Below are 57,671 nucleotides of genomic sequence, written 5' to 3' on the forward strand. Positions count from 1 at the left end.
CGATGTTCACCCAGTTCGCCGCGCGCAAGACCGACTTCGACATCGCGATCCTGGACTCCCAACACATCGGCGAGGCCGTGACGAACGGCAACATCCTCGACCTCACCGACTTCGTCAAAGAGAACATCGACGTCAACGCCTACAACCCGTACCTCCTGGCGGCCTACGGCCAGTTCCCCCAGGCGGAGACCGGCAAGCGCGACGAGAACGCCAGCCTGTACGGACTTCCGCTGCTCGGCGACACCTGGACGATGATCTACCGCAAGGACCTGATCGGCGACAAACCACCGCAGACCTGGGACCAGATGATCGCGGCCGCCGAGAAGTGCCAGGCGGACAACCCCGGCGTCAGCGGGCTGGCCTTCCACCAGGCGAACGGCTCCGACGCCGCGGCCGTCACCTACAACACGGTCAACGGCGTCTACGGCGGCAACCTCTGGGACTCCAAGTCGCGCAAGATCGACGGTGTCCTCAACGACGCTGCGGGCCAGGAGGCGATGGACGTCCTGGTCAACAAGATGAAGCCGCTGACCGCCAAGGGCTCCGGCAACTGGTTCATCGACGAGGTGAACGCGGCGGTCGCCCAGGGCAAGGCATGCATCGCGTTCAACTGGATCGCCGCGAGCGGCGGCCTGCTCGATCCGAAGCAGTCGACACTCGGCACCACGCGGAAGCAGATTCTCGACAAGCTGGGTTTTGCCACCCTTCCGAGCCAGAAGACGAACCTGGTCCCTCTCGGCGGTATGGGCATGCACGTGTCGGCCTACTCCTCCAAGGAGAAGCAGGCCGAGGCCCTGAACTTCATGAAGTGGTTCGAGCGGGCTGACGTCCAGAAGAAGTGGGCCGCGGCCGGTGGGGTGCCATCGCGTACGGACGCCCTGGAGTCGCCCGAGTTCCTCAACGCCGGGCCGTTCAACCAGGTGTACACCGACTCGGTTCCGCGGATGCGGGACATGTGGAACGTGCCCGAGTACGCGCGCCTCGTCGACATCGAGAACACCAACGTGAACGCGGCTCTCAACGGCGCGAAGAAGCCGAAGGATGCGCTCGACGACATCGCCAAGGAGCAGCAGAGCGTGCTCGACTCGAGCAGCCGCAAGGGCGGCGGCGGACTGTGAGTGACGCCGTCCCTCTGACGACCGACCACCCCGGGCAGGTGGCATCCGCGCCGCCACCTGCCCGGGGTCGGTCCCGCCGGCTGAGCGACCGCGGGCTCGCCGTTGCCTTCATCTCCCCCGCGATGCTGCTGTTGCTCGCCATGTCGGTGTTCCCGTTGCTGTGGGCGTTGTACCTGTCCTTCACCGACTACTCGGCCACCCGCGGGGGGCCCGCCAATTTCATCGGGTTCGGGAACTACACCGCCATCCTGACGTCGGCGCAGGTCCACACGAGGGCCCTGACGACGTTGATCTACGTGGTCGGCGCGGTCGGCCTGCAGACCGTGCTCGGTTTCGGCATCGCCTACCTGATCTCACGGCGCACGCACGGCCGAGGAGTGCTGACCACCCTGTTCCTGGTTCCGATGATGCTGTCGCCGGTCGTGGTCGGGCTGTTCTGGCGATTCATGCTCGACGCGCAGTTCGGCGTGATCAACAGCATGCTCGGCTCGGTCGGTCTGGGGCAGGTGGAGTGGCTCACCCGGCAGCGGACGGCACTGCTGTCCCTGGTCGTGGTCGACACCTGGCAGTGGACGCCGTTCATCATGCTCATCGCACTTGCGGGCCTCACCGCGGTGCCCAAGTACCTCTACGAGGCCGCCTCGATCGACCGGGCGTCCGAGTGGTTCCGGTTCCGCACCATCACCCTTCCGCTGGTGTGGCCACTGCTTCTCATTGCCGTGATGTTCAGGGCCATCGAGGCCTTCCGGCTGTTCGACCTCGTCTACATCCTCACCAACGGAGGCCCGGGTGTCTCCACCGAGACGTTGTCGTTCCACATCTACAAGGTCGCGTTCCTGGGCTTCAACACCGGAACCGCCTCGGCGTACGGGATTCTCATGGTCCTCGTCGTCATCGTCCTCACGCAGCTCTACCTGCGCTACCTGAACAAGCTCAAGGAGGGCTGATGGCCGTCTCCGTCGACGAGGCCGTGTCCGCGGGTCCTGCCCGGGATCACACGCCTCCCGCGCGCCGATTTCGCGGCCGGGGCCGCTCCGCGCTGGAGGTCGCGCTGCTGACCGTACTGGCCGTCGTGATGCTCTTTCCGGTGCTGTGGATGATCGAGACGTCCATCAAGGAGAACCGTGACGTCTACGCCATCCCGGCGAAGTTCTTCGACTTCGACGTCACTCTGGACCACTTCAAGGACGTGTTCGTCGCCCCGGACGGTGGTCGCTCGGCCTTGTCCGTCTCGTTCCTCAACTCGGTGGTGGTCGCCGGGGTCTCCACGGTGCTCGCCACCGTGCTGGGGGTCCCGGCGGCCTGGGCCTACTCACGCTTCGCCGTGAAGGCCAAGAAGGACCAACTGTTCTTCATCCTGTCCACCCGCTTCATGCCGCCCGTGGTGGTCGTGATCCCGATCTTCCTCATGTACCGCCAGGCCGGACTCATCGACAGCAAGCTCGGCCTGATCCTCATCTACGCCGCGTTCAACGTCCCGTTCACGATCTGGATGATGAAGGGGTTCGTCGACGAGGTGCCCGCGGAATACGAGGACGCCGCCATGCTCGACGGCTACACCCGGTTGCAGGCGTTCTGGCGATACACCCTGCCGCTGCTCGTACCCGGCATCGCCGCGACGGCGGTCTTCGCACTCATCTTCTCGTGGAACGAGTTCGTGTTCGCCACCTTCCTCACCTCCAGCGACAGCGTGCGGACGGCCCCACCCGCCATCGCCGGCCTCATCGGCGGCACCACTACGGACTGGGGTCTCGTGGCCGCCGCCTCCATGGTGTTCGCCCTACCGGTGCTCGTCTTCGCGTACCTGGTGCGCAAGCACCTCATCGCCGGTGTGACGCTCGGGGCGGTGCGACGCTGATGGCGGGCATCGAGGTGAGCGCCCTGCACAAGCGCTACCCGGACGGGACGGTCGCGGTTGACCACGTGGACCTGTCCATCGGCGACGGCGAGCTGTTCGTGATGCTCGGCCCTTCGGGTTGCGGCAAGACGACCACGCTGCGGGCCATAGCCGGCCTGGAGAGGCAGACGACGGGCGACATCCGCATCGGCGACACGCTGGTCAACGACCTGCCGCCCGCCGAGCGCGACATCGCCATGGTGTTCCAGTTCTACGCTCTCTACCCGCACCTGAAAACCCGCGACAACCTGGCGTTCCCACTGCGGGCCGAGGGGCTGCCCAAGCAGGAGGTGCACAAGCGGGTCGACGAGGCGGCCCGGCTGATGCGGCTCGGGCCGCTCCTGAACCGGCGACCCCGCCAGCTGTCCGGCGGGGAGCAGCAGCGCGTCGCGCTTGCTCGCGCCCTGGTACGACGACCGCGCGCATTCCTCATGGACGAACCGCTCACCAATCTGGACGCGGAGCTGAGGGCGGACATGCGCACGGAGATCAAGCACCTGCAGGGGGAACTGGGGGCGACGATGGTCTACGTCACCCACGACCAGGTCGAGGCGATGTCGCTCGGTCACCGAATCGCCATCCTCAACAAGGGCCGCGTCGAGCAGATCGGCACGCCGCTGGAGGTCTACGACCGCCCGGCGAGTCTGTTCTGCGCCGCGTTCATCGGCTCCCCGCCGATGAACCTCATTGAGGTGGAGGTGGCCGACGGGAAGCTGCGCGGTCAGGGCGGACTGGTCCTCACGCCACCGCCAGGCCTGCCGCGCGACCGTCACCTGGTCGCCGGCGTCCGGCCGGAGGCGCTGGAAGTCACCGCACCAGGGGCGGAACGCTCGGTCCCGGCCCGCGTGGTCTCGGCGGAGTGGCTGGGCGACGAAATCATCTACGTGGTCGACCACAGCGGCCAGCGCGACGTCCGGGTTCGGATGCCACCGACTGTCCGTTTCGCCGCTGACGCAACTGTCGGGCTGCGGCACACCGGCGGGACCCCGGCGGTCTACGACGTGAGCACGGAAGAACTGGTGGCCTGATGGGAACCGTGGCAGCGCAAGGGCTGTGCAAGTCCTTCGGGAAGGTCCAGGCCCTGGACGGGGTGACGCTGGACGTACCGGACGGCTCGTTCTTCGTCGTGCTCGGGCCCTCCGGGGCCGGCAAGACGACGACCCTGCGAGCGATCGCCGGCCTTGAGAAGCTCGACGCCGGATCGGTGCATCTGGACGGCAGGGACGCGACCGGTGACACGCCGGCCGCACGCGACCTGGCCATGGTCTTCCAGAGCTACGCCCTCTACCCGCGACACACGGTGTACGAGAACATCGCTTCGCCGCTGCGGGCACGCCGCTGCTCGTCGAGTGAGATCGCCGCCGCCGTCGAGCAGATGTCGAGCCTGCTACACATCGAACGTCTGCTGCAGCGTCGTCCCGCGCAGTTGTCGGGCGGTGAGATGCAGCGCGTCGCCCTGGCCCGGGCGCTGGTCCGGCGCCCGCGCGCGTTCCTCATGGACGAGCCGCTGACGAACCTCGACCTCAAACTCCGCGTCGAGATGCGCACCGAGCTCACCCGCATCCACCGGAGCCTCGGCGCAACCTTCGTCTACGTGACCAACGACCAGGTCGAGGCCCTGTCCATGGCCGACCAGGTCGCGGTCCTCAAGGAGGGGAAGGTGCAACAGGTCGGAACGCCGACCGAGGTGTATGAGCGTCCCGCCAACCAGTGGGTCGCCGGGTTCGTCGGGAGCCCGCCGATCAGCCTGCTCGCCTGCCACGCCGAGGGAGATCGTCTGATCGGTGCGGAAGGCTGGACGCTGCCGCGGCCCCGCTGGACCACGGCTGAGGACGGTCGTGCGCTGCTGCTGGGCCTGCGCGCGGAGGACCTGTCCGTCGAGCAGCGTGGGAACGCGTCGTTGTCGGGTGAGCTCTACGGGCTTGAGCCGCTCGGTGACCGGACGGTGGTCGACGTCCGGGTGGGGACGGAGATCCTCAAGGTCAAGGCACGACCCACCGTCACCGGTACGCCGGGCGAGCAGCTGCATGTCACGGTCGACCTCGATCGTGCGCACCTGTTCGATGCGGGCACCGGGCTGTCGCTGTCCGAGGCTGGGCGGTAAACGAACCGGGCGGCGACGGCACCATGCGTCCGCACGTGGCAATCGAGCCTCGGCGGACCGTCACCAGTGGACACGGCCTGACGACGCTGAGACGGCCGTGGCCCGAGAAGGCGATCGGTGGCGCCCTCCGTTCACGCGCACAGCGCGTTCGTTGAGGCACGCCGGACATCACCAGAAAGATCACAGGAGGCGACGCGATGAGTGACCCGATGAACGTCCTGGCCCCCGAGCACCGGCGGCTCCGGATTGGCGACGCCTGGCGCGACGCCGCAAGCGGAGCCACCTTCGCCGTCGAGGACCCGGCCACCGGCAAGACCATCGCCGAGGTGGCGGATGCCGACGTCGTTGACGGGCTCGCCGCTCTGGACGCGGCGAGCACGGCAATGGCGCAGTGGGCGGCCACCCCGCCGCGGAAACGGTCAGAGTTGTTGACCGCGACGTACCGGGCGTTGACCGAGCGATCCGAGGAGGTCGCCCGGCTGATAACGCTCGAGATGGGCAAGCCGCTCGCCGAGGCTCGGGGTGAGGTGGCCTACGGCGCCGAGTTCTTCCGGTGGTTCGCCGAGGAAGCGGTGCGCGTCGAGGGGCGCTACAGCATTGCTCCCGCGGGTGGATACCGCATCCTCACCGTGCCGAAGCCGGTCGGACCGTGCGTCTTCGTGACGCCCTGGAACTTTCCGTTGGCCATGGGTGCCCGCAAGATCGCTCCTGCGCTGGCCGCGGGCTGCACGACGATCACCAAGCCAGCAGGCCAGACGCCACTCACCATGCTGTTCCTGGCCCGCATCATGGAGGAGGTCGGCGTTCCCCCGGGCGTCGTGAACGTGGTGACCACCAAGCGTTCCGGCGACGTGGTCTCCGCACTGCTGGCCGACAGTCGGACCCGCAAGCTTTCGTTCACCGGGTCGACCGAGGTCGGGCGCGTACTGCTCCGACAGGCTGCCGACAACGTGCTGCGCACCTCCATGGAACTGGGCGGCAACGCGGCCCTGATCGTGTGTGCCGACGCCGACCTGGACGTCGCGGTCGACGGTGCCATGGTGGCCAAGATGCGCAACATCGGGGAGTCCTGCATCGCGGCCAACCGGATCTACGTCGAGGAGCCGGTGCGCGAGGAGTTCACGGCGCGCTTCGCCGAGCGGATGGGCGCGCTTTCGATGGGCCATGGTCTCGACGACGGCGTGAACGTCGGGGCGTTGATCGACGAGGCCTCGGTCACCAAGATCGACGAGCTCGTCGCCGACGCGGTGGATCGCGGCGCCCGGGTCGTGGTGGGCGGTGAGCGTCCGGACGGGCCGGGCCACTTCTACCCGCCTACGGTCCTCGTCGACGTGCCCGAAGACGCGCGGATGCTGGAGGCGGAGATCTTCGGTCCGGTGGCGCCGATCATCTCGTTCACGTCCGACGACGAGGTGATGGCGAAGGCCAACGACACCGAGCACGGCCTGGCCGGATACATCTTCACCCGTGACCTCCAGCGGGCGCTCCGGTTCACCGAAGGGCTGGATACGGGGATGCTCGGCATCAACCGTGGCCTGATCTCGGACCCGTCTGCTCCGTTCGGAGGCGTGAAGCAGTCCGGGATCGGCAAGGAGGGGTCGCACGAGGGCATCCAGGAGTACCTCGACCTCACCTACGTGGCGATCGACCTACCATGACCGGCCTGCTGCTCCGGGCGTCCGGCGTGCGCGCCTGCGTCACCCGGGCGGCCAACCTCGCCGACGCCGTCCCGGTCCCGCAGGTGACCTGGACGTCCGCCCAGCACATCGCCGCCGACGCTCCGGAGAGGCACTGACATGCTTGAGACCGTCCGCGGACCACGCCAGCTGATAGTGGGCGAAGGGGTCGCGCAGAACATCCCACGAGTGGTGGCCGAGAATGGCTCGCGAGTCCTCATCGTGACCGACCAGGTTCTGCTGGGGCAGCCGGGCGTGGCCGGGATCGTGGCCGCGGTGCGGGAGAAGGTCGAGGCCGTCGAGGTGTTTTCCGACGCGACTCCAGACGTGCCACTCGCCGATGTCGCCCTGGCCGTCGCGGTCGCCGCCAAGGTGGACGCCGACGTGATCCTCGCCATCGGGGGCGGCACGGTGATCGACCTCGCGAAAATCGTCGGCGTCATCCGCCGTCACGGCGGGACGCCGCGCGACTACTACGGCGAGTCGAAGGTGCCGGGGCCGACGTTCCCTCTCGTCGCGGTCCCGACGACGTCAGGCACCGGTTCCGAGCTCACACCTGTCTCGGTGTTGACCGACCCGGACCGCGCACTGAAGGTGGGGGTTTCCAGCGTCCACATCGTGCCCGACTTCGCCATCGTCGACCCCGAACTCACCTACACCTGCCCTGCGAGCGTCACCGCCCACTCCGGCATCGACGCGTTTTGTCACGCTGTGGAGAGCTACACCGCGCGACCCCGGGCCCACGGGCCGCGCGACCCGGTGGAGCAGGTGTTCCTCGGCCGCAACCCAATCACCGACCACTACGCGCTCCTGGCCGCCGAGCGGATCGCCCGTAGCCTGCGTCGTGCTGTCAGGGACGGAGGCGACACTGACGCCCGCGCGGACATGTCCTACGGGTCCATGCTCGCCGGGCTCGCCTTTTCCCACGCGGGCAACGCGGCCCCGCACGCTCTTCAATACCCGATCGGCGCGGCCACGCACACGCCGCACGGCCTGGGCGTCGGGCTGCTACTGCCCTACGCACTCGACGCGGCCAAAGATGCCATCGGCGACCGGTTGGCCATCCTCGCCAGAGTGTGCGGGCTCGACGTGACCGACGCCTCGGATACCGAGGCCGCAGACACGTTCCTCACCTGGCTCGACGGGCTCCTCGCCGACATCGGCATCCCTCCCACCTTGGCGGACATCGGCGTGGCGCGCGCCGACCTCCCGCGCTTCGCGGAGATGGCCAGTGGAGTCACCCGCTTGATCCAGAACCATCCGGGCCCGACCGACACCGCCAGTCTGACCGCGATCCTCGAAGCGGCCTGGACCGGGGACCGGACCTGACACGTCCTGACTCCGAGCAGAGATAGTGGCCGGCGGATGGGTCCCGCGAGACTGGGCGCTCGGTGTCACACGGACCGTTGCTTGAAGAGATCACCTGCAGCACCATGATCGCGATGATTAAGCACCTGGACTGGGTTGACCGCTACGTCGCCGGGCAACAAGATCGGGTTTGGCATGAGATGCGGCAGCTTGGCAGCCGCGTCCGTGAGCCAGCCTTCGCCTCTGAGGCGCAGGCGGTGTGCGACGAGATGGCGCGCCGGGCCCGGAGCAACATCGAAACCCTGGTCGCGCGTCTGCGCGAGCAGGGCTACCGATTCCACGAGAACGACGACGACCAGACCCCGACGGAGCCATACACGCCACCCGGCCCCACGGCGGAAGAGCACCTTCACTGGCTGGAACAGCGTCTCGGCCCACTCCCGATGGTGCTGTCGTCGTGGATCCGCATCGTGGGCGACGTGTGGCTGGTCGGAACACACCCGCAATGGCCCAGTTCCGCAGCGGCCGACCCGCTCGTGTTGGAGTTGGCGGGTTCCCGCTACCCCAGCAGCGACATCCGCGAGTACTTCGCGGAAGAGATCGAGGCGTGGCAGGAAGACCAGGACGAGCCATTCCTACTGCCCGTCGCGCCCGACCACTTCCACAAGGACAACGTCAGCGGCGGTGGCCCCTACGGCATCATCCTCCCCGACGCATCCGCCGACGCATACTTCGTGGGCGAGGCCCGCATGCCCCTGGTGGCCTACCTGAACTGGACCTTCAGGCACGGCGGCTTCCCCCGACCCACCGCCGACCAAGCACAGTGGCAAGTCATCCACCAGCTGAGAAAAGGCCTCCACCGCCTCTGACGAATGCAGGCGACGCCTTCCCGAGCGCAACCCGAACCACAGACGGCACAAGTGCTGGGTGGCTCACCGGCGCTTCGTGGCCGCTCGCAGCCATCGGCGCACCAGTTGCCCTGCCCCGCCGCCGTACACGCGCCACCATGCGATGATTTGCCCGCTCGGCGCCGAACAGCCACCGTGGCCGGCATAGGAGATTGATCGTGGGATTCTTCGGCACCTACCTCTTCGATGGAGGCCGGTGGACGGCGCATCAGCCTGACGAACAGCCGACCCTTCCGGAGCCGTGGCTGCTTGTCGATATCCACGACAGCGACATCGCAACGCTCACCTACCGTCCGGCCGGTCCAGGTAGCGGCGTCGCTTACCTCGGCTACACCCCGCGCACGTACTTCGAGAGTTCGGACGCCTCAGCTCCAACTGACGTCGTGCGTGAAGCTGCCGGCCTGAGCGTCTGGTGGGGGCGGCAGCGTGGCGGGGCGAGCGACACCGAGCGCAGTGCGAAGGAAGGCGAACTGACCGCCTATCTCGCCGCGGACCTCGACCCTGCAGACATCGACCCCGACGACGAGGATAACGACGATCTCGACGATGCCGAGATCTTCGTCGAGGTCAAGGCAGCACGGTTCCTCACGGCGCTGGGCCTGCCGATGCCCGACGCCCTTTCCCGGTGACCATCCCCGCCTCCCCGACTGCACCACTGAACCTCGGCATCGGTTGTCCGACTCGGTAGTGGCTCTCGGTTCAGAGCGCAGTTGGTCGACGTGCTGGCTGGTCTGCTTCAACGAGGGTGGCGAAGCGACGGCCGGACTCGAACCGACGACCCCTTGACCCCCATAGGCCGGCGATCGGTCTTGATTGGCTCATTCCGCTGGTCGACGCTCTTGTCTCCCGACAAGGGGCAGTTGACCCGCGCTCGGCCATCACGGTGTGCTGGACATGCCGCCATCACTTCCATGGAAGGCTGCGTCGTTCGGAAGGCCATCGACTCCGGTACCCCTGCCACGCGCGCTGCCCCGCCTCGACCTTGTGCTCTTCTTGGCGATCTGCCGAGCAGCGCGCTTCGCCAGCTGTAACTGCTCCTCCCGGGTCAGGGCTCGGGATGCTCGTCGGCGGCTGGCCAACAGCGCCAAACCCACGAAAATCAACAATATGAGCACAACCACAATGCTCCACAAGAGGAGGTGGCCATCCATGCCTGCACGGTAACGGAGACAGGCAACATTCCACCCGGCGTGACAGTTCGACCCGTCCGTCGTCCTCCTCCTGGTCACCGCTCAGCACACGCGCCACCCTGGGGGTCTGCGTCTCGTCGAGGGTCGGGTCGGGTCCGGTCAACGTCAGCCGGCGTTCGGCACCATGAAGGCGTCCCACAACGCTACCCGGCCGGCATCGTTGGTTGCGCACCATGTGTGGGCCCCGCCCGGTCCCCCAGGTGTCGGTACCTGGCGACGACAGCCGACGGTTCAGGAAGTGTGGACACGGCCGGAAGACACACACCACCGACTTCACTTGACCTGCCGCGCTATGTCGGCAGCAAGTCCATGAACTGACCGCCGTTGACCCGCGGCTGCCGCCCCATCGGGCGCGCAACGGGCACGGCGCACGCGGGAGCGCCCGCACCGCCAATCTGGAAGGACGACGACCACCGTCCGGAGATGCCCGAGACGCCTATGGTGGCAGGCGAGCGGGTCACGACTCCTGCCAGCTCGTGCCAGCCCGGGGCACCGGCTACTTCCACAAAGCTATGGCGGCCGTTGGCGTCATGCGGGGGTCAGGCTGGGCTCAGAGATCTGTGCCAGAATCGGCCGATGCCCCTGATTCCAGGCTATGAGGACGACCCCTTGGTCGATGGGGCGTACCTGATAGACGAGCCACTTTTCTGGGCGAGCCACTTGTTGCAATGCACCAACGGCGTCGAAGAGCCGCTGTGTGCGGGATTTGGGGTCAGCAAGGCCGACCTGTTGCAGTTTTTCGAACGGGTCAGCGCTGAGCGCCAGTGGCCAGCGCTGTCAGTCCCGCTCCCGGCAGGGCACGTGCTTCATGTCTTGTACCGCAACCTTCCCGGGGAAGGAGGGTACGACTATCTGCTGCACCATCCTGATTGGAAGGCGACGGTTCCCCTGGCAAGGGTCGAAGGTTGCTTCAGGGGGCCCGGACTGTGCTGGCCAGAGTTGCTCGCCGTCGCGCATAAGGCGGCCGAAGCCGGATCGGCGCCGCGCCTTGACCCTCACACTTTCCTTCTGTTGTTGCCGATCATGAGTGACGCGGACCTCCCCTTGGACGCGGACGACGTCCTCGCTGCGATGTTGACCGCCTGCGGCGCCGCTGGAGAGACCGGGGTGCTCGCTCGGATCCTCCTTGAGGAGCAGGGCTGCTGGGGTCCGCAGCACTGGACTCTGACCCCGGCCGGGCGGATCAGCGAGACTAGGTACGCGTTCCGCCGCCCTGGGGCCATGTCGTCAGACATGCTGGCTCAGGTCAGTTTGCTGCTGGAGCCCCATGGCAACGCCTGACAACCGCGCTGCTGCGGCGGATCTCTGAGGAGGGCCGGGATTCGGGGTGGAGCCCCAGGTCTTTGACCGTGTCGTCCACGGGTGTCCGTCGTGATCGTCACCCGGTCTGTCACTTACTGGCTCCGGGCCGCCCCGGTTCTGCTGTCCGCCGTTCCTCACGGTGTGGTTGCATGCTGGGGGCGGTCCTTATACTGACCCACCGCCCCGGTGGGTCACAGGCCGGTTCGCCCGTCGATGCACTCGCGCAGGAGGTCGGCGTGGCCAGCGTGCCGCGCATACTCCTCGATCACGTGGACAAGCACGTCGCGCGTGGCGTGGCGGCTACCGTCGACCGACACCTCGCGGCCCAGGTCGGCCTCCTCCAGGGCGTCGAGCCATTCGTCCGCCTTGGCGATCTCGGCCTTCCAGGTTGCGAAGGCGTCCTTCACCACCGCTGGGTCGGAAACCGCGGCCCCGAAGTCCCAATCCGGGTCGTCCTCACGCTGGTAAAGGCGCGGTGCGTCGGTCCGCCCTTGCAGCACACGCTGGAACCAGTCGTTCTCCATCTGAGCCAGGTGGCGGACCAGGCCGAGCAGACTCAGGGTGCTGGGCGGTACCGAGCGTCGGCCGAGTTGCTCGGCGTCCAGTCCGTCGCACTTCATCTCTACGGTCAGACGGTAGTTGCCGAGGTATTCCCTGTAGGTCGCCTTTTCGCCGACGGGCTGACCGAAGGTCCTGGGGTCGTCCCCGGGGGCGGTCCACAGTTTGCTCACGGCGCCACCCAATCGCGGGCGGACCGCACCAGTCAAGCGAGTTGCGGTGCCCCAACTTCGACGGCCGCTCTCACAACGCCGCACTGATTCCACCGTGCCATCCCGTCGCCGTCGACCCGCCCTCTGGGGAGCGGGCCGCCGCCCGGCCCGCCACGTCAAGCAGACCTTGACGGCTGGTACGGACGCTGCTGGGTCGGGCGGCGCGCGCCCCAGGCGGCGGCGCGTGCGGCCCGCCAAGGGCCGCCTTAAGCAGATCGCGGACCTCTGCGGCCACTCCGGCACGACGGTCACCGAGAGCGTCTATCGGCACCAACTACGGCCGGTGCTCCTGGGCGGCGCAGTCGCCATGGACCGGATCTTCGACGCTGAGGCGCAGTCACTCAATTAGTCACCCAGGTACGACAAAGGGGCCCCATGACTTGTCCATCGTTACGACTGGAGACCAGTGGCGCGCGTCCTCGCTCCGTTGGCCACTCACTAGGCTTCGACGCGCTGCGCGGTCGCCTCTGACACCTTCCTGTCTTCGACGATGCCAGCGGACGCCAGCCGATCTCCAGTGGTTCCCAGGCAGGCGGAGCCGGGCCAGCATCCGCAGCAGACCGACACCTGCGAGCACTGCGCGGCACCCATCGTCCACAGTCACGACGCGCCTCGCGTCCAGCTCCAGTCCCAGGGCTCGGTGCTCGTCGGCCAAATAACTGGTCCCACCCGTTCGACCGGGGCTGGTAGCGTGCGCCGAACATGAAGATCATGGGGGAAACATCGATGAACCGAACTCGACTCGTCCTGACTGGCATGGCCGTTGCGGCGGTGATCGCGATGTCCGGCTGCGATCCGCAGCCCGAATCGGAGAGCACCGCAACCTCGCCGTCCCCGGCAGCCTCGAGCGCCGCCCCGACCAGCGCTGCGGCCACCCCCGCAACCAGCGACGCGGCCACAGTGAAGGCCTGCACCGACATCAAGAAGGACATCAAGGACAACGCGGCCAAGGTCACCAAGGCCGAGAAAATCGGCCCGCCAGCCGGGCATTTCGCGGTCAGCGCCCAATGGGCCGCCGGCTCGGTCGCGATCCTGGCGCACTCGCTGGGCGCCAACGAGGCAGTCACCGCCGCCTCCGAGAAAATCCAGAACGAGATGATGGGCCTGAGCGACGCGTACAACAAGTCCGCCGACGCCAAGCCCAGCAAGAAGGCCCTTGAAGCTGCCATCAAGGAGCTGGACACCGCCTGCTCGGCCGCCTGACCGGTTCGACCACGCAATCGGCGGTGACCCTCACCTGGAGGGTCACCGCCGATTCGCATGTCCGTGCGGCCTGCGGCACCTGGGTGAGCCTCTGAGCAACCCACGGTCAGCCTGCGCGACGCCCAGCGAGCGACCGCGAAGAGCGGCGCGTCCTCCGGCGAGCAGATACGCCACCGGCTCTACCGCGCCGGCAACCGGCAACTCAACCGGGTGCTGCACATCATGGCCACCGTGCAACCACGCAACCCCAACCGAAGGACGCGCCTACGTCGACCCGAAGAAGACCACCGGCAAGACATCGATGGAGGCGATGCGCGCGCTGAAACGACGCTTGTCCGACATCGTCTACCGGTGCATGATCAGCGACGCGGTGGCCACGGCGGCGGGCTCCACGCGACTTGCACCACTTCGCGCATGGCGGATACAGCGGAATCCCGACGATCCGGCTGAGCCGGGACCGTAGCTGCTCAGCAAGTCAGGACCAGCACGAGGGCCATAAGATTCACTTCTATGGTCCGCACCACGCCTCCGCGTCCCCTGGACATCACCGCGTTATTCCCCGAACTGCGGGAACATTCCACCACGGCTACCCGCCTGCATCCCCGACCTGGCGCTCCGACCGTTGCGGATAGCTCGGTCGGCGGACCGCTGCTGTGGCCGGCCGACGAGGTATGGCCGGTCTGCGACGACGCCGGGGCACATGAGCCATGGGGCCTGACGACCCTGGCCGCCCTGCACCGCAGGCGGGAGATCCTCGCGACAGCAGAAGCCCGGGAGCCGTTGCCGGGCGGGGACTTCTTGACTGTGGAGGAGCGTGCCGAGCTCGATGCGGCCGTTGCTCTGGACTTGGACGACCTGATCGAGGACCCCATCCCGTTGGTCCCGGTCGCGCAACTGTACCGACGCGATATCCCGGACTACGCCGGTCCGGACGGCACCGACCTGCTCCAGGTGCTGTGGTGCCCGGTGGACCACTCGGACCGGCACTACAGCCCTCGCGTCTTCCTCTACTGGCGCGACAGTTCCGCCGTCGGCCCGCTACTCGAAGCTCCTCCCGAGCCGCCGGTGATCAGCGACATGTACCTGCCGGTTCCGTGCGTGGTGCATCCCGAGCAGGTCCGCGAGTACCAATACTCCGATCTGCTCCCCGATGACCTACGCGAACGGCTCGACGAGTGGGATGACGGCCAAGGCGATAGCCGTCCCCACTACCAGAGCGACTTGTCGCTGGCGCCGGGATGGAAGGTCGGCGGGTACGCGAACTGGTCACTGACCGATCCGTACCCGATGGACTGTGCTGCCTGCGGCACCACGATGACCTTGATTCTCACCGTGGATTCGGGCGACTGGAACGGCAAGCATTGCAGCTGGCGCCCGTCCGAGGAGAACCCGACCGCGTCGCCAGACATCGTCGGTGTGCAAATTGGGCGCGGCTACTCGCTGTACGCCTTTCGCTGCCCCGAATCATTCGATCATCCCCCGGCCACGGCTGTGCAGTGACGCGGCCTCCCTCCATCGCCTGCCGACCTCCGAAACGCACTCGAATCGACAGAGCCGCGAGCGTTCGCTGGGTGGCCGCCCGTTACGCGACATCGCTAATCCGTACTACGACCGGCCGTACCGGCGTCACGACCTGCCGATCAGCGGTAGGCCGGTTACCCCGATGCATCTCGCTACGACAAGTCGTACCGGAATCTGCACCGGAGCCAGTACGCCGAGCCCAGCCGTGACTAGAACCAGCCCGCCGGTCGACGACGCGGGCAATGCCGTCGGCCAGGCCGGCACTCGGATCGACCGGCCGCGTTGCCCGCGTCTACGCCCCTTCCCCAATGGCCAGTTGCACCTGGATCACCTGGGCGCGTTCGGCCGCCGCGCTGGCGCCGTAGTGCCGGGGCATGTCCTCGGAGGACCGGCCCAACAGCAGCATCAGGTCGCCGGTGTTCCCGCCGGCACGTCTCCACTCGTGGGCGAAGTGATTGGCCGCGCACGCCGATCCCGCCGTCCGGGCTGCACGTCGGCGACCCCCGCGGGGTTCTCGACATTGCGGCGGGGCGGCGGCACAACCTGCGGCTGCGGCAGTGGCAGATCGGCCGGTTGATTCAGGTCCTCACCGACAAGGCCACCCTTGCCGGGATCACCGTGCGACTCGTCGACGAACGCGGCACCTCCTCGACCTGTCCCGCCTGCCGGCGGCGGGTACCGAAACCCCGTGGACGCACCTTGTCCTGCCCACACTGCCGATTCTCCGGGCACCGCGATCTCGTCGCGGCGGCCAGCATCGCCACCCGCATCCCGGGCGGCGGACCCACCACCCCCACCACAGCCGATCCTGTGTTGCCTGGGGTGGTCACGCACCGTCGAGTCGGCCGGAACCTCCCCGGCACCGGTCGGTCCCGGCGTGACCCCCGCCGCCCACCCCGGCCGGCGAGAGGATCAGATGGCCAGCGGAGGCCCGCCCCACCACCCAGTGGGGAGTCGCTCGCCCTCAAGGGCGAGGATCCACAACACCCCACCGGCCCACCCGGGGAACGTTCGTGGACACCGCACTAGGGGTCGACGCAGTACTCCGCGACCGGGGGCGTCCGACGGTTCGCCGACACCACCCTGCCGATCCACTGGAAGGGACTGAGTTGCATCCCCCGGGGCCTGAGCTGGCAGATCCGGCCGCCTGCCAGCTCGCTCGGGGCCATGCTCTCCATCCTGGGTGGATAGCCGGTCGAGGCGACGATCGCGTAGCCGTCGTTGACGCTCACCACGAGCACGGAGCGTTCCGTCTTCGTGCCGGCGTCTTCGAGGTTCATCCGCGTCAGACCGTCCACCACACGCCCGACGGCGATCCGGGACAAGCTGTAGCGGGGCCAACCGGACGCGGCTAGCCCTTCCTCGACGACCAGAGCCGCGAGCACGATGGCCGCGACGATCGCGATGCCCCGGCGATGCGGCGCCAGCCGGCGCCGGGCCCAGATCCACCCGAGACTCACCAGGAAGGCGATGAGCTGCAACAGCAGGTAGTTCAACGGAACGAAGATCGCGAAGCCGGCGGCGAGGCCGGCCGCCGCCCAGTTGGTGGCACGGAGGGTCCAGCCCAGCCAGCCGCGTTGCCGGGCGAGGTAGACGAGCGACGCCGCGATGGTCGGCAGGAACAGCGGCAGCAGCAGCGCCATCAGGCCGAGCGGGTTCCCCTCCTGCACGATCGAACGGAGGAGGACGTGCTGACCGGTCAACGACAGCAGGAGCAGCACCAGCAGCAGCGGGAGCGCCGTCAGTACGGCCGGCATCAGGTCGTCGGCCACGCTCGTCCGATCCGGGCCGTAGCTGACGGTACTGCTGCTGACGCTGCTCCTGTTGCTGATGCTGCTGTCGACGTACACGTCGCCGGCGGCGTGGACGTGCATCGTCCTGGGGGCGTCGCCGCCCGCCTGAGCCGTGGATCCGGCTCGGCGTCGCCTGCGCCGTGGCCTGGGAGCTGGCATCACGCGAAGGTACCGAGCTTCGCCGGCGCCGTTCCTGTTGTGTCGTCCATGCGATCCATGCCGGGCGGACTCGCCGGCCGGCGGAATCGATGAATCGGCGAGAGATTCCTCCGCGGTCGTGTCGGTCCCTGAGCCCCCGTTCGACGTTGGGGTGCGAGGGCCCGTCTACCCCGGCGGTACGGCGACCGAGTTGCTACGCAAGGTCCGGGGACAGTTCGGCCGGCCGTTCGATGCAGCCGACTGCATCCGGCCAGAGACGCTGGCGTCGGTAGTGCTGACCGCCCTCGACCTGCGCGACGACGCATACCCACCCGAAGTGTCGGTGCTGCCAGCACCTCGCAAATGATCAGCCGCGCCTGCATCGGGCCGCCGACGACTGCTCGCGCACCCGACTCATCGGCAGTAGTAGCGCACCGTGCCCCCGCCCGCGATCAACTCGCAGTGGAGCAGGGCAGGGCTTGTTGGCACTCTCCGACGCACTGTCTTCGACAGATCCGGACGCCTGCACCTCGGGGCACCGAGCACCGAAGGGGACGGCTCGTCGTCTGCCTGTGCGCACGACCACCGGCCGATCCGTATACATCGGGCCGGAAACCCTTCGCCTTGCTCGACGTGGCACCAGCGCGATGCCGACCGCGAGGCTTTCCGGCATCGGGAGAGACGCCGAACCGGCCGGCTACGGCGTCCAGTCTCGCCGGAGCAGACCGTAGATCACCATGTCCACGAAGCCGTCGCCGTCGTACTCGCGCTCCCGCTGGGTGCCTTCGTGCGTGAAGCCGCACGTCTCCGCGGTCCGCCGCATGGCCGTATTGCTGGCCAGCGTCTCCAATTCCAGGCGGCGTAGGTTGCGGTTGCGGAAGCCGTACCGGCAGAGCAGCCGGATCACCTCGGTCCCATACCCCTGGCCGCGCGCCTCGGGCAGCAGGGAGATGCCGAGGTGGGCGTACTGATTGAACGCGTTGATCCCCCACAACGTGCCGCCACCGAGGAAAACGCCGTCGGCCACGGTTTCGGCCAGCAGCGAAACGATCGTCTGGCCGTCGGGCGGCTCGGTGACCTGCTTCTCCAGCCGGGCCCGAACTTGGCCGACGTGACGCGGCAGGAATGGCTCGCCGTCTGTGATCAGGTGCAGCTCGGGATCACCGTACAGAAGGAACATGTTCGGCGCGTCGTCGGGCGTGGGCGGACGCAGTCGGACCCGGTCGGTGGCGAACATGCCGCGACGCTAACAGCCGGTATGGAGTTCCACGATCGGATTACGCAGGGTCGCCCGGACCGCGCGGCGTTCCATAGTCCGCCGTGACGACGACGAACGTGCGCGTTGATGCCGGCGGTCGGTGAGCCGGCATCGGGATCCCGATCAGCGCGCGGAGGTGTCGTAGCTGCGGATTAGACGGCCGCGGCCGGGACGTACTCGGGGCTTGCGGCCCTCGCTCGCGGCCGTGGTGTTCTTGCCGTCCGCTGTGGAGCGCCGGACCACCAGCGCCAGCCCGGCGAGGATGATGGCGGCCGCGGCAAGCTCGGTCGCGCCGACGGGCTCGTCGAGCAGTAGCCACGCCGCGCTGAGCCCGAAGACCGGCACCAGGAGGCTGAACGGCGCCACCCGCGCGACCGAATACTGGGCGATCAGCCGGTTCCAGATCCCGAAGCCGACGAGGGTCGACACGTACGCGATGTACATCACGGCGAGTAGCCCCCGCCACGACAGGCCGGTGATCGCATCCAGCACCGCCTGTCCCCCGTCGACAACGCCGGCCAGCCCGAGCAGCGGCAACGGCGGCACCAGGCTCGACCAGACCAGCAGCGAGAGCGGTCGCGTCTCGCCGCTGGCCCGCATGACCAGGTTCGCCGTGGCCCAGCTGGCCGCCGCGAACAGCGTCAGCACGAAACCGATCACCGTGGCGTGGCCGCCGCTGCCGATCGCCAGCAAGCCGATCCCGACCGATCCGACCAGCACGCCGGCCACCTGCGCCCGCGCCGGCCGCTCGCCCAGCACCGCCGCCGCCAGCAGCACCGACATCAGGGCCTGTGCCTGCAGCACCAGCGAGGCCATTCCGGCCGACATGCCAGCCGCGAGCGCCGTGAACAGCGCGCCGAACTTCAGGACGCCGAGCACCAGGCCGTAGGCGACCACGTAGCGGAGCCGGGCGCTGGGGCGCGGCACCAGGAAGACCAGCGGCACCGCCGCCGCGATGAAGCGCAGCGCGGTCAGCACGAGCGGCGGCAGGTCGCGCAGGCCCAGCTCGATGGCGACGAAGTTGACGCCCCAGATAGCGGCGACGAGCAGGGCGAGAAGTCGGTGTGATGCTTTCATGCCGGCTACGCTGCCCGAGGCAACGCTTAAGGACCAGTTCAACGTTCTTCATTGCTGCTGTAGCGTGGCTACATGAATCTTGACGTACGCCGGCTCCGCGTGCTGCACGAGGTCGCGCTGCGTGGCAGCGTCACCGCCGCTGCCGCAGCGCTGCACGTCACTCCGTCGGCGGTCTCCCAGCAGCTCGTCCAGCTGTCCCGAGAGGCCGGGCACGAGCTTGTCGAGCGGGCCGGGCGCGGGATCGTCCTCACCCCGGCCGGCCAGGTTCTGGCCAGCCACGCGAAGGACGTGCTGGGCGCGGTGGAGCAGGCGGTAGCCGGACTCGCCGCGCTCCGCCACGGCATCAGCGGTACGGTGCGGGTCGGCGCGTTCGCGTCCGCAGCCGGCGCGCTGGTGGCACCCGCTGCCGCCCGCCTGCGGGCGAAACACCCGGAGCTGGACGTGCGGGTGATCGAGGCCGAAGACCAGCAGAGCCGCCTCGACCTGCGCTCCGGCACCCTCGACGTAGCGGTGCTGCAGGAGTACGACCACGTGCCCGTGCCACTGGTCGACGACCTGGACCGACATCCGGTCACCACCGACCCGATGCACCTGATCACCCCGGCTGAATGGCGCCGTCGCACCGGCCGGCTGAGCGAGCTGCGTGACGTGCCATGGATCGCCAGCGCCGAACACACGCCGTGCCTTCGGTCCACATTGCACGCTTGCCGGCTCGCCGGCTTCGAGCCGGACATCCGGCACCGTGCCGTCGACTTCGCGCTCACGCTGGACCTCGTCGCGGCCGGGCTGGGCGCCGCGCTCGTGCCGGAGCTGGCGCTACGCCACGTGCCACCCGGGGTGCACGTAGAGCCACTGGTCGCGCCGACCACCGAGCGACGCATCTTCGCGGTCACCCGTGCCCTCGGCGGCACGCCGCAACGGCCCGCGGTGGACGCCCTCCTGGCGGAGCTGAACAGCCCGCCCGATCTCCCCCACGGACAGCTTCCGCCGATCAGCGCCTGACGTACGTGCTTCGACCCCCGGTCGACGACCATGCGGCCATGAGCAGCGGTGACCCGCGCATTGTCGAGTGCACGGTAATCGACAGTTGCGGGTGGTCTCGTGATAGCAGTCTCATCGCCTGGCGGCCGGCTGAACAATGTCCGGGCCGCCGGTGTGCGGCGTCGGGAGGTAGCCGGGGTACGCCTGCGGCAGTGCCGCCACGCAGGCCGCGGAGCATGCAGAAACGGCGGACGGAACTTGAAGGCGCCATAGAGGACGCGCGTGCTCACCGTGCTGTCGGCTAGCTTCGTGCATCTGGTCAGCTCATACGGGTACCAAGACAAACTTTGAAAGTGTGGACACGGGCGGAAACCGCTCGGCAGCGGCTTGGCTTGACCTGCGTCGCCACGCTGGCTGTCACGTCCAGGAGCTGAGCGCCGCTGACCCTCGGCTCCCGTCCCATCGGGCACGGAGCGGGCACGCCCTGCCCCCTGCGGTCGCCTGCTGTACGCGCCTCTCGGATCACAGATCTCCTGCCGGCCCTCGCTCCGGCTGGTCGGGCAGTGGAGTACAGGTGCTTTCGCCGGTTCTCAGGTACCAGAGCACCTGATCGGACGCTGGCATGGGCAACGGGTCACCGAACGAGTGGACCTCCGGCTCCGCGAGCTGCCCGCTGGCAAGGAAAAGCAAGATGCCTCCGAACCACTGCCCTTCTTGATCGGGAAACTGTCCTTGCACGCGGACCGGAGTCTGTGCCGGTGAGGCGGGAAGGTTCTCGCCTTGTGGGAAGAGGTGGATGGTCCCGCATCCACATCCGCATCCGGGGCGGGCCATGACGTCTCGCGCTTGTACGCGGAGCTCCTCAACACCTGCGAAGTTGTGGCGGAGAAGTGCTTCCAGGACGCCGGCCTCGTTCGCGCTCAGGTACCGTAATGGCGGATCTGGCTCTGTCACGGCAGAAGCTTAGGCGCGGGCGACCGAAGCGCCTAAAGCCCATCTCCGTCGAAGATCCCCGCCCGAGGCATGTTCTGGCACTTGGCGCGACTGTCAGTACCGGCCGGCGCGCCGGCCGATACCGGCGCTTGCGCCGCCAGCAGGCCCAGCGCAGCCGGCGCGGCCCCCTTGCGGGCCAGGGTGCTGTCGTCAGGCACCCGCCGGACACCGGTGAACGCGTCGCGGGTTGCACCGAGACGCTCCCACGCCGCTCCGGCAGGTCGGCGGCCCAATCGACGATCTCCACGACGCGGCTCGATTCCCGAAACCACCGCCGCGATCGCGAGCAGTCCCGGCAGCGGATGGATCCGGCCGCCCGGCGTCCCGTGGGTCCGGAACCCGGGCGAGGGCCTGCAGCAACCCTGGCGTGCCCTGTTCCGACAGCGGCAAAATTCGCCGCTGCACCGATCGCGACTCCTGCGTGACAAGGCGCCTTTGATAGACAGCGTAAGGCCCGGCTACCGAGACGACATTGATCGATGCCTTGACTCTATGCGCCGCCCTGCTCATGATTTACTGCGGCGGTTCAACAGTGAGGGTCAATGTGATGACGCAGGTAGAGCCACCGGCAGGAGGCCCCACATCAGCCGTCACTCTCAGCGAGCTTGGGAAAAATGGCCGACTCGCGCGTGCCAGTTCAGGCACGAGGGATTGGCTGACGCGTGGGGCCCATCGGCGGGAATTGAGCATCGCGAGCCTCGGTTCGGTGCTCCTCGCTGTCGCGATGATCTGGCTGATTCCGCCGTACGCGATTCGCGTGATGACTGCCGGCGCCAGGACTGTGCCGATCGCCGACCCGGCCCACACCATCGTCGGTGACGCGGGTGACCCGACGGCCCAAGCATGGCTGGTGGGATGGGGTGGCCACGCTCTCACCCACGGTCTGCGTGGCCTGTGGGATACCAACGCTTTTTATCCCGACAAGTACGGCCTAGCCCTGAACGACAGCCTGCTCGGCTATGCCCCGGCAGGGCTGATAGGCAGCGGTGTAGTCGGCGCCGTACTGCGCTACAACATCCTGTTCGTGCTGGCTTTCGCGCTCGCCTTCCTCGGCGGCTACGCGCTCCTGCGCCAACTTGGCGCGAACAAGGTCGCCGCCGCGGTAGCCGGGGCCGCCCTCGCCTACGCGCCCTGGCGCTACGGCCACGACGGCCATTTGAATATTCTCTCCACCGGTGGTATCACTCTGGCCCTGGCGATGCTGGCGCGCGGTCACGGACTCTCGCTCACCCGCGGCTACCTTGCCGAACGAGTCCGGCCGGGATGGGCGTTCGCTGGCTGGCTGGTCGCGGCCTGGCAGGTCAGCCTAGGCTTCGGCGTGGGGCTGGGATTCGTATACGTCCTCGCCGCCCTCTGCCTGATCACACTGACAGCCTGGCTGATCCACCGCCCACGCCTTGGCCGCCGGCTGATCGTCGGTGATCTGATCGGCGGGCTGGTCTTCACCGCGGTGACCGGATACTTCGCGTACGCGTACCAACACGTGCGCGAGCTCAACCCAGCTGTCACCCGGGACTGGGACTACGTTGCGCACTTCTCCCCGACACTGCGCGGACTTCTCGTGGCGCCGCAGTCCTCGCTGCCCTGGGGCACCCTGCACAACGACGCCCGCACCGCTCTTGGTGGCGTACCGACTGAGAAAGTGCTGCTATGCGGGTATGCACTGTATCTACTGGCCTTCGCCGGCCTGTTCCTATCCCGCTGGTCACCGGTGCAACGGTTTCTGCTGCTGTTTGGGGCGGTCGTCGGAGTGTTGTTCGCTCTGGGCACGAACGGGCCGATCTACCGCCTGCTCTATCTTTACGTGCCCGGGTTCGATGGATCCCGTACACCAGGCCGGTTGATCTTGTGGCCCACTCTCTGCCTGGCCATCCTCGCGGCCGGCCTGGTTACCCACCTGGCCGAGGTGGCTCGCAGGGGCGCCAAGCCGGAATGGTCGGTGGGAGCGGCACGGCTACTGACCGTTCCGTTGCTGGTCCTCGTGCTAGCTGAGGGCCTGCCTGACCTGAACCACCCTCAAACCCCAGCCAAACCGGCCGCGATGGCGCTAGCCTCCGCGCACGCTCCGATCATGGTATTGCCGTCGGACGACGGCAGTGACCTCAACGTCCTGCTTTGGTCGACCGACGGTTTTCCCGCCATGGTCAACGGTGCGGCCAGCTACACCACACCCAACCGTCAGGCGATCCGCGACGTTATGACGACCTTCCCCAGCGAGCCGGCCTTGGATCGGTTGCACCAACTCGGCATCCGCAGCGTCGTCCTGCTGCGCAACCGGGTCCAAGGCACCCCCTACGAACCACTGCTTGACATCCCCGACGTACCCGGCATCACCCGCCATGACGTCGGGCCAGACGTGGTCTACACCATCGACACCAACACCAAGAACCCCTAACGAATCGATGTTGGGCGTGCCCTCGGGACACGAGGATCGTTCTGTCTGAACGTGAGGAGGGGTGAGCAGCCGCCGTGGATCGTCTCGGACGAACTCTGGGCCGAGATCGAACCACTGTTGCCACCCCGACCACCACGCCGGCACCGGTTCCCCGGGCGTGAGCGCCTCGACGACCGCAGAGTGTTGTGCGGAATCCTGTTCATGCTTCACACCGCGATTCCGTGAAGGTTCCTGCCCCAGGAGTTGGGGTTCGGCTTTGGGAAGACCTGCTGGCGCAGGTTGCGGGGCTGGAACGACGCCGGCGCATGGCAACGACTGCACGAGATCCTGCTCGGCAGGCTGCGGGCCACCGATCAGCTGGACATGTCGAGGGCGGTGATCGACGGCTCCCACATCCGGGCGCCCTGGACGTCAGCGCAACACGCCGTCCATGCCGTCGCCGTCCGCGCCCAGACGTCCTCGTCTCCTCTGAGCCAGGTCCCGTGTAAAGGCTCCACCTCGCCGTTGCCCAAATGGCTCGCGCTCGACGAGGAGGGGATTCCATCTCCGATGGACTGCGTTCGGCAGCCCAAGACGCCGTAGAAGCTGATACCGAACATGCGGGACGACGACACGCGATGCATCCTGGATACGTGTCGCGGCAGAGCGTTCGTCGACCGTCGAGACAAGCCTGCAGCGCGCAGACAGCGGCAGAAGAGTGTGTCGACGGCTCCACGCTCTCGCGGCCGCTTGTGATCAGTGTGCAACGACGACGGTGCGTACGACGCCATCAGCAGGTCTCGGATGCTCGGTCGAAAGCCTAACCAGATCACACCCGGTAGTACTGCACGACGCAGAACTCGTTGTCCTCCGGGTCGGTCATGACGAGGACTGCGCCCTCTTGGTAGTCATGCCGTTCACCTGTCCACCGCCCGCCCAACATCCCGATCCGATCGACCGCTTCGTCAACGTCGGTAACGGCGATGTCGAGGTGTAGTCGCGTCTTGCCGGCCTTGGGCTCCGGGACCGGCTGGAATGTCAGCACCGGGCCGCCCCCGGCGACAGTGACGCGCCGCCAGCCGGGAAGAGACTCCGTCACGCGTCCTCCAAGCACCACGGACCAGAAGTCAGCCAGTCGCTGCGGATCCCGGCAGTCGACCGTGACTCCGGCAAGTCGGCCCAGTGTTTCCACGACACCGACCATAGCGACGATGTGCAGCCCGCTCCCACTGGGACGCACTCATCTCGGCAGCTCCGGCCGCCCCCCGCGGGCGGCGGCCAGCGTGGCGTCCGCCGCTTCCAGGGCGGCAAGGACCACCTCGGCGTACCGCTGGGTCATCTGCGACGTGATCCGCGAGCTCGACCTGGCACGCGCCGAGCTCGACGCCCTGACGAAGCTCGCCGCCCAGCCCGGCCTGCCGTTCTTCCCCGACACGAACGTCTTCCACACCTGGCAGCGGCCTGACCGCATCGATTGGCTCGCCGTGCTGCGTGGATGGACGGAGACCGCGAGGACGGCACGACTCGTTGTGCCGTTGCGGGCCGTTGACGAGCTCGCAGGGGTACAACGTGATCACCTCCGATGCCGGTACTACCGCGTCCAGCCCTGACAGCGTATGGGCTGCCTAACGGACCGACCCGTCCACCGCCAGGACATGCCGCCAGGATCGTCGGCTCGGCGCACGGGGCCGGCCCGGTTGGATTCCGGGCCGGCCCCGTGTGGTGGGGTGCGTGTGCGTTACGGCGCGGGGACGCCGTCGAGGATTCCCACCGCGTCGGTGCCCGGGGTGACGACCAGTTTGCGAGTGAGGGTGTACGAACCACCCGCCGGCACGTCGACGTTGAACCGACTCATCACCCAGTTGCCCGCGGCGTAGACGTCGAAGGCGCTGGCCGGTGTGCCGTAGACGAGGCCGAAGACCTGCGGGTCGGTCCCGGTCATGCCGATGTACGGCTTGCTCGGGGAGTACGCCGCCGTCGCACCCGGCGTCACGATGCCGGCACCCGGGATGACACTGGCCTGGCCGGCCGCGTCGTGGTCCATCGCGTCGCCGGTCCACACGCTGAGGGGAGCCGAGCCGGAGTTGCTCAGCTCCGTCGAGACCGTGGCGAAGTTGTCGCCCGGCTTCAGCGTGTACGTCGTCGTCGCCGTCAGACCCGTGATGCCCTTGACCGGCCCGGAGACCCGGACGACGGCCTTGTCGCCGGTCGCCTGCACGATCTGGACGTCGGTCGCCGCCACCGACCGGTTGTCCCACGCGCTATCGCCGGTCGGCTGGGTCGCCGAGACGTAGGGCAGGTTGATCCAGTCGAACTGGTCGGCCATGCCGCGGACCGCGATGTCGACCGGCTTGCCGCGGGTGCCACCGGAGAGCTGCGAGTCGTTGTAGGCGTCGGCGATCGCCATCGAGAGCTTGTCGTTCTCGAGCATGACGTCGCCGTAGCCCGCCTCGACCAGACCCGAGCCGATCTGCTTGCCGTAGCTCGCCTCGACCGTGACCGGGCTCAGCGCGATGTCGGCGACGCCGCTGCCCACCGCCGGCACGGTGACCGTGCCGGCGGCTGTCTGGTAGCCCAGCTTGGACACCCGGACGTCGTACTGACCGGTCGGGGCCTTGACGAGGTACTTGCCCTGGGCGTCGGTGCTCGTGGTCGCGACCACCGTGCCGGCCTGCTCGAGGGCGACGCGGGCACCGGAGACGGCGGCGCCGCCAGCGGTGATGGTGCCGGACGCACGAGCGGCATCCGGGACAGCTGCGTCGTGCAGGTCGATCTCGTCAGCCCAATTCGCGATGTTGCGCGTGGGGTCGCCACCGGCGGTCGCGTAGTCGGTCAGGTGGTAGAAGCTGAACTGCTTCGTCGCACCGGGCGCCATCGTGGCGTCGTAGTACAGGCCCTCGACGTAGCCGTATGCACCGACCGCGGTCGGCATGTCCAGTGCCCACGCGAGACCGTGGGCGGCCTGGCCGTTCGTGGTGGCTGCGTCAGCACCGACGTAGACGTAGTTCCCGGTCCAGCCCGAGGTCTTCAGACCCGGGTTGGTACCGCTGAACCCGGGGATCCGGCCGTTGTCGACCGAGCTGTCGGGGTCGATCATGTAGTTGAAGTAGCCTTGGTAGCCCGTCGTGCCGGTGTTGGTCAGCTTGACCGTCATCTTCACGATCGGAGCGTCGGGCAGAGTCTCGTAGCGGACCTGCGCCTTGATGGCCGGGTTCGCCCGGTACTGACCGTCGCCGACCACGGCAGCGCCGTCGACCGCGAGGCCGGGCAGATCGAGCTGGTCGTTCGGCCGGTCCCACGAGTCGGGCGGCGTGAGGCTCGGACGCAGCAGCATCTCGCCCCAGTCGAGGGTCTCGGCGCCGTTGGCGTCGTTGAGCATGAGGTCCGACAGCGCCCCCTGGCCCAGACCGCCGATGCCGTTGTTGCCGGCGGCGTACGGCGTCACGGAGGCACGGATCTTATTGTTGGCCAGGTAGTAGTACTCCGTGCCCGTGACGACGTCCGTGCGCGTGCTGCCGTTGCCGTAGTCCGGCGCGTACGTCGACGTGCCGGCGGTCGGGTGGATCACCTTGATCAGCTTGAGGTCAGCGGTCGCGTTGCCGGTGGTGCGGACCGTGACGCTGGCCGCCGAGCGGTCGTCGGCGATCAGGCCGCGCTTGGCCGCCGTGACGGTCCAGGTCGACGCCGGCAGACCGATCCGGTACTGGCCCCGGGCGTCAGTGCTGGTTACTGCGGTGTCCTGACCGGTGGCAACGGCGGTGACCTTCGCGCCGGCGATCGGAGCGCCCGTCTCCGGATCGCTGACCGTGCCGGTCACGGTCGCCCAGCGCTGCGCGGACTCGCCGCCCGGCACGTAGGCGTAGAGGTTGCCGTCCCAGGCGCCCGTCACGACGGTGTTGCCGCTGACGGCCGGACCGGCGCCCACCCAGGTGCCGATTTCGTGGCTCCACAGGATCTGGCCGGTGTCGGTGGCCAGGGCGTAGAACCTGCCGTTGTTGGCGCCGACGAAGAGCGTGTCGCCAGCCACGACCGGGCTGGACATGACGCCACCGTGGTAGATGTCGCCGGGCAGCGCCCGCTCCCAGAGAACGTTGCCGTTCTGGGCGTCGAGGGCGACGACGGCGCCGCTCGGGAAGCCCATGTAGACGACGCCGTCCTTGACGGCCGCGGCGCTCGGGGTCGAGCCGCTCGAGACGAGCGAGGAGCGCGAGCTCCGGTAGGTCCACAGCGTCGCGCCGGTCTTGGCGTCACGGGCGGCGATGCCGTTGTTGGCGCCGATGAAGACCTTTCCCTCGGCCGCGGTCGGTACGCCGTCCTGCCAGCTGCCGAGCGACTCGGTTCCGGTCCACTTGCGGGCACCGGTGGCCAGGTCGTAGGCGAGCACGCGGTCGGCGGTCTCGTTGCCGACGTACACGGTGCCGTCCATGACGGCGGGCGTACCGTCGCTCATGGTCGCGCCGGACATCGGGGAGGCCCAGATCTGCCGCCCGGTGCGGGTGTCGAGCGCCTTGAGGACGCCCTGGCTGCCGATGCCGAAGCGGGTCTGGTAGGGCCAGAGCACGGTGTGGCCGGAGACGGCCGGCGAGTAGTAGCCGTAGGTGCGCTGGTTGTTCGGGGCCGGTGCCTGCTCGGGCAGGGCCTTCCAGCGCAGCTTGCCGGTCCTCGCGTCGACGGCGTAGAGCTCCGAGCCGAGGGTCGGCGCGAAGATCAAGCCGTCGCCGTAGGCGAGGCTGCCGTGGATCGACTGCGGCACCTCGAAGTTCCACAGCTCCTTGCCGTCCTTGAGCTGGACGGCGTGGATCCGGCTGTTACCGTCTCCGTTCTCGTCGCGGGTTCCTGCGTAGACGACGCCGTCGTGGATGACCGGCGACCCGGTGAGGAAGGTGCCGTCGGTGCGGAAGCTCCAGGCCAGGCGGCGGCCGGCCTCCTGTGCCGGCGCGACACCGGAGTGGGCCTCGTTGCCGTGGTGCTGGTTCCAGTCACCGCCGGCGACCGGCTTGAGCGCCGGCTCGCGGGTGAGGGTGAAGTCCGCCGATTTGGTCCAGGTTTTGCCCGCCGCGTCGACCACCATCACGTCGATGCGGTGCTTACCGACCTTCTGCAGGCTGTTGGGCAGGTTGCTCTGCCAGGTGAACTCGCCGCTGTGGTGCAGCGGCATCCAGTTCTTGGCGCCGTCGATCCGGTAGCGCGCCGAGACCACCTCGTCGCCGGTGTCGTAGGCGTTGACCTGGATGCCCGGGAACTTCGCGGCTGGCACCTTCGAGTCGGGCGCGGGGCTGACGATGGTGAGGTGCTCATTCTCGCCGTACATCCGGAACGGGTTGTCGAAGTCCGGACCGGCCATGTGGATGTAGCGGAAGCCGCGGGGCGCGTTGTCGATTGTGTAGGAGCTCGACACGGTCTGGATGTGCTTGGCGGTCGAGGCGAACGCCGAGTTGTTCTCGACGTGGTTGGAGTGCTCGTGGCCGACCAGAATCAGCTGTGCCTTGTACTGTTCGAGCACGTCACCAAAGGCGTCGTACGTCGATGGCGAGCCGAACGGGACGTTCATCGGCTGGTGGGTGAGGACGACAACTTCAATGTCGTTGCGCGGGTCGCGGTCGAGCGGAACGTTCGCGGCGAGGTCGTCCTTGAGCCAGTTCAGCTCCTCGTCGAACGGCGCCGAGCCGTTGTTCTCGAGCACCACGAAGTGCCGGTTGCCGTAGTTGAACGAGTACCACTCCGGACCGACGTTCTTGCGATAGTTGTCGATCTTGGCCGCGTACTCCGACCCGCCCGCGTACTCGTGGTTGCCCACGGCCGGCCACACGCCGACGCCCGACTGCTGGGTACCGCGACGATACGTGTCGAACTGCCCCTGGCTGGCGTCGTTGGTGAGGTCACCACTGACCGCGATGAAGCGCAGGTCCGTACCCGTAGAGTTGATCTCGCGAATCTGGTCGGGCAGCTGCGCGTTGACGTGCGGGTCGGCGATGTTCGCCCAGGAGAAGTTGTCCCCGTCGGAGAACCGGTCGCGCTTCAGGGCGAAGTCCGCCGCGGGCGTCGCGCCATCGACGAGCTGCCCGAGGTTGGCCCAGAACCTGGGCTCCTTGAACTCGTCAAGGCCGAACTGGTAGCCCCGGGGCTGAGTGGCCCACACGATGTCGGTCGTGCGGCGGTCGGTCGAGATTGTCAGAGAGTAGGTGCCGTCGGCTGCGGTCGTGGTGGCGACCACGCCGTCGGAGACGCGGACGCCGGCCAGACCGGCCTCGCCGTCGTTCCGAACGCCGTCGCCGTTGGCGTCGACGTACACGACGCCCCTGACGGTGGCTTCCGGCGGGTCGATCGCGTACGCCACGTATGACGTAAGCGGGCCCGCCACGACGCTGGCGGCGAGCCCCAGCGTCGTGGTGTACAGGACGACGCGCAGGCGCGCGCGTGTCCAGCTGAACGTGGACATCGGGATCCTTCGGATGGGGGTGGGAACGGGGTGTCAGGTCAGGATCGGCGACCGTTCGACGAACCAGACCAGACCGGCACCAGCGACAGCGACGGTCGCCGCGACGGTGCCGAGCGTGAGGACGCGAGCGGCGACCGGCGTGGTCGCCGCCCTGCGCAGGAACAGCAGTCCCGGGAAGGCGAGCCCGATGATCGTCAACTGGACGAGTTCGATGCCGACGTTGAAGGAGACCAGGTCGGCCAGCGTCGAGGCCGACAGCGGGCCGTCAACGCTGATCGCGCCCGCGAAGCCGAGCCCGTGCAGCAGCCCGAAGCCGAAGACCACTGGCAGGCGGTGGCTCGTCCTCGGCGACAGCAGGTTGTCGACCGCGACGAACGCGATCGACAGCGCGATGAGCGGCTCGACGATCCACCCGGGCACGCTGACCCAGCCGACCGCGGCCAGCACCAGGGTCACCGAGTGTGCGACCGTGAAGGCCGTGGCGACCTCGACGACGTCGCGCAACCGCTTCGCGCCCAGCAGCAGCGCCAGCAGGAACAGCACGTGGTCGAGCCCGAAGAGCAGGTGCTCCGCCCCAAGCCGGACGAACCGCGGGATCTCGCTGAGCAGGTCGGTGTGCCCCACCGTGACACTGGTGCGGGCGGTGTCGAGCAACACCGCACCGCGGCGGCCGCCGATGTCGTAGGCCACCATCGTGGTCGTGTCGTCAATAACGCCGTCGGAGACGCGGAAGATGTCGCTGCGGACGGTCAACGCGCCGGACGCCGGACAGTCGTAGGCGAGCGCGACCCGCACCGCACCGGAGTCGGCGAGTTCAACGCGGGCGTCGTCCTTAGCGGTACACCCGATCGAGCTGCGGCTCAGCCGCAGCCGCTCGCCGACGTACGTCGCCACGTCGCTCGCGTGCGCGTCCAGCGCACTGCGCCGCGCCTCGGTCGGCACCTCGGCGGCCGCGCCGTCCACGCCGACCGCGTCCGGGCTCAGCGCACCGTCGAGGCTCAACAGTCGGGCGAGGACGTCGTACTCCACGTCGACGACAGCCGTGACGCCGTCGCCCTGGCTGCGCAGGTCGACCGCAACCGAGGTCGCGCGGACGTGCGCCTGCACCTGCGCCGGAGCGGCGACGAGGAACACGGCAACAAGGGCGGCGAGGATCGCCAGCAGACGCACAGGCATGCACTTCCGTGGTTGGGGGGAACCGCAGTCGGTCCCCAACCCTGCGGTGCTCGCTCCACACGCGGCAACCCGAGACGGCCCAATTCACCGAACCTTCCGCTGCTGATCATCCACCGGCCGAAAGCCGGGCTTCTGAGCGCCGAAATCCGGGTGCCGAGGTCACGAACGTACGGTCCGCCCGGCCCACTTTCCGTCTGTAGCCAAGGCGGGAGGAGCACCGGGTGGACTCGTGAAGTTGAGCGTGACGGGCCAGCTTCTCGTTCGGCCAGGGCTTGTCCGGTCGATCGTGGAACGGTGGCCGCCACCCCGGCCACAGGGCTCGGCCCGTGGCTCTCGGACGAACGTGACACCGGCCTCGGCCATCCGCCGCTAAGCGGCATGACGTGTCGGGGGCGTTGATCGATGGCCCCGAATTCGTGTGCCCAGATGCGGCCCAGATCGGTGCGGAGTCCGGTCGACTGCCGCGCACCAAGCTCCAAACACCACTTCATCACTGACGTGGCGGCGCCCCTCGCCGAAACTCCGGCCGGTGGATCGACCGTGCCTCCAGCCAACCACCGCCCGTGGTCGAGAACGACCTGGCGACGCCGCGCCCTCAGCGACGGCAGGGCGATTGGTATTGCTTACTACCAAACCCAGCTACGACTACGAACGCCGCAGGGAGCATCGAGGTCCCAGACGACTGCACGGCCCACGCCCCTTGACGGCAGCCGCCGGAAGGCTGTTGGCGGGTTGGCGGTAAGCCCTGCGAACACAGCACTTAGGCACTGGCCGACGCACTCGGTGTCACACCGACGATGCTCCTTCGCAGTCACGTTCGCTTCGGTCAGGGCCCGCCGGCTTCACCGCCCGGCTGCGCAAGGTGCTCATCAAGGGCCGAACTCCGCCAAGATCACGATTGGATGTCGGGTCTGACCGGGCCGTTGACCCTCCGGTGCAACTCCCGTGAGCTGTGCGGCGGGCAGGACGCCCGGATCGGGGGAACGACAATGGAAACCATGGCACCGGGACCTGCACCCGTCACGCCGCCGCGACCGCACCGACGGCGGGCATGGCTCGCGATCGCGCTGGCCGGGGCACTGGCCAGCGGGGCCGCCGGAGTGGCAGTCTGGCGGACAACGGCCACCCCGTCACCGGCATCCGCCGAGGTCACTACCCCCGATACGGCCCGGGAACTCTTCGCCGGGCTACCCGACCGACTGCTGCCACCAGCCAACCCGACCGCCCTACCCACCGACCGGGCCGTCGGACGGGGAGCCCTGCTCTACCAGATCAACGATCCCGACAGCTTCACCGCCGGAAGCGGTGGCCTGCCTCGGCTACCGATCTACCTGGTGACCGCCACCGGTGACCAATTCGCCATCGGTACGGTCACCACAGTCGAGTTCAACCACGCGCTCTCCCCGGACGGACGGTGGCTAGCCCAACGCCGAGACCGGCAGTGGTGGATCCGCGACCTCACCGGGACCACCGATCGGGCCGTCCCGCCCGGGTACGAACTGCGGCAGTGGTCCACCGACGGGCAGGCGCTGCTGCTCGGGCAAACCACCGGCACCAGCGAGACGTACACGGCATTCACCCTGCCCAGCGGGGAGCTGCGCCCGCTGGCGTTACCCGCGATGCCGGCCCGTCGAATGCTGGCATTCCTCGACGGGCGCGAACTGGCCACCGCGGAGTTCAACCTCGGCGCGAACCTCCGGCCGCGCCGCCAGCTCACCATCGCCATCCAAGACGTCGACGGCGGCAACGCCCGCTCGGTGTCGATCCCCACCACCCAGCAGGTAGGCCCCGGCGACATCCGCAACGCGGTCGTCCCGATCATCCGCGGCGGAGGCAATCCACCGAGCGTATGGGCTCTGGTCACCCGCCCAGAGCCCACCCCGACCGGCCAGGCGGAACAGACGGACGAAGTAACCCCCTGGACATTGGTCGGAGTAGACCTGCGGTCCGGCCAACCAGCCGGCCGGATCGACCTCGTGATGCCCAAGAATGACCAAGGTGAGCAATTCCTCGGTCTCGCCGGCACCGAAATCCTCCTGCAACGCTGGACCGCCCACGCCGCTGAACTGGTCGCCGTCGACCCCGCCACCGGCCAGCGCCGAGTACTGACCTCACTACCCGACCATGCGCGGCTGACCGTCCCCGGCAACTAGAACTGTTCGAGCCAGCACCAGCACGGCCCAGCGCTCGAGAACAACGAGGGATTCGAACCCACGACAGCCTCATGTCGAGCCTCGTTCAAGGCTTGTCATTGCTTGTCAAAAATAGGCGTTGAGCTGCACAGACACGATCAAATGCTGGTCGCTCCTTGTCACTGATTGTCAACGGCAGACGGGGGTTTTCGGGGGGTAAACGGGGGCCTGGCAGACATGACAGTGCTGGGTCCCACCGCGCCCCACTCCCCCGCCATCGGGGACGTGCCGTCACCAGAAAACAGCGTGCGCCCGCCCGTCGCGACTGGCCTACCCCGGGCAAGGGGTTCGTCTCGGTGGACCGCCACGGACCAATGCCCGACGTGGGATACGCCTTATCGGCGCCATCCCGCTCAGCTGAAGATCAGCCCACCTAGGTCCCGCGCCAGGCGTTCGGCACCCGTCTTTGTCACGAGCCCTCTCAGCCGGACGCGCCTCCACGACCCGACGCGGTGCGCGCTCATGCGATGAGGGATGTCTATGCCTGCGCGCTCTTCGGCGGTTCGACGCGCTGCTGTGCTGGATGGCGACGCTGGCCATTGGGTAGATCGGCCTGCCGATGGCCTGATCGAAATCACTCAACGGGACCGGTGCGTCGGTTATTCGGTATCGCCTGGATGGGAACGGATGTCGGGCGGATCAGGGTGATGCCGTAGGCGACGATCCACACGACCCAGATTAGCCAGCCGACAAGGCCGAGGAGAGCGACCGTACCGGGGTCGTCGATGGCCAGAGGGCTCAGCACGGCCGAGCCGAACTGGAGTGCGGCGGCAAGCAAACCGATCCCGCTGTGCCAGCGGCGGATCAGGCCGGCGCGTCGGCCGCTGATGGACAGGCCGGTCATGGCCAGTGCCAGGAAGGTGCCATTGAAGATGAACAGCGCGTTGTGTAGTGCCCAGAGCCCGGCGATCGTGCTGCTGTCCTGCGCGGTCGTTGACGCGAGCGCGAGCCGGGTGGCCATCACGCCGGTGAAGGTGATGTTCTGCATGATCACCCCGGCGAACCCGACCAGGGACCAGGCTGTGCCTTGCTCGCGGTCGGTTCGCCACAGCACGGAGACCGCGCCGGCGCCGAAGAGGGTGGCCAGCACCCAGGCGATCGGTGCGAGTGCTGACGCGAGGCCGACGGTGTTCTGTTGGGTGGTGAAAAACTGGACAACGTCGTTGGTCTCAGCGCCGGTGTGGGGCAGGCCGGCTGGCACCAGGAAGGCGTTGGTGGAGGCGATCAGGATGGCGAAGCCGAGTCCGGCCAGTCCGGCGATCCGCGAGAACGTCCAGGTGCTTCCGACGCCGAGTTTACGCAACATATATTCAATATAAGGCCCGAAAACTGAAGGAGGCAAGCCATTGACCGCCGAGACAGGTAGGCGGAGGTACGAATCACTGCGCCGGGCGGCGCAAGCGGCAGAGACCAGGGGTGAGATCGCCAGCGCCGCTCGTCGACTGTTCCTCTCCCGGGGCTGGGCGGCGACCACGGTACGTGACGTGGCACGGGAGGCGGGGGTCTCGGTGCCGACCGTCTACGCGGTGTACGGGAACAAGACCGGGCTGATCCAAGCCCTGGCCGATGCGGCAGACATCGCCGCAAATCCATCGCAGTCGCTCGCCGAACTGGAAGGGGCCGAGAACGATCCGGTGCGGCAGCTCGCGGCGATGGCCGGCTACGACCGGCGCCTCTTCGAGCGCGCCGGTGACATCATCGCGCTCGTACGCGAGGCGGGCCGCACCGAGCCCGAGCTGGCGAGCGTCTACCGCGACGGCCGTCAGCGGGGGGACGAAACCAGGATCCAGGTGTTCTCGTCGTGGCCGGGCGGCGTTCTCCGGCAAGGATTGGACATTCCATCGGCCGTCGATATCTACGCGGCGATCTGCAACATCGACGTCTACACCACACTCACCGACGAACGCGGCTGGCAACCCGATCAAGTCGAACGCTGGTGGACCGAGGCCCTGGCCCGCGAACTCCTGACCTGAAGTGTCATGAGGCGCCTCATGACAGGCCGTCCGGGTACGGAAGATTACGAGGTAGACGACGACCACGAAGGCCACGCCACCTCGTCCCACGGGCACCGCGTCCAAAGCCAAGCGGGTACTGGCCGCGACTGACCGTCGGCAAGCCGGTCGCACCTGATCCGGTATCCGCTTCTGTAATCCCTTACACCACAACGGATCCCGTCAACTCACTTCACGTGGTCAACGGGTAACCCAACACTCTCTCAGTCGACCGTGGCGACCGAGAGAGCGACGAGCAGGAAGGCCGCGAGATAGGCCCACGAACGGTATCCCTGAAACCACTCCCAGCGGTTACGGCGCTCTTGCCAGCGCTCCGGAGGGAAATCCTTGTCCCAGCGCAGTGTGGACAGGTTGATCGGCACGTTCACGACGACGGTCGTGACGATGCCCGTGGCCCAGGTCGCGGCCGCAACCCAACGCAACACCTCGGGCAACCCCGTCCCATCAGGGCGGGCCGCGTAGCTGATAGCCAGCACGAGCGAGGCCGTCATCAGCACCGGCATCACAATCCCGAAGGTACGCAGCAGACCCTGTTCGACCAGGATGTGGTCGCGCGGCGCCAGACGCTTGACCACCGGATGCACAAAAGCATAGGAGCCGAACTCGGCGCAGGCCGTGAACCCCAGCACGGCGACGGTGGCGAACATCAGCACGTCCATACCCGGTCCTCTCATCGTGCCGGACTGCACAGTGTCACGCCCCATCGGCGAGCTGTGGCGCAGCATCCGCGACGTGACACCGCACATGAGAAAGCACGGCTGGAGCCGATCGCCGCGATCGCCGTTGCTCCCGCCGAGGTGGCCGATCGGCAGCGCATCGCAGAGGTTATTGATTGATTGATAACATGTCAACCATGGGCCAGAAACGAGTCTCCTCGTCCCAGCGACGCGCTTCCGTGCTCGCTGCGGCGATCCGGATCTTCGGCAGCAAGGGCTTCGCCGCAACCACCACGGCAGACATCGCCCGCGAGGCCGCCGTGAGCCAGCCCTACGTGGTGTCCCTGTTCGGCAGCAAAGACGCGCTCATCCGAGCCGCGATCGAGCACGCGCTCGACAGAGTGGTCGAGGTGTTCGAGCAGACGATCGACGACGACGCACCTGGCGACCTCGCACCGCGTATCGGTGTCGCCTACCTTCAACTGTTCAAGGAGCAGGGGTTGCAACTCTGCCTCGCGCACGCCTTCACCGCCGGCACCGATCCGGAGATCGGGCCACTCGCCAGAGACGGCTTCCTCCGCGTCTACCGAGTGCTCGTCAACCGCGGCGATCTCACACCCGAACAAGCCAGTCAGACCCTCGCCGCCGGCATGATGGCCAACGTCATCCTCGGCTTACGTCTGGCCGACGACTATGACCGTGAACCCGCAATACGCGAACTCCTCTCGGCGACCTACCCGAGCAACGTCGAGCTCCTCAGGACCGTCACCAGTGCCTACGATGGCCTCGCCCCTCTACAAGGTGGGGCCGGCGTTTGATCCGCTGGTGGGTCAGGTCAACGGCGGGACGGTCGGACCGTTGGGCTGCAACTGCAGCGCCCAACCCGAAAGCATGGACCATCGCCGACGACTGGTCTGATCATCAAGGCGTTGCACGCACGCACAGCTGAAGGCGAATTCCCGTGGTCGGGTGTGCTTGGCCGCAGGGGCGCGAGACACAGAATGGATGCGGCAATGTGGTCCGAGGGGAGTCGAACCTCCCGTGCGGAATCAGTGCATCGTTCAAGGTGCATGCGCAGATGGATTACGGGCGCGCTGAGCGCCCGATTCGGGGGCATTGCCACCCGACAGCGATTCCGCTTGGCGACCTAGGCAACGATGGCACGGACTTCAGGAAGCGGATCGTGGAATTGAAGTGGTGCTTATCTGGAGACTGGGAGTCAGAGAATAATGGGTCAGCGCTCGACCTCACTCTCGAAGGGCGACCTGGATCGGATTCGTCGCTGCCGGATCAGGTATTGGTTGTTGAAATTGGCCGGCGATCACAGCTACATTACATACGGAAATGGGCCGACGACGTGGCACACGCCTGGATTCTTTGTCGTGTCATCGTGCGCAACACAGTAGCCGGAGGATGGAAAACCGGCTGAGATACAACTGCTCTGAGAGAACTCCCGTCCATAGTCCGCGCCGGCGTCGCCGCGGCCCTGCGTAACGAGCCGGACACCATCCTCGCCGACGACGGCGTGGTGACCACTGTGCACCCGCGCGCGCCCGAGGTGATTGTGATCGACCTGATGCAACGCACGCTCGACGACCGGCCGGACGGCCCGGGCGACGGCACCGCCGAGCCGCACATCGTCGCCCTGTGCTCCGGCGCCGAGCACGCGAGCGCCCTGCAGGCGATCCACCACGGAGTGCGGGCGGTGGTCCACCGGGACGACCCGGTCGGCCACATCGCGATGGCGATCCGGGCGGTCGCCGCCGGCGAGGCGTTCCTGTCCCCGCCGCCCACCCGCTACCTGCTCGAAGGGGTCCGGATCGACCGGCCCGGGCCGCGCCGAAGGCCGGTGGCCGCCAGCCTGAGCCGCCGGGAGCTCGAAGTGATCGCCCTGCTGTGCGACGGCGTCGCCAACCCGGAGATCGCGCGCAGGCTCTCCATCTCGGCGACCACGGTGCGCCCACAGATCCACCACATCGCCACCAAGTTCGGGCTGCGGGACCGCACTCAGGTCGTGGTGTACGTCTTCCGGCACGGGTTGGCGGCACCGGACCCGGGCGAGGGGCCTTCCGTTGCCTCGGTCCGGCCCTGGCTGTTAAGGTCCACTGTGTCATAACGATGTTATTTGCACGGCGAACGAGGTGGTCGGCATGGCGGCGAACCGGTGGTTGCCCCGTTTCCTGCGGCAGATGCCCCGACTGCCCGACGCCGCCGGCGACCATCTCGGCGAAGCCTCCGGCGACGGACCCGTCATCCGGATGGTGATCGTCGGCGACTCGGCCGTCACCGGCGTCGGAGCCGACCACCTGGACGGCGCCCTGGCCGGTCAGCTTGCCACCGCGGTGGCCGGGCTGACTGGCCGGCGCGTCTGCTGGCGGGTACTGGGGCGCACCGGGGCCCGCGCGCGCACCCTCGACACCTACTTCCTGCGGCACCTCAGCGACCCGTGCACGCAGTGGCGCCCCGACCTGGTGGTCGTGTCCATCGGGGTCAACGACGTGACCCGGCTGCTCCCGCCGTGGCTCTGGGAGCGCGACTTGCTCGCCCTGATCGACCGGATCCGCCACCGGCTCGACCGCTCGGTGCCGATCCTGTTCATCCAGCTCCCACCGGTCCGGCAGTTCATCGGGCTGCCGGCGCCGCTGCGGCGGTCGCTGGGCCTGCTGGCCGAGCGGTACAACCGGCGCCTGCGGTTGCTGGCCCGGCGCGACCCCGACGTCTACCGCCTGCCGGCCGATGACCTGCTCGTGCCGCTGGCCGACTTCTTCGCCTCCGACGGCTTCCACCCGTCGCAGATCGGCTACCGGGCCTGGGCCCGGTCGATCGCCTCGCAGATCGCCACCGTCGTGGACCTGCGGGCCGGCCGGTCGCCGGCAACCGCCCGGAGTGGCCGGTGACGCCGGCCCGCCGGACGACGCCGGCCCGCGGGCGGGGCGCCCCGTCGGCCACCGCCGAGGTACGGGAGGCGCTGATGACCGTCGGGTGCCGCCTGCTCAGCTCGGACGGCCCGGCCGCGCTCTCGGCGCGCCGGCTGGCGGCCGAGGTCGGCACCTCCACGATGGCCATCTACACCCATTTCGGGGGTGTCCCCGACCTGGTCGAGGCGATCGTGCAGATGGGGCTCGACCGGCTCGCCGAGCGGCTGGCGGCGGTCCGCCCGACCGACGATCCGGTCACCGATCTGGCCCGCCTCGCCCGGGCGTACCGAGACAGCGCACTGGCCGACCCCCATCTGTACGCCGTCATGCTGGGCGGCGTCGCGCAAGCCCACTTCGGCCTGAAGCCTCGCGATCTCGAACTCGATTCGCTCACCCTCGGCGCCGCCGACGTGCACGTCCGCCGAAGCATCGAGGCGGGCCGGTTCCGGGCCGGCCCGCACTGGGATCTGACCGTCCAGGTCTGGGCGATGATGCACGGTTGGGTGATGTTGGAAATCGCCGGTTACGGGATCGGAGCCAGCGTTGACGACTATCTTCTCCACGTTCTCGTCGGGGCCGGCGACAGCCTTGCCGACGCCACCCGGTCGGTGCGGCGATCGGGTGGCGTCGGCCTGACGGCTGGGCCTAGCTGAGTGAGCGGATCCAGCAGTGGCCGCGGCCTCGGGCGCGCGAACGCTTCATTTTTTCGTCGAGCCGCTGGCTGCCGCCGGGGCCGACCGACGGCGGAGTCCCCGCGCGCACGGGTGATTGTTCCGACATTGAGGTATGCCTGAGCCGTATTCGGCTCCACCGGGTATTCCGGGCCTTCGCTCAGTACCGGACGACGCAGGACCGGCTACCACCGCCTGTACCCGTACGGCAGAATCGGCTAGTGAAGTTCAACTTTGACGTCGGTGTCCAAGAGCGACACGAGGTGACATTCTCGTTCAGCAATTCTGGGGAGGCCTGTCGATCCTGGTAGACGACCAGCCCGTCCGCCAGGAGCTGCGGGTCCTGTCGGCCGAGTTAGTCAAGCGGTACGAGTTTGTGGTCGGCCAGGAGGAACGTCACTCCGTGCTCATCGAGAAGGCACGCAAGCTTCTCTTCGCCGGCTTCCGGCCGCAGCAGATCAGGGCCTATGTCGACGGGCATCTGGTCGCCGAGCACGCCGCCTGAGCAAGGCCACTTGCCTCCAACACGCCGCCCCCACAGAAGTTGGCGGCTGCAGCACGATGTGTGAGCCGGTTTCGGTGACGGGGGCCATCGGTCGGCGTACACGGGGGCTTGTGCCATGGGTTTTGCAGTCGATGTGGCCGCGCTGCGCGGCCTTCCGCCGTTGTTCGACCGGCTCGGGGATGACGCCCGGGCCGGGTTGACCTACGTCGATTCGAACACTGTGTTGGAGTACGGGCCGGGTTTCATCAACCGGATCAGCGCCAAGCACGAGAACGCCATGCTGGCCATTCGAGACCTTGTCGAGGACGTCGCGAAGTACACGGCGGCCGACACCGGCGGAACGTTGTGGCAGTCGCTCGACTACTACGAACGGACCGACGCTGCGGCCGCTGAGCGATTGGACCAGGCCTTCCGGCGTGACTGGGCGCTGGACCGCTCCGAGTACGCGGGCTTCTACCGGGACACCGCCCTACCGGCGCCGTTCGCCGACCGGACCGACCCGCAGCAGCTCCTGCGCGCTGTACCTGACTACGACAAGGACGACGCGTTCCAGTTCGAGCCGCAACTGTGGGACACGGCCAGCCCCACGTCAGTGAGCCGGGACGTGATCTGGGGCGCCACCTGGCTCGCCGCCAAGCTGGGCATTTGTGACCGCGCCTACGACCCGTACGAATCGCTACTGAAGCCGGTCGCCGGTGACTGGGCCGGGGTGCGGGGCTGTGCGGACGTGTTTGGCAACCTCGCCGCAGCCTTGGCGGGCATGGCAGACAACGTACGGTGGGGTGCCCTCAGCTCCGAACAGGATTGGCAGGGCAAGGCCGCCACCGCCTTCCAGGCACACCTGGTCGACTCGGCCCGCAAGCTCGACACCGCCGGGGGACCGTTGCTCGCGCTCGCTGCCGAGTACCGCAGGACGGCCGAGGCGATAAGACTACCGACCCCACCCGACCGGGACCGAGAACGCGAAGGCGACCAACAGCATCGGAAGCGGGCCCCTCAGACGACGGTCCGTCGCGCCCTCATGACCGCGCTCGGGCAGCATCCTCCACCAGGGTGGCGAACCCATCGAGATGGCGTGCGAGACCGTACTCGAACAGTCCATTGAGGTCCGACACCGCCTCGGTCGGGATCGTCGACAGCAGTGGGAATCTTCCACTGTCGAGCGTCTGGTTGGCTCGCTTCTGCTGTGCCAGCAACCACCCGTCGAGCGTGACACCGGTCTCCTGCTCCGATTCGACCTCGGCCGCCATGGACAGCGCGACGGTGGCGACCAGTCCGTGGAGCGTGAGCGCCTCGCGGAGCCGTGTCGTCATGGGCAGCCCAAGTCCGTCGAGCGCGCGCAGGATCCACTCGGTGTGCGCCATCATGTTGGGCACAAGCGCCGGACGGGTGAACGAGACGGCTCTGGGCAGCCAGAGGTGTCGCCGGCACAGTTCCCACTGTTGGTGGGCGACGAGTTCGAGCTTCGCCCGCCAGCCGGGTGGTCCTGGGTCGGGTAGTTCGGATTCGCCGAAGACCTCGTCGACCATCTGCGTCACCAGATCGTCCTTGTTCGCCACGTGCCGGTAGAGCGACATCGGGCCGACGCCGAGGTCGACCGCGAGACGTCGCATCGACACTGCGTCGAGTCCCTCGGCGTCGGCGATCGCGATGGCGGCGCGCAGGACGTGCATCCGGCCCAGTGGCTGCTTGAACGCGCGGGCCTGCCGTGGCCACTGCGACGCGGCCGGGCCGACCGGGTGCTTGCGGCGGGCGTCGTTGCTGACCACCGTACCGGAACCGACCGTCGTTTCGACCAGCCCGCTGTCACGGAGAGTCGCCATCGCTCTGGTCGCGGTCGCTACCGCGACGCCCCACCGCTGCGCGATTTGCCGGACGGAGGGTAGCCGGTCCCCCGGCCGCAGGTCGCCGGACAAGATTCGGCCGCGAAGCTCCTCCACGATGCGCCGGTACGGCGGATCCGGGCGCGGCGTCGGCGAAGGCATGACTGCCCTCCGATCTACTGGTGCCGTTGTCGTCCGACTGCAATGTACTAGGTCAATCTTTCTCTGGCTAGTACACTTACTCGGCTTCTCTAGGCGGCAGGGACCCGGTTTTGCCGGAGCGAAGATACGTTGTACGCATGACGAAAGATACACCGTACGCACTCGTGCGGCAGACGGATGTCGCAGACCGGCAGGCGGTTTTGGACGTCCTCACCGAGGCGTTCACGGACGATCCGGTCGCCTGTTGGCTCTTCCCCGCATCGGATGAGCGCGGCCGTCTCCAGTCGTACTTCTACGGTCAACTACTGGATCAGGGCGCCGCCGAGGCATACCTGATCGGTCGTGGCGAGGGTGCCTCGGTATGGCTGGCGTTGCCTGCGGGCCAGGCACCCGACGAGGAACATCCGAACGCGCCCGACATGGACCAGAGCTCGATCTTCGGCGGGAACGGCGTGCGGTTACGGACTCTCGGGCGGGCACTGGCCGAGCGGCATCCCCGTCGCGAACCGCACCTCTACCTCTCGTGCATGGGGGTGGTGGGCGGGCGGCAGGGCGCCGGACTCGGCTCGGCGATGCTGCGCCACCGGTTGGAGCGAGCGGACGCCGACGGGCTCGCCGCGTACCTGGAGGCAAGCTCACCGCGGAGCCGGGCCCTCTACCTGCGACACGGCTTCGCGGACCTCGGCGAACCGGTTCACGTGGCGGACAGCCCACTCCTATGGCCAATGTGGCGCCAACCGAGCCGTTGACCACCCCACCAATTCCACAACGACAAGGGAGAATCTCGATGACGACGAAAGACACCACCGGCGATCGTCGACCGCCGACGCTGGTCTTTGTACACGGCACCAACTCCTCGTCGTACTTCTGCTCGGGACTGATCACCGAACTCACCCTGCGGGGGCACCGGTGCGTGGCCGTCGACCTTCCGGGACACGGGGCTGAAGGGTTCTTCCCCCGCTCGTACCAAGCCCCGCAGGACCTCGAAGGGCTGGCAACCGAGCCGTCGCCCCTCGCCAAGATCACCATCGACGACTACGTCGAGCGCGTCGTGGACGTGGTGCGCCGCGCTCGCCGCCACGGGCCCGTGATCCTGGCCGGCGCCAGCCAGGGCGGCGTCACCGTGAGTAGAGTCGGCAACGCCATCCCCGAACTGCTCGACCGGGTCGTCTACATGGCGGCGTACTGCTGCGTCGACCTGCCGAACTTGGCGGCCTACCTTGCCACGCCAGAGAACAGTGACAGCCTGCTCCCCCTGGTGACCCAGGCAGTGGTCGCCGATCCGACGATCCTGGGGGTGGCCCGAATCAACTGGCGCTCGGCCGACCCTTCGGTGTTCAACGGCATCAAGCAGTGCCTCGCCGGCGACTTCACCGACGAGGCGGTGAGCCGGCTGCTCAACACGCTCGAGCCTGACGAACCCGCCAGCATCCCCCTGGCCGACGCCCGCGGCGAAGCGGGCACGTGGGGCCGGATTCCCCGGACGTACGTGCGCTTCACCCACGACCGGCTGATCCCACCTGCGCTACAGGACCGGTTCATCACCGAGGCCGACCGCCTCACCCCGGACAACCCGACCGACGTACGAAGCATCGCGGCACCCCACGTCGGCCCGTTCGACCGACCCGAACTGGTGGCGATCTTCGCCGAACTCGCCAGCCGCTGACCAGACACACAATTCGGCGTCGCTGAAGCGGGCAGGAATGAGGTATTCAGACACTGGCCCTACTGGTGGGGACTGTTGTCGGCTTGTTATTTTGTGTTGTGTCAGCACCGTACTGCGGCTCCGGGGCCTGCGGTCGCACCCGGGCCGGACGATCAGGCGTTGCTTCGGCTCGCTACGCAGCGGCTACGTAGCTGCCCGAGGGTTCTCGCCTACACCCGCTACACCGGCCTCATCGATCTCGGCCCGCCGTCCGAGGTGTGCGTCACCGCGACCGATGCCAACGTCCGGGCAGCCTTCCGGTCGCTGATCACACGTGGCTACGTAGCGTGTCGCGGCACACGGACTGAAGGTGTTGGACGGCGTTTCACTCGAACTCACAACGGCGCCGTGCCGACAATCCCGGGTCAGGATCGTCGGCACGGCGTCGTGAGTTCGGACGAGTCCGTCCGAGCACAGCTAGTCTCGGACGGACTCACGGAGGTCCTCCCGCTACTGACCGTAAGCTTTCGCGGTCCAGCCGAGCGAGCCGAGGGAGCCACCCTTGATGTCCGTGCCGACTCCGTCCGTCTTCAGGGCGTCGAAGTGCACGGAGGCCGAACCGGCGGCGGTGATCCCGAGCAGCGGCCGGCCGTTGGGGTGCGCGTCACAGTAGCCCGTGCTGAGGCTGGTGAAGGGCCCCCAACCGCTCGCCCGCAGTACCTTCGAGGTGATCGTTGTCGGGGTGGCCCGGTTGACTCGCCACTCCTTGAGCTCCCCGTTGGCCTTGGTACCGATCAGCACGTCCACGGCGGCGCTGCCCGTTCCGCCGCTGCGCTCGTAGGTCAGTGTGTTGACCGCGTCCCAGCCGGTGGTGGTCAGCCTCACCGGCGCGGAGAGCGTGAACACGTCGTCCACGTAGGTCTCCGTGTAGCGGTAGAGCGAAGTGCCCGCCACGCGGTAGAGGTACGGCGACGCCGATGCAAGGATGCGGGTATCGGCGAACCCGTTCTTGAAGCGGCTGGCGGTGATCGCCGTGACTCTCCAGGTGCCGTCGACCAACTCGCCCTGGCGGCTCACCTTGTAGAGCCAGCCGTCGGTCGGATGGGCGGCGTACTCGGTGCTGCGGAAGCTGGTGTCGTCACCAGAGGCACCGATCTGCTGATGCGCCGACGGCACCCAGCTAAGATTGTCGTTGGCGTAGGCCTTGGTGCTGGTCGTCCTGTCGGAGTACACATAGCTGAGACGCTGCCCATCGGAACGGTACGCCGCGGTGGAGACGCTACAGTCCGCTGGAACGTCACTGAGCGCCGCAGCCGCCGGCCCGGCGGGCACGACGACTCCAGCCACGGCGAGACCGGTCGCGACAACGCTCAGCGCCGTCGCGGCGGCCACGATGGATTTACGCATGAGGCAAGATCCTCCAGTAGTACGACTCTGGGGCGAGGGTCGCCGCGCGCGGGGTGTGGATAAACGGTCCCGCTTGGGCGTCGTGCGTTGCCGCACATCCAGGGCGCACGGGGGTGCTCCCCGATGGGCCAGTCTGGACAGCAGAACGGTACGGCGTGACCCGTACAATCGCCGTACAACTGGCGTATAGACCCCCCACTCGCCCCCCGTCATCCGAGTGTGGGCCACCTGGTGACAGCGCCGACATTAGGTCGACCGGCTCGACCGCCGGCACAAGGTTCGAGCGCCGTTCCCGATGCGGTTGGTGGGACGTTACCTCTGGCGACTTGATCGTCCAGCAAGATTTCGGGCATCGCTTCATTGCTACGGTGACCCTCGTGCAGGACGTGACCTGAGCTTCCCCCGCTCTGATGGAGGGGTGGTTACCTGCTGCCGGTCGGTGCAGGCGTGACGATATCTGGCTTGGCATCGCCTCACGCGCAAGTTCGACCTCAAGGAGATACGGGAGTTCGGTGGGTGACTCACCGCCTGGCCCCTCGAACGCGGCAACCGCGTCCGACTCAGGTGACCACGGACGAGCCGCGTAGAGGGTCGCGTCGTCCGGCAGCTCGGCCAGGCGCTCAATCAGTTGCAGGAGCGAACCATGCACACCTTCAGTATGGAAGAGCGCGCCCAACCGGTCGTGATGCCCGAAACGCCTGCGGCCGGTGGTTTGCCGGGCTGCGTTTTCGTGCCCCCTCGTGACCGCTGGGTGCCACGGTTGCTGGCCACAGATAGCCCGTGCTGACCTTCAGACTCGGTCGTCGTGACCGGCGGCGGGGCGGAGGTGCTCCCACTGTGGGTCGTAGCAAACAAGCCCGTGATCGGCGGCCATCTGTGCCGCTCCGGCCGATACCTCGTCGGACCGGTTGAACGGGATCGTGAGGTAGAGCATCGGGCCTGACGCCTCGTCTATAAGCCCTTCGGACAGGGGATAGAGCTGGGCGTCGTGGCCATAGAGGTCGGGCCACCGAGCTGCCACAGCATCGACGTAGGCGCGGATGCGCGGCGTCGGCGGCAGTTCCTCTTCGCTCTCGAAGTACTGCTCGAAGACGGCTTCGTATGCCTCACCGGCCGCTTCGTCGTCGGCGGGCAGGTCGCCCTCCCACACCGCCAAGTCGTAACTCATGCGGGGAGTGTGCCACTGCTGGCGGATCTCTGAGGAGGGCCGGGGTTCGGGGCGGAGCCCCGGTCTTCTGATCCCTGCGACTCTCAAGCGTGGCCGACCGGACCGGCCGATGCCGGCCGGAGGTCGCCAGCAAGCCGGGACCGGGCGGCGCGGCCCGCTCGCGGGCCGCCTTGATCCAGAGAACGAGCGATTCGGCAGCCATCCCGGCTGGACACTTCAGACTCGACCAACAGTCAAGCAGCGCTAGACACGCTCCAACTTGACTGATCTTGGTCCCCAGAACGGCGAAGGGCCGACCCGATGTTCCGGATCAGCCCTCTGACCTGCGTCGGGACGGCCGGATTCGAACCGACGACCCCTTGTTACCATCCGTAACCAAATCGAGCTTGTCATTGATTGTCAAGAGCAGGCGTTGAGCTGCACAGACACGATCATGCACTGGTCGCTTCTTGTCACTGATTGTCAACGGCAGGCGGGGGTTTTCGGGGGGTAAACGGGGGGCCGGCCGACAGGACCAGCGCTGGGTTCCACCGCGCCCCGCTCCCCCACCATCGGGGCGTGCCGTCACCAGAAACAGCGTGCGCCTGCCCGTCGCGGCTCGCCTACCTAGGCGAGGGGTTCGTGTCGGTGGGGCGACACCACCCTTCGCCCCACTGCCGATGACACTCAGCGCACGCGAGCTGCGGGTCATCGGGAGAGACCGCTGGGCGGCTGGCTGCTAGCGTTCGCCGCCATGTGGACCGAGGAGATCGTGGCCGGGCGCCCTGCATGGCGGCACATCCCGTCGAGGGTCGTGTTTCGGAAGGTTCCGGGCGGCACGTTCCGGATGGGACTGTCCGAGGCGGAGCTGGACGCGGTACGCGCCATCGAGCGCAGCGGCGGTGTCGAGGACACCATCGACCCGTTCCTCGCCGATGCCGTGAACGCACAACCGGTACGCGAAGTGCGGGTCGAGCCGTTCCTGCTCGCCCGGCACCCGCTCACCGTGGCGCAGGTCCAGCACTGGCTGCCCGAGTACGAAGACGACTACGCCGAGGCGGACACCGGCACGGCCCGACTCGAAGGCGACCTGGAGAACCTGCTCAAGCTGTTGCCGTTCCAGCTGCCCAGCGAGGCGCAGTGGGAATACGCGGCCCGGGCCGGAACCACCATGTTGACGTTCCGCGGTGACGGGAAGCCCGACGAGGACCAACTCCTCGACGACTTCGGCGACGAGACACGGACGGCCACCAGCGAGAACGCGTTCGGGCTGGCGGCGATGGGGTCGGCGAACGAGCTCTGCGCCGACGTCTGGATCCCCGGGTTCGACGGCGCACCGTCAGACGCGCGACCACGGACCGGAGACGGACCCCGGACCGTACGCGGCGGAGCCGCGGATCTGTATCCGTGGCAGGGCTGTGACGAGTGGCTGCTGCTGCTGTCCGCCACCCGATACGAACACGCCGACTTCACGGCGGTACGCCCAGCCGCACCACTGCCACCTCGGTGAGGGTCGTCTAAGCGGATCCCATCTCGAGCCGGCAGGCAGGCCGACGGTAGCCGAACAGGGCCGCGGCGTCGCCCGTCGGCCTCACTGCCCGAAGGACCGCTTAAGGCGCCATGGCCGGCACTCACGGCACGCCGCTGGGCGGCGCCGTGAACGCGGGCATCGCGGTCTACGACCACGGACACGGCCCAAGCCCTCATTTCGACGACTTCGGCGCCAACCGCTACACCGTCGACACGCATGGCCACAGTGACTATTGGAACCGGGGCAGCGAGAGCATCATCAATCAAGCCAGAGTGATCGTCGGCGAGTACGGCTCCACAACCCTCGACCACGGCCAACGCCCACCAGACCTCCCGTGAGAAAGGAGCCAATATGAAAACCTTCACCCGGGCCGGTCTGGCTGCCCTCAGCGCCCTGGCCCTGACAACGGCGTCTGGCTGCACCCCAACAAAGAGAAGGAAGACAAGGAGGCGAGCGACATGCAGACCGCGAGCGAAGCCGACATCACTCGCCGGGTGAACGAATACGCCGGCCAAGTAGCAGCCGCCACGGGCAGCACCCTCGCCAATCCCGCCGCCAGCTCCGCGCCGTGCGAGGGAACCCGCGGCGAGATGGACGAATCAATCCGTACCGTCCAGGGCGTCTATAACATCTCAGTCGCACCCGACAAGCACCTCGAAACCCTCGCCCGCCTCCGCGACCAATGGCGCTCCCAAGGGTGGACCATTACCGAGGACCGCACTTTCCCCAACGGCAGCGAGGGCACAATCACCGCCACGACCACCCCTGACGACTACTCCCTCACCGTGAGTGGCACCAGAGAACCGACAGCCCTCCTGCTCCTGGTCCACTCCTGGTCCACTCCGCCTGCTACAAGTCCACCGAACCGCTCTGACGCCACCGCCGCGCAGCGGGCAAGCGCTGACTGTCGTCGTGACGCCCACAAGCTCTGTGCAGGTCGTCCGGCCTCGTCTGTCAGCGTTCGCGACATCGGGCGATTGTCCGCGCCTCGGCACGACGCCCGCCAACTCCGCCGACGCCTTGCCGAGCTAGACGCACAGTGGTGACCCCCTTGATGAAACCCATAGGGACACCCCCGGGTGCCCGGAACTGGCCACCCTGCCCGCACCGGACGGCGACGTCATCGGGACGTGCCCGAGAGGTAGACCCCGAGACCAGCCAGCAACAGGCTGATCAGGCTGGCACCGGCGCGTACCGAGTTCCACCACGTCCAGGCGGACGAGTAGGAAGCCCACGTCCGGACCGCCTCCGCAGGATCGGTAGGCACGCCTGCGGCGTCGAGCGTCTCGTTCATCGGCACGTTAACGACCACCGTCGGGATGAACGCGCCCACCAGGTACACCCCCGCGGCCACCAGGAACAGCACACCCGCAGACCGCTTCCCGAGGATCAACAGGAACACACCGGTCACCGTGGCGGCGACGAGCGGGCCGAAGAACGTGACGAAGAACAGCGGATTCTGGATCCTCTGGTTGATGCTCGTCATGGCCCGGATCGCGGTGCCGGCGTCGGCGGCGTTCAGACCGGGCATCACCGCCACCGAAAAGGCGTAGTACACACCGGTGATCGCACCCGTCACCGCCAGGGTCACCGCCGCCGACCAGGCAGCCAGGGTGGCGTTCATGCCCAGTCTCCACCGGGTGACGTGTCCCATGCACCAGCGGCGGCGGCGTCGCGGGCATAGTCGGTGAAGTCGCGCGGCCTGCGGCCCAGCGCCCGTTGCACACCATCGGCGAGCTGTGCATTGCGGCCGTCCAACACCTTGCCGAACAGCTCGGTCAGCACCGCCGCGAACTCCGCCGGCATGTCGTACCCGGCCATCACGGCGGCGTACTCCTCGGGCGAAACCGATCGGTAGCGGATCTCCCGCCCGAGCGCGTTGCCGATCTCCGAGATCGCCTCGGCGAAGGTGAGAAGCCGCGGGCCGGTCACCTCGTAGAGCTGCCCCGCGTGCCCGTCGTCGGTCAGCGCCGCGACCACGATGTCGGCGATGTCGTCGGCGTCGACGAACGGCTCCGGCACGTTCCCGGCCGGGAGGGTGACTTCGCCGCCGCGTATCGAGTCGGTCAGGAAGTCCTCGCTGAAGTTCTGGCTGAACCAGCTCGCCCGCACTATCGTCCAGGCCACCCCGGAGTCCTGGACCACCCGCTCGCTGAGCTTGGCCTCCTCCTCGCCCCGGCCGGACAGCAGAACCAACCGTTCGATCCCGCCGGACACCGCCTGTTCGGTGAACGAGCGGATCGTCGCGAGGGCGTCCGGCGCGACCAGATCCGGGTAGTACACCAGGTAGACCGACGAAACCCCGTCCAGTACGGGTGCCCAGGTGCGCTGGTCGGTCCAGTCGAACGGCGGCTCGCCGGAGCGGGAGCCGACCCGTACCGGCCGGTCGAGTCTGGCAAGCCGGTCCACCACCCGGCGGCCGGTCTTGCCGGTACCGCCCAGTACGAGGATTGGCTGCTCAACAACGGTCTTCGTCATGCCAACCAGTCAAGTCGAGGGCGAGCGCACCGGGAATGGGCGAGACTCTCGATCGCATGTCCCGGCGTCTCGACCGCCCACATCACAGGGCTAGCCTGAGCGCATGGATGCACTCGCGGGGCTGCTGGACGGGCCGAGGGCGCGCGGTGCGTTCCTGATGCGGTCGGTGTTCGACCCGCCCTGGTCGGTACGGATCCAGGATCGCGCACCCCTCACCCTGGTCACCATGCTGCGCGGCACGGCGTGGGTGGTGCCGGACCGGGGTGCTCCGGTGCCGCTACGCCCCGGCGATGTCGCGATCATCCGTGGCCCGGAGCCGTACACGATCGCCGACGACCCGGCCACGGCGCCGCAGGCAGTGATCCATCCCGGTGAGCACAGCACCACGCCCACCGGGGACGAGTTGTGCGAAGTGATGGACCTGGGTACCCGGACTTGGGGCGAACGCGCTGACGGGATGGCGGTGCTGCTCAGTGGCACGTACCAGTTGCAGGGCGAGGTCAGCCAACGGCTGCTGAGGGTCCTGCCTCATCTCCTGGTGTTGCCGGCCGGAGCACTGGACAGCCCGCTCATCCCGTTGCTCGGCAACGAGATGATTAAGGACGAGCCGGGGCAGGACGTGGTCCTGGACCGGCTGCTCGACCTACTGCTCATCGCCGTACTTCGGGCCTGGTTCTCCCGGCCGGAGGCGGCGGCGCCCGCCTGGTACCGAGCGCACGGCGATCCGGTGGTCGGCACGGCGTTGCGACTGCTGCATGACCACCCGGCAAAGCCCTGGACGGTGGCCACCCTCGCGGCCAGCACCGGTATCTCGCGGGCGGTGCTGGCCCGCCGGTTCACCGAACTGGTCGGCGAGCCTCCGATGGCGTACCTCACCAACTGGCGGCTCGCGCTGGCCGCCGACCTGTTGCGCGAACCGGACGCCACCGTCGGCGCGGTGGCCCGCCAGGTCGGCTACGGCAGCTCATTCGCACTCAGCGCTGCCTTCAAACGGGTACGCGGTCTAAGCCCGGCCGAACACCGGCAGGCCGTCGGGTCGCCTGACCTCACTCCAGTGGGATGACCGTGCCGAGGCTGGCCGTGGGCATCCGTTCCTCATCGTGGACTGTCCTCCGGTCAAACTGACCACGCGGCTCGCGCGATGATCGATCTCCTACGCCGCAAGACCGCCCCACCGCGACGGAGTCGCGAGCAGTGGGCGGGTTCGTTCGTAGTAACCTCCTCGACCGACGCAACCTCCGTTTCAGGGGCTAGGTGCTCGTGGGGACCGAGGAGAATTGAACCCACGAAGACCTCATGTCGAGCCTCGTTCAGGGCTTGTCATTGCTTGTCAAAACCCCTTGTTACCATCCGTAACGATGTCGAGCTTGTCATTGATTGTCAAAAATTGGCGTTGAGCTGCACCGACACGATCAAATGCTGGTCGCCTCTTGTCACTGATTGTCAACGGCAGACGGGGTTTTCGGGGGGTAAACGGGGGGCCCGCAGACATGACAGTGCTAGGTCCCACCGCGCCCCGCTCCCCCACCATCGGGGACGTCCCGTAATTAGAAAACAGCGTGCGCCTGCCGTCGCGACTCACCTACCCCGGGCAAGGGGTTCGTCTCGGTGGACCGCCACGGACCAATGCCCGACGTGGGATACGCTTCGGGACCTAGGTTGGCGGATCTTCAGCTGAGCGGGATGGCGCCGAACCGCCAGGCGTTCGGAACCCGTCTTTGTCACGAGCCCTCTCAGCCGGACGCGCCTCCACGACCCGAGGCGGTGCGCGCTCATGCCGAATTGAGTGCGTGTCACCAAACGATCACTCTGGGCCGGTCTCGTGGCCGAGGTTAAGCCAGAAGCGCAGGCCCGGGCTCATGCCATCAATCGAGGCAGTGGACGTGGACGACGATGTGCTGTGGCTGACCGCCCGTGTCTCGGTGTAGGACCTCAAGCTCGACTCGGTGCCGGTCCTCTACGGGGTCGTCCTTCTCGCCGGTTAGGCAGGTTGGATAGGTACCGTCGTTGTGCAGTGTCCTGCTCACGTCCTGCCAGCTTTCGGCGATAACTGAGTAGATCGTGTCGCCATCGAGAGGCCCCCGTAGGGCCCCGTCTTCCTCAAAGGCGATGGACCTGGTCTGGTCGTTCGACCAGGTGACCGTCCCAACGAGTAGCTCCGGCTTGGCGGTGTTCGGATCGTCGGCAAGCTTGGCCGCCCCGAAGCCGCCGACCAGCCCTACGGCGACCAGCGCTAGGGAGAAGGCAATCGTTGCGAGGCGACGATTTGGCGGGGTAGCGACCGCAGCTTGCAGCGCGTCGGCGGATGCCACTGGCATGCCTGCAAGGTACGCGATTGGCGCCCACAGGGCTGGCCCAGAAGCGCACTCTTCTGCCGCTTGTCGCGCGCTTCCAGCTATTACGACAGCCGGATGAAGCGAGTGCCAGTCCTGTCGACCTGTTCTGGCTTGGTCAGGTCCAGGCGTGGTCGAGGGCCAGTGCGAGCCGTCTGGCCCACTGCTCGGCGGTGCCGGTGATTCCGCAGTACTCGTCGGTGAAGTTGGACCAGTCGACATCCCAGGACAGCACGGTCTCGGCCCTGAAGGTATCGGCTTCAGCGCCGAGTTCCGGTCGCATGAGCTGGCGGACGAGGGATTGGTCAACGGTGGTGTGTTCGGCGAGCAGGACGGCGTCGTAGAGGTCCTTGCCTTGCGGGTACCGGTCGGTGGCCAGCCACAGCAGCTTCCATGCCAGCGCCAGCGGGGCGGGCGCGGCCAGTAACGGTTTGTCGACGTCCGGCAGGATCAGCACCTCTGGTGAAAGAGGAAGTGGTTTCCGCCCCGCTGGATGAAACCTGCGGGGCGGAAACTGTTCAATTGCCTCAACTTGAAGACGGTCCACACACCGGCATTTGCTTAAGATATTTCAACCGATTTACAAAGTTTTGTCCAAGGTCACCCGAACACATTCCAACCAGTCCGTCCACGCGGCTGGATCAGTAGGATTGCCGTCGGCCTCGAGGGAAATATCACCTAAAAGCGTGAGCAGATCGTCCCCCGCTCGATTTGCGAACTGCCAGATGAATCTTGACATTGCCTCAAACGCTTCACGTTCATCCATTGAGTAGCTACCCACGCGAACCTCCCTAACGGGGCTTAATATTCAATCCACCGTTTGTGATTGTGGTTCCATTCCTAACCTCGGCCCATGCCTGCGTTCCATCAGGGAGGGTTTCGAAATACTTTTCCAGCGTACCACGACCATTTGGAAGTTCGATCTTCGAGCGGAGGTTTTCCGGCTTAATTGACCTCTGAATTATCGCTCTATTCTCCGGTGTGTCTACCTTAAGGTGTCCGGGATGGCCATCTCGGAAGATGTGTGTGGTGTCCGAGCGGAACCCCGGCCTAGCGGCGCTAGCTCTTGCGGCCAATCTGGCGGCGACGGCGGTGACGAGGGAACGGCCGACGGCCACCAACATCTCAGATATGACTAGCCCAAGCGTAATCTCACCGGCGTGCACCATTGATTCGGGGCACTTTGCGACGCCGCAGTCCCACTCCCAGCCGTACTGGTTGAGACAGCTGGTGTAGTCCCACCGTCCGCCGCCGCAGAGGATTTGGATCTCGGCTTTGATCGGGTCGTAGTCCTGCTCGATCACTGCCATGCGATACGTAAGGCAGTCGCCTTCGTGCGCCTTGCAGTTCTTGTTATCGTCGGTGTAGGTCGCGAGGAAGACGCCCTTGGCTGCAAGGCGTGCCGCCTTTTCGTTGCCGCCGCCAGGGGGTGACGGGTTTGCCGCTTCTTCTTCTTTTCTTTCTTCGTCGATTCGCTGGCCGCCGCCGGGGTCGAGGCCGCTGGGGTCGGACAGGGTGATGGGGCTGTTGTTGGCGTAGGAGTAGCCGTTCCAGTGCTGCGGGTCGGCGAGGTCCATGAGCGGGTCGACTGAGATGAACCGGCCCAGCGTTCGGTCGTACTGTCGGGCGCCGATGTTGATCAGGCCGGTGGGGTCGTTGTCGCCGCCGACGAAGCCTTTGCTGTTGGGCCAGGTGGGGTTCGATCCGCGCGGTGCGCCGTAGGGGGTTTGCCGGCGGATGTCCACCTGTTGGGTGCCGGCGTTGACGGCGACCTGCTGGGTGCCTTGGTGGTCGCTGTAGAGCCAGGTCAGGTTGGTGACCGCGGAGCCCGCGGTGCGGCTGGCGATGGTCGTGCCGGCGAAGTCGTAGTAGCGGGTGCCGGTGGTGACGCCGCCTTGGAAGCGGATTTCCTGGCCGGGTAGGTACAGGGTGGTGCCGGTGGTGTCTTTGCGGATGAGCCGGACGCCGTCGGTGTCGTAGATGTTGGTCTCGATGGGGTTCCCGGCGACGCTGACGGTGGCGAGCTTGCCTTCGGCATCCCAGCCGAGGATATGGTTGTTGGCGCTAGAAACGCAGTTGTTGCTGGCGCGGTTGAAGCTGGGCCGGCAGGTAGTGTTGCCCGACTTGTCATATTCGTACTTGTTGCTGGTGGTCGTCCGATCAGGGTTTACGGTCTTCACGTTGGTGACGGCGTGGGGTCGCACGACTCCCGGGCCGCCGTCGGGCACGGTGTAGCTGCGGGTGGTTTTCCCGCTGCTGTCGTTGCTGGTTTCGGTGAGCCGGCTGCCGGTGTCGGTGAAGGTCCAGTCCTGCCAGTACGGTGCCGGCCCGCCGAGGTTGGCGAGGACGGGGTCCGTGGCGCAGGAAACCCCGGCCTTCGGGGTCCAGGCGGTCGTCAAGCGCCCCAGGGCGTCGTCGCGGAAGCATTGAGCGTCCGCCTCACCGACCTGTGGGGTGTCGGTGATCGCTTCGAGGTTGCCGGCGTCCTGGTAGGAGTAGCGGCGGTCCGAGACCGTGCCGGCAACCGTCGAGCGCTCGATGATGGTCCGGTCGACTCGGCGGGTTGCCCCATCGCGGTAGACGGTGTCTTGGGTGAAGTTGCCGCTCCCGGGGATTTTGTAGATCGAACCGCTACGTTCGCCGTACGCGGTGTAGCTGGCGGTCGCCAAGGTACCCACGAAGCCCGTGAGGCTGGTGTCGAGGCGGACCGGCATGCCGGTCGTGGAGTCGTAGTCGGTGGTCAGTTGCTCGTTGACGAGGCCGCCGCCGGCTGGGTAGGCGATCTTCGTGGGGGCGCCGGTGAATTGGGAGTAGCTGTAGCCGAAGCCGTAGGTGTCGCCGAGGTCGGAGTTCCACGGCATCACGTAGTCGACGCCGGTCGGTTGGTAGCGCTCGTTGAAGTTGCCGACGTGCCACTCGTACTTGCTGGCGGTGCCGGCGGAGTCGTAGTCGTAGCGGATTTTCTGGGTGAGCTGTCCTTTGAATCTGGGGTTTGGCTCGCCGTAGAGGGTGTCGTATTTCCACTCGGAGCGCAGGCGTCCGGTGGCGGAGTCGTCGCGGAGTTGTGTCTTGCGGCCGAGTTGGTCGTAGCCGTACCAGAGGGTCTCGCCGCGGGCGTCGACGGTCTGCTTCAGCGCGTTGTCGTCGTAGAAGGTGCTGGTCGTGGTGCCCTTGTCCGGGTCGGTGGTGCGCCAGAGGCGGCCCTTGGCGTCGTACTCGTTGATCCACTCGTTCCCGGCGGAGTCAGCGTTCTTCGTCGCCTGGCCCTTGCGGTTGAAAGCGTAGGTCGTTTCCAGGTAGGCGCCGTCGACGCCGGAGGGCGTGGTGTGTTGCCGCAGTGCGACGGTGCGGCCCTCGATGTCGGTGACGGTGGTGGTGGGGGTGCCGCCCTTCGGCGGGGTGACCTTGGTCAGGTCCCCCTCGTAGCTGGTGACGGTGCGCCACTTCTCCAGCAGATTCGTGACGTCGTCGCCGGCCAGGAAGATGCTGTTCGTGGGCCGGGACGCCTGGTCGTAGATGGTCCTCGACACCGCGGGTACAGACCAGTCCGGTTCCGACCACAGGACACCTGACGGGGCGCCAGGCTCGGCGTGGGCGGCGTAGCTTGCCGCCTCGCGCCCGTACGCGTCGTAGAGGGTGTCGGTGACGACCCGGTCGCTGCCGCCGCCCAGCGACGGCGACTGGGTCTGCCGCGGACGCAGCAGCCCGTCGAGGATCTGGTGCGAGGTGATGTAGACGCCGTCGGCGTTCAGGGTCTTCGACGTGACGTAGGGGTAGCTGTCGCGTCCGGCAGCAAAGGTGTAGGTGTACTGCGCCGAGGGTGTGTTCGGGTTGGCGGCGCTGGTCCACCCTGGCGTCCAGACCTTGGCAACCCGTCCGAGCGCGTCGTACTGGACCGTCGAGGTGACCTTCTCGTTGGGGTCGGTGGTCTTTGTCGTCGAGCCCCAGTAGGGGTTCGTCTCCACCTTCGACGACCAGCTCAGCTGGTTGGTGCTGGTCACCAGGGTGATCGGCCCGCCGACAGCTGGGGTGTACGCGGTGGTGGTGACGTTGCCCTTGATGTCGGTCGAGGTCAGTTGCTTGCCGGCGAAGTCGTAGGTGGCCTGGGAGGTCGTCTGCCACACCGTCCCGGTGCCGGAAGTCCAGTCCTTGAGTTGCTCGGTCTTGGTCCCGGAGCCGAACGTGGGCGCAGTGTCGACGCTTGTCGCGCCGTCGTAGTAGACGCGGGCGTCGGAGATGACGTCGTCGACGCTGGTGGGGGCCTTGCCGCAGGCCAAGGCGGTGGTCGTGGTCTGCTTGACCAGCTGCGTGAGGTTCTTGCCCAGATTCTGGTTGTAGGTGTACGTGGTGCACTTCTCGTCGCCGGCCTTCAAGTATTCGCCGTCGTCCTGCGACCACTTGACTGTGCCGTACGTGTGGTCGTAATCGCTCGTCCCGCGGGAGGTGCGCCACCCTCGGGAACCGTCGACGCCCAGCGCGGTGCCGGCGTAGGTCGCCTGGGTCTTGACGAACCGCGCTTCAACAAGATCGCCGTTGATGGTGCGGCTCGCGGTAGGGTTCGACCGCCAAGGCACGTTCACCGTCTTCGACACCGGCTTGGTGTCGACGCCGTTGTAGACGACCTGTTCGCGGATCTGTCCGGCGAACTGGTCCTCGTCGTAGACGGTCTCCGTGCCCACCGACGCCGGCACCGGCACGCTGCGGGTGCCGCCCGACGGGCTGAGTTTGTCGCCGTGCATACCGCGCAGGAATTTTGTTTCGGTCAACGTTTGCGGGTTGCCGCTGTCCCCGACCCGGGTGTTGACCTGGGCGTAGCCGCGCCACTGTCCCCACGTCTTGCGCTCCGGCCTGGTCAGGCCGTCATCGTCGTCGAAGTGCCACGCCGGGGAGTCGGGATAGTCGTACCAGGTGTGCGTGGTCGGCGACTTCCCCTTCGGCAGTTGGACGTCGTCCTGGGCCACGTGC

47 protein-coding genes and 1 pseudogene (2 of these 48 only partly in view) are annotated in these 57,671 nt (G+C 67.5%); 31 read left to right on the forward strand and 17 right to left on the reverse strand.

What is annotated here, in order from left to right; genetic code table 11:
- From OH804_RS15475 to OH804_RS15525, 11 genes are all read left to right on the forward strand, one after another.
- On the forward strand, window positions 1–1,118 hold the 3' portion of the coding sequence (locus tag OH804_RS15475) for an extracellular solute-binding protein (RefSeq protein ID WP_406066002.1). Its footprint begins 268 nt before the window's first position; 1,118 of the gene's 1,386 nt are visible here — the last part of the coding sequence; its start codon lies off the left edge, out of view; it ends in the stop codon at window positions 1,116–1,118.
- A 38-nt stretch (window positions 1,119–1,156) separates the two neighbouring features.
- Window positions 1,157–2,065 (forward strand): sugar ABC transporter permease, encoded by a 909-nt coding sequence (locus OH804_RS15480; RefSeq protein ID WP_307788664.1) that lies wholly within the window; start codon window positions 1,157–1,159, stop codon window positions 2,063–2,065.
- Entirely contained in the window at window positions 2,065–2,976 is a 912-nt protein-coding gene (locus OH804_RS15485; RefSeq protein ID WP_196922445.1) for a carbohydrate ABC transporter permease, read from the forward strand. The genes OH804_RS15480 and OH804_RS15485 overlap by 1 nt, the downstream gene beginning before the upstream one ends.
- The gene (locus OH804_RS15490) at window positions 2,976–4,043 is read left to right on the forward strand and encodes an ABC transporter ATP-binding protein (protein WP_196922444.1); all 1,068 of its coding nucleotides are present in this window, start codon (window positions 2,976–2,978) and stop codon (window positions 4,041–4,043) included. Before OH804_RS15485 ends, OH804_RS15490 begins: the two co-directional genes overlap by 1 nt.
- Complete coding sequence (locus tag OH804_RS15495; RefSeq protein WP_406066005.1) at window positions 4,043–5,119, forward strand: ABC transporter ATP-binding protein; 1,077 nt, start codon at window positions 4,043–4,045, stop codon at window positions 5,117–5,119. Before OH804_RS15490 ends, OH804_RS15495 begins: the two co-directional genes overlap by 1 nt.
- Before the next feature lie 197 nt (window positions 5,120–5,316).
- Window positions 5,317–6,777 carry an NAD-dependent succinate-semialdehyde dehydrogenase gene (locus tag OH804_RS15500; protein ID WP_196922442.1) on the forward strand — a complete coding sequence of 487 codons (1,461 nt, stop codon included), beginning with the start codon at window positions 5,317–5,319 and terminating at the stop codon, window positions 6,775–6,777.
- Entirely contained in the window at window positions 6,774–6,914 is a 141-nt protein-coding gene (locus tag OH804_RS15505) for a hypothetical protein (RefSeq protein WP_196922441.1), read from the forward strand. Before OH804_RS15500 ends, OH804_RS15505 begins: the two co-directional genes overlap by 4 nt.
- A 1-nt stretch (window position 6,915) precedes the next feature.
- Entirely contained in the window at window positions 6,916–8,124 is a 1,209-nt protein-coding gene (locus OH804_RS15510) for an iron-containing alcohol dehydrogenase (protein WP_406066007.1), read from the forward strand.
- Between the two features lie 113 nt (window positions 8,125–8,237).
- Window positions 8,238–8,972: a hypothetical protein gene (locus tag OH804_RS15515; RefSeq protein ID WP_406066009.1), complete on the forward strand. Its 735-nt coding sequence runs from the start codon at window positions 8,238–8,240 to the stop codon at window positions 8,970–8,972.
- Between the two features lie 197 nt (window positions 8,973–9,169).
- Window positions 9,170–9,640, forward strand: coding sequence for a hypothetical protein (locus OH804_RS15520; protein ID WP_406066011.1), 471 nt, complete (start codon window positions 9,170–9,172; stop codon window positions 9,638–9,640).
- 1,137 nt (window positions 9,641–10,777) lie between these two features.
- Window positions 10,778–11,482: a hypothetical protein gene (locus tag OH804_RS15525; protein ID WP_406066013.1), complete on the forward strand. Its 705-nt coding sequence runs from the start codon at window positions 10,778–10,780 to the stop codon at window positions 11,480–11,482.
- A gap of 212 nt (window positions 11,483–11,694) precedes the next feature.
- On the opposite strand, the gene OH804_RS15530 is transcribed toward OH804_RS15525, so the two are convergent.
- Window positions 11,695–12,234, reverse strand: coding sequence for a DinB family protein (locus OH804_RS15530; protein WP_406066015.1), 540 nt, complete (start codon window positions 12,232–12,234; stop codon window positions 11,695–11,697).
- Between the two features lie 244 nt (window positions 12,235–12,478).
- Here OH804_RS15530 and OH804_RS15535 point away from each other — a divergent pair.
- From OH804_RS15535 to OH804_RS15550, 4 genes and pseudogenes are all read left to right on the forward strand, one after another.
- Window positions 12,479–12,622, forward strand: a pseudogene (locus OH804_RS15535) (site-specific integrase); the annotation flags it as partial.
- A 353-nt stretch (window positions 12,623–12,975) separates the two neighbouring features.
- Window positions 12,976–13,476, forward strand: a complete 501-nt coding sequence (locus OH804_RS15540; protein WP_406066017.1) for a hypothetical protein — start codon at window positions 12,976–12,978, stop codon at window positions 13,474–13,476.
- Window positions 13,477–13,986: 510 nt separating this feature from the next.
- Entirely contained in the window at window positions 13,987–14,976 is a 990-nt protein-coding gene (locus OH804_RS15545; protein WP_406066019.1) for a hypothetical protein, read from the forward strand.
- Window positions 14,977–15,570: 594 nt separating this feature from the next.
- Window positions 15,571–16,026 carry a transposase gene (locus OH804_RS15550; protein ID WP_406066021.1) on the forward strand — a complete coding sequence of 152 codons (456 nt, stop codon included), beginning with the start codon at window positions 15,571–15,573 and terminating at the stop codon, window positions 16,024–16,026.
- On the opposite strand, the gene OH804_RS15555 is transcribed toward OH804_RS15550, so the two are convergent.
- From OH804_RS15555 to OH804_RS15565, 3 genes are all read right to left on the reverse strand, one after another.
- On the reverse strand, window positions 16,023–16,949 hold the full coding sequence (locus OH804_RS15555) for a hypothetical protein (protein WP_196922435.1): 927 nt from the start codon (window positions 16,947–16,949) through the stop codon (window positions 16,023–16,025). The two genes, OH804_RS15550 and OH804_RS15555, sit on opposite strands and share 4 nt — an antisense overlap.
- Before the next feature lie 676 nt (window positions 16,950–17,625).
- Window positions 17,626–18,165, reverse strand: a complete 540-nt coding sequence (locus OH804_RS15560) for a GNAT family N-acetyltransferase (protein WP_406066023.1) — start codon at window positions 18,163–18,165, stop codon at window positions 17,626–17,628.
- Between the two features lie 144 nt (window positions 18,166–18,309).
- Window positions 18,310–19,263, reverse strand: a complete 954-nt coding sequence (locus OH804_RS15565; protein WP_406066025.1) for an EamA family transporter — start codon at window positions 19,261–19,263, stop codon at window positions 18,310–18,312.
- A 72-nt stretch (window positions 19,264–19,335) separates the two neighbouring features.
- Between OH804_RS15565 and OH804_RS15570 the strand changes: the two genes are divergently transcribed.
- From OH804_RS15570 to OH804_RS15580, 3 genes are all read left to right on the forward strand, one after another.
- Complete coding sequence (locus OH804_RS15570) at window positions 19,336–20,265, forward strand: LysR family transcriptional regulator (RefSeq protein ID WP_406066027.1); 930 nt, start codon at window positions 19,336–19,338, stop codon at window positions 20,263–20,265.
- A 1,654-nt stretch (window positions 20,266–21,919) separates the two neighbouring features.
- On the forward strand, window positions 21,920–23,632 hold the full coding sequence (locus OH804_RS15575; RefSeq protein ID WP_406066029.1) for a hypothetical protein: 1,713 nt from the start codon (window positions 21,920–21,922) through the stop codon (window positions 23,630–23,632).
- A 51-nt stretch (window positions 23,633–23,683) separates the two neighbouring features.
- On the forward strand, window positions 23,684–23,857 hold the full coding sequence (locus tag OH804_RS15580; protein WP_406066031.1) for a transposase: 174 nt from the start codon (window positions 23,684–23,686) through the stop codon (window positions 23,855–23,857).
- Between the two features lie 583 nt (window positions 23,858–24,440).
- On the opposite strand, the gene OH804_RS15585 is transcribed toward OH804_RS15580, so the two are convergent.
- A complete protein-coding gene (locus OH804_RS15585; RefSeq protein ID WP_244200459.1) occupies window positions 24,441–24,803 on the reverse strand; it encodes a VOC family protein in 363 nt (120 codons plus the stop codon).
- Between the two features lie 154 nt (window positions 24,804–24,957).
- On the opposite strand from OH804_RS15585, the gene OH804_RS15590 reads away from it, so the two are divergent.
- On the forward strand, window positions 24,958–25,221 hold the full coding sequence (locus OH804_RS15590) for a hypothetical protein (protein ID WP_406066033.1): 264 nt from the start codon (window positions 24,958–24,960) through the stop codon (window positions 25,219–25,221).
- A 128-nt stretch (window positions 25,222–25,349) separates the two neighbouring features.
- Here OH804_RS15590 and OH804_RS15595 read toward each other — a convergent pair whose 3' ends face one another.
- Both OH804_RS15595 and OH804_RS15600 read right to left on the reverse strand, forming a co-directional pair.
- On the reverse strand, window positions 25,350–30,050 hold the full coding sequence (locus OH804_RS15595) for a PQQ-binding-like beta-propeller repeat protein (RefSeq protein ID WP_406066035.1): 4,701 nt from the start codon (window positions 30,048–30,050) through the stop codon (window positions 25,350–25,352).
- Between the two features lie 33 nt (window positions 30,051–30,083).
- Entirely contained in the window at window positions 30,084–31,226 is a 1,143-nt protein-coding gene (locus OH804_RS15600; protein ID WP_406066037.1) for a HupE/UreJ family protein, read from the reverse strand.
- Window positions 31,227–32,224: 998 nt separating this feature from the next.
- Here OH804_RS15600 and OH804_RS15605 point away from each other — a divergent pair.
- Window positions 32,225–33,379 carry a hypothetical protein gene (locus OH804_RS15605; protein ID WP_406066039.1) on the forward strand — a complete coding sequence of 385 codons (1,155 nt, stop codon included), beginning with the start codon at window positions 32,225–32,227 and terminating at the stop codon, window positions 33,377–33,379.
- Window positions 33,380–33,992: 613 nt separating this feature from the next.
- Here the strand turns inward: OH804_RS15605 and OH804_RS15610 are convergent.
- On the reverse strand, window positions 33,993–34,721 hold the full coding sequence (locus OH804_RS15610; protein WP_231392605.1) for a hypothetical protein: 729 nt from the start codon (window positions 34,719–34,721) through the stop codon (window positions 33,993–33,995).
- A 43-nt stretch (window positions 34,722–34,764) separates the two neighbouring features.
- Between OH804_RS15610 and OH804_RS15615 the strand changes: the two genes are divergently transcribed.
- On the forward strand, window positions 34,765–35,391 hold the full coding sequence (locus OH804_RS15615; protein WP_196922419.1) for a TetR/AcrR family transcriptional regulator: 627 nt from the start codon (window positions 34,765–34,767) through the stop codon (window positions 35,389–35,391).
- A 242-nt stretch (window positions 35,392–35,633) separates the two neighbouring features.
- Here OH804_RS15615 and OH804_RS15620 read toward each other — a convergent pair whose 3' ends face one another.
- Window positions 35,634–36,089 (reverse strand): DUF1772 domain-containing protein, encoded by a 456-nt coding sequence (locus OH804_RS15620; RefSeq protein WP_196922418.1) that lies wholly within the window; start codon window positions 36,087–36,089, stop codon window positions 35,634–35,636.
- Window positions 36,090–36,283: 194 nt separating this feature from the next.
- On the opposite strand from OH804_RS15620, the gene OH804_RS15625 reads away from it, so the two are divergent.
- The 5 genes from OH804_RS15625 to OH804_RS15645 all read left to right on the forward strand — a co-directional run bounded on the left by OH804_RS15625 (window position 36,284) and on the right by OH804_RS15645 (window position 41,285).
- Window positions 36,284–36,904 (forward strand): TetR/AcrR family transcriptional regulator, encoded by a 621-nt coding sequence (locus tag OH804_RS15625; protein ID WP_196922417.1) that lies wholly within the window; start codon window positions 36,284–36,286, stop codon window positions 36,902–36,904.
- A 710-nt stretch (window positions 36,905–37,614) separates the two neighbouring features.
- On the forward strand, window positions 37,615–38,202 hold the full coding sequence (locus OH804_RS15630) for a response regulator transcription factor (RefSeq protein ID WP_196922416.1): 588 nt from the start codon (window positions 37,615–37,617) through the stop codon (window positions 38,200–38,202).
- Window positions 38,203–38,236: 34 nt separating this feature from the next.
- Window positions 38,237–38,983 carry an SGNH/GDSL hydrolase family protein gene (locus OH804_RS15635; RefSeq protein WP_196922415.1) on the forward strand — a complete coding sequence of 249 codons (747 nt, stop codon included), beginning with the start codon at window positions 38,237–38,239 and terminating at the stop codon, window positions 38,981–38,983.
- Window positions 38,980–39,657: a TetR/AcrR family transcriptional regulator gene (locus OH804_RS15640; protein ID WP_196922414.1), complete on the forward strand. Its 678-nt coding sequence runs from the start codon at window positions 38,980–38,982 to the stop codon at window positions 39,655–39,657. The genes OH804_RS15635 and OH804_RS15640 overlap by 4 nt, the downstream gene beginning before the upstream one ends.
- 638 nt (window positions 39,658–40,295) lie before the next feature.
- On the forward strand, window positions 40,296–41,285 hold the full coding sequence (locus OH804_RS15645) for a hypothetical protein (RefSeq protein ID WP_406066043.1): 990 nt from the start codon (window positions 40,296–40,298) through the stop codon (window positions 41,283–41,285).
- Here the strand turns inward: OH804_RS15645 and OH804_RS15650 are convergent.
- Window positions 41,200–42,165 carry a GntR family transcriptional regulator gene (locus OH804_RS15650; RefSeq protein WP_406066045.1) on the reverse strand — a complete coding sequence of 322 codons (966 nt, stop codon included), beginning with the start codon at window positions 42,163–42,165 and terminating at the stop codon, window positions 41,200–41,202. The two genes, OH804_RS15645 and OH804_RS15650, sit on opposite strands and share 86 nt — an antisense overlap.
- 137 nt (window positions 42,166–42,302) lie before the next feature.
- On the opposite strand from OH804_RS15650, the gene OH804_RS15655 reads away from it, so the two are divergent.
- Both OH804_RS15655 and OH804_RS15660 read left to right on the forward strand, forming a co-directional pair.
- Window positions 42,303–42,914 carry an N-acetyltransferase gene (locus OH804_RS15655; RefSeq protein WP_196922411.1) on the forward strand — a complete coding sequence of 204 codons (612 nt, stop codon included), beginning with the start codon at window positions 42,303–42,305 and terminating at the stop codon, window positions 42,912–42,914.
- Between the two features lie 38 nt (window positions 42,915–42,952).
- A complete protein-coding gene (locus tag OH804_RS15660) occupies window positions 42,953–43,831 on the forward strand; it encodes an alpha/beta fold hydrolase (RefSeq protein ID WP_406066047.1) in 879 nt (292 codons plus the stop codon).
- 489 nt (window positions 43,832–44,320) lie between these two features.
- On the opposite strand, the gene OH804_RS15665 is transcribed toward OH804_RS15660, so the two are convergent.
- Together OH804_RS15665 and OH804_RS15670 are read right to left on the reverse strand one after the other, a co-directional pair.
- Window positions 44,321–45,217, reverse strand: a complete 897-nt coding sequence (locus OH804_RS15665) for a hypothetical protein (RefSeq protein ID WP_406066049.1) — start codon at window positions 45,215–45,217, stop codon at window positions 44,321–44,323.
- Window positions 45,218–46,007: 790 nt separating this feature from the next.
- On the reverse strand, window positions 46,008–46,385 hold the full coding sequence (locus OH804_RS15670) for a hypothetical protein (RefSeq protein ID WP_406066051.1): 378 nt from the start codon (window positions 46,383–46,385) through the stop codon (window positions 46,008–46,010).
- A gap of 733 nt (window positions 46,386–47,118) precedes the next feature.
- Here OH804_RS15670 and OH804_RS15675 point away from each other — a divergent pair.
- Together OH804_RS15675 and OH804_RS15680 are read left to right on the forward strand one after the other, a co-directional pair.
- Window positions 47,119–47,874, forward strand: a complete 756-nt coding sequence (locus OH804_RS15675; protein ID WP_406066053.1) for a formylglycine-generating enzyme family protein — start codon at window positions 47,119–47,121, stop codon at window positions 47,872–47,874.
- A 110-nt stretch (window positions 47,875–47,984) separates the two neighbouring features.
- Window positions 47,985–48,233: a hypothetical protein gene (locus OH804_RS15680; RefSeq protein WP_406066055.1), complete on the forward strand. Its 249-nt coding sequence runs from the start codon at window positions 47,985–47,987 to the stop codon at window positions 48,231–48,233.
- A 782-nt stretch (window positions 48,234–49,015) separates the two neighbouring features.
- Here the strand turns inward: OH804_RS15680 and OH804_RS15685 are convergent.
- Together OH804_RS15685 and OH804_RS15690 are read right to left on the reverse strand one after the other, a co-directional pair.
- Window positions 49,016–49,519: a DUF1772 domain-containing protein gene (locus OH804_RS15685; RefSeq protein WP_406066057.1), complete on the reverse strand. Its 504-nt coding sequence runs from the start codon at window positions 49,517–49,519 to the stop codon at window positions 49,016–49,018.
- Window positions 49,516–50,373 (reverse strand): NmrA family NAD(P)-binding protein, encoded by an 858-nt coding sequence (locus OH804_RS15690; protein WP_406066059.1) that lies wholly within the window; start codon window positions 50,371–50,373, stop codon window positions 49,516–49,518. Before OH804_RS15690 ends, OH804_RS15685 begins: the two co-directional genes overlap by 4 nt.
- Before the next feature lie 103 nt (window positions 50,374–50,476).
- Between OH804_RS15690 and OH804_RS15695 the strand changes: the two genes are divergently transcribed.
- On the forward strand, window positions 50,477–51,436 hold the full coding sequence (locus OH804_RS15695; protein ID WP_406066061.1) for an AraC family transcriptional regulator: 960 nt from the start codon (window positions 50,477–50,479) through the stop codon (window positions 51,434–51,436).
- A gap of 802 nt (window positions 51,437–52,238) precedes the next feature.
- On the opposite strand, the gene OH804_RS15700 is transcribed toward OH804_RS15695, so the two are convergent.
- The 3 genes from OH804_RS15700 to OH804_RS15710 form a co-directional block, all read right to left on the reverse strand.
- Window positions 52,239–52,691, reverse strand: a complete 453-nt coding sequence (locus OH804_RS15700; protein WP_406066063.1) for a hypothetical protein — start codon at window positions 52,689–52,691, stop codon at window positions 52,239–52,241.
- A gap of 133 nt (window positions 52,692–52,824) precedes the next feature.
- A complete protein-coding gene (locus tag OH804_RS15705; protein ID WP_406066065.1) occupies window positions 52,825–53,163 on the reverse strand; it encodes a hypothetical protein in 339 nt (112 codons plus the stop codon).
- A gap of 334 nt (window positions 53,164–53,497) precedes the next feature.
- A protein-coding gene (locus tag OH804_RS15710; RefSeq protein ID WP_406066067.1) for an RHS repeat-associated core domain-containing protein crosses the window boundary here: on the reverse strand, window positions 53,498–57,671 show its 3' portion. It continues 2,120 nt past the right edge of the window; the window shows 4,174 of its 6,294 coding nt (coding positions 2,121–6,294); its start codon lies off the right edge, out of view; it ends in the stop codon at window positions 53,498–53,500.

It is taken from the genome of Micromonospora sp. NBC_00860, from assembly GCF_045207375.1.
In the GTDB taxonomy this organism is placed as follows: domain Bacteria; phylum Actinomycetota; class Actinomycetes; order Mycobacteriales; family Micromonosporaceae; genus Micromonospora; species Micromonospora vinacea.

Bases quoted from the DNA above. Each gene is read 5' to 3' on its own strand.
- OH804_RS15485 (WP_196922445.1), top strand. From the start codon at position 2,065: ATGGCCGTCTCCGTCGACGAGGCCGTGTCCGCGGGTCCTGCCCGGGAT.
- OH804_RS15490 (WP_196922444.1), top strand. From the start codon at position 2,976: ATGGCGGGCATCGAGGTGAGCGCCCTGCACAAGCGCTACCCGGACGGG.
- OH804_RS15495 (WP_406066005.1), top strand. From the start codon at position 4,043: ATGGGAACCGTGGCAGCGCAAGGGCTGTGCAAGTCCTTCGGGAAGGTC.
- OH804_RS15500 (WP_196922442.1), top strand. From the start codon at position 5,317: ATGAGTGACCCGATGAACGTCCTGGCCCCCGAGCACCGGCGGCTCCGG.
- OH804_RS15505 (WP_196922441.1), top strand. From the start codon at position 6,774: ATGACCGGCCTGCTGCTCCGGGCGTCCGGCGTGCGCGCCTGCGTCACC.
- OH804_RS15510 (WP_406066007.1), top strand. From the start codon at position 6,916: ATGCTTGAGACCGTCCGCGGACCACGCCAGCTGATAGTGGGCGAAGGG.
- OH804_RS15515 (WP_406066009.1), top strand. From the start codon at position 8,238: ATGATTAAGCACCTGGACTGGGTTGACCGCTACGTCGCCGGGCAACAA.
- OH804_RS15525 (WP_406066013.1), top strand. From the start codon at position 10,778: ATGCCCCTGATTCCAGGCTATGAGGACGACCCCTTGGTCGATGGGGCG.
- OH804_RS15540 (WP_406066017.1), top strand. From the start codon at position 12,976: ATGAAGATCATGGGGGAAACATCGATGAACCGAACTCGACTCGTCCTG.
- OH804_RS15545 (WP_406066019.1), top strand. From the start codon at position 13,987: ATGGTCCGCACCACGCCTCCGCGTCCCCTGGACATCACCGCGTTATTC.
- OH804_RS15555 (WP_196922435.1), bottom strand. From the start codon at position 16,949: ATGCCAGCTCCCAGGCCACGGCGCAGGCGACGCCGAGCCGGATCCACG.
- OH804_RS15560 (WP_406066023.1), bottom strand. From the start codon at position 18,165: ATGTTCGCCACCGACCGGGTCCGACTGCGTCCGCCCACGCCCGACGAC.
- OH804_RS15565 (WP_406066025.1), bottom strand. From the start codon at position 19,263: ATGAAAGCATCACACCGACTTCTCGCCCTGCTCGTCGCCGCTATCTGG.
- OH804_RS15570 (WP_406066027.1), top strand. From the start codon at position 19,336: ATGAATCTTGACGTACGCCGGCTCCGCGTGCTGCACGAGGTCGCGCTG.
- OH804_RS15595 (WP_406066035.1), bottom strand. From the start codon at position 30,050: ATGTCCACGTTCAGCTGGACACGCGCGCGCCTGCGCGTCGTCCTGTAC.
- OH804_RS15600 (WP_406066037.1), bottom strand. From the start codon at position 31,226: ATGCCTGTGCGTCTGCTGGCGATCCTCGCCGCCCTTGTTGCCGTGTTC.
- OH804_RS15605 (WP_406066039.1), top strand. From the start codon at position 32,225: ATGGCACCGGGACCTGCACCCGTCACGCCGCCGCGACCGCACCGACGG.
- OH804_RS15620 (WP_196922418.1), bottom strand. From the start codon at position 36,089: ATGGACGTGCTGATGTTCGCCACCGTCGCCGTGCTGGGGTTCACGGCC.
- OH804_RS15625 (WP_196922417.1), top strand. From the start codon at position 36,284: ATGGGCCAGAAACGAGTCTCCTCGTCCCAGCGACGCGCTTCCGTGCTC.
- OH804_RS15635 (WP_196922415.1), top strand. From the start codon at position 38,237: ATGGCGGCGAACCGGTGGTTGCCCCGTTTCCTGCGGCAGATGCCCCGA.
- OH804_RS15645 (WP_406066043.1), top strand. From the start codon at position 40,296: ATGGGTTTTGCAGTCGATGTGGCCGCGCTGCGCGGCCTTCCGCCGTTG.
- OH804_RS15650 (WP_406066045.1), bottom strand. From the start codon at position 42,165: ATGCCTTCGCCGACGCCGCGCCCGGATCCGCCGTACCGGCGCATCGTG.
- OH804_RS15655 (WP_196922411.1), top strand. From the start codon at position 42,303: ATGACGAAAGATACACCGTACGCACTCGTGCGGCAGACGGATGTCGCA.
- OH804_RS15660 (WP_406066047.1), top strand. From the start codon at position 42,953: ATGACGACGAAAGACACCACCGGCGATCGTCGACCGCCGACGCTGGTC.
- OH804_RS15665 (WP_406066049.1), bottom strand. From the start codon at position 45,217: ATGCGTAAATCCATCGTGGCCGCCGCGACGGCGCTGAGCGTTGTCGCG.
- OH804_RS15670 (WP_406066051.1), bottom strand. From the start codon at position 46,385: ATGAGTTACGACTTGGCGGTGTGGGAGGGCGACCTGCCCGCCGACGAC.
- OH804_RS15675 (WP_406066053.1), top strand. From the start codon at position 47,119: ATGTGGACCGAGGAGATCGTGGCCGGGCGCCCTGCATGGCGGCACATC.
- OH804_RS15680 (WP_406066055.1), top strand. From the start codon at position 47,985: ATGGCCGGCACTCACGGCACGCCGCTGGGCGGCGCCGTGAACGCGGGC.
- OH804_RS15685 (WP_406066057.1), bottom strand. From the start codon at position 49,519: ATGAACGCCACCCTGGCTGCCTGGTCGGCGGCGGTGACCCTGGCGGTG.
- OH804_RS15690 (WP_406066059.1), bottom strand. From the start codon at position 50,373: ATGACGAAGACCGTTGTTGAGCAGCCAATCCTCGTACTGGGCGGTACC.
- OH804_RS15695 (WP_406066061.1), top strand. From the start codon at position 50,477: ATGGATGCACTCGCGGGGCTGCTGGACGGGCCGAGGGCGCGCGGTGCG.
- OH804_RS15700 (WP_406066063.1), bottom strand. From the start codon at position 52,691: ATGCCAGTGGCATCCGCCGACGCGCTGCAAGCTGCGGTCGCTACCCCG.